The following is a 57671-nucleotide window of genomic DNA, read 5'->3' on the forward strand; positions in this document are numbered from 1 at the left end:
TTCGCCCGCGCGGGCGCACTTTCCACGCGCGGGCGGTGTGCCGCGTTCGACGTGAGCGCGGACGGGTTCGTGCGCGGCGAGGGGTGCGGGGTGGTCGCGCTCAAGCGGCTGGCCGACGCCCGGCGCGACGGCGACCGGGTGCTGGCCGTGATCACCGGGACCGCGATCAACCACGCGGGACGGGTCCGCGGGGTCACCCAGCCGTCCCGCTCGGCGCAACGGGCGGTGGTGACAGCGGCGATGCGGGCGGCGGGCGTCGATCCTGGCGCGATTGGTTACGTGGAAGCACACGGCACGGGCACCCCGGTCGGCGATCCGATCGAGTTCGGTGCCCTGTCGGACGCCTACGGTCCGGCGGAGACACCGTGTGCGCTCGGCGCGCTCAAGACCAACATCGGGCACCCGGAAAGCGCGGCGGGTGTGCTGGGGCTGATCAAGGCCGCGCTGGCGGTGCGCGAGGGGAAGATCCCCGCGAACCTGCACTTCACCCGCTGGAACCCCGAGATCGACGCCGAGGGCAGCCGCTTTTTCATACCCACGGCGGAAACGACGTGGGAGGACACCGGCGGGCCGCGCCGGGCCGGGGTGTCGGCGTTCGGGGTCACCGGGGCCAACGCGCACGCCATCGTCGAGGAACCCCCTGTGCCAGTGGTGCGCCGACGCCCGGTGGTCGCGAAACCGTTGGTACACGCGGTGTCCGCGGCTTCACGCGGGGGACTGGCGGCCACCGCCGGCCGGCTCGCCGAGCGTGTCGAAGCCGCCCGGCCCGACGACGTGGCACACACGCTCGCGACGCGGCGAAGTCACCTTTCGACCCGCGCTTGCATTGTGGCGGAAGGAAAAGCGGAACTCGCCGAAGGCTTGCGCGCACTCGCGGAGGAGCGCGAGCACCCGGCGATCGTCCCGGGAGCCACCGGCGCTCCCGGGATGCCGGCGTGGGTCTTCTCCGGGCACGGCGGGCAGTGGCCCGGGATGGCCCGTGACCTGCTCGACCGGGACGCCGCGTTCACGGAGATGATCGACCGCCTCGACGCCGTGGCGGACGGGGTGCCGGTGCGGCGGCTGCTCGGATCGGGCGAACCCCTGGAGCACATGGACGTCGTGCAGCCGGTGGTGTTCGCGGTGCAGACCGCGCTCGCCCAGGTGTGGCGGAGCTGGGGCCTGCGCCCGGCCGCCGTGGTGGGGCATTCGATGGGCGAGGCGGCCGCGGCCGTGGCGGCGGGGATCCTCTCGCCGGAGGACGGCATGCGCATCACCCTCGCCCGCTCGTCGTTGCTGCAGCGGGTGGCCGGGGGCCGGATGGTCGCGGTCGCGCTCCCCGTCGCCGAGGTCGAGGACGAGATCGCGGAAGTGCCGGGCGTGTCCGTGGCGGTGGTGACGGCACCGGCGTCCACTGTCGTCGCGGGGCACGAGGAGGCGGTCGAAGAACTGGTGCGGGGCTGGCAGCGCCGGGGCGTGTTCTGCAAACGGATCGCCGTGGTCGTGGCGGCGCATTCCGCCCAGGTCGAGCCGATCCTCGACGAGATCGTGGCACGGACGTCGTGGCTGGCGGGAGCGCCGCCGGAGGTGCCGTTCTACTCCACCGCCGTCGATCCGCGGACTCCAGTAGTCTTCGACAGCGCTTACTGGGCGCGGAACCTGCGTGCCCCGGTCCGGTTCGACCTGGCGAGCAGGGCGCTGGTGGAGGACGGGCACCGGGCGTTCCTGGAGCTGTCCCCGCACCCGCTGCTGACGCAGGCCGTCGAGGAGACCGCGGCGGCGCTGGGCGCTCCGGTCGCCACTGTGCCCTCGCTCGTGCGGGGCCAGGGCGGACGCGAGGCGCTGTGCCGGTCCGCGGCGTCGCTGCACGTGGCGGGGGTTCCGGTCGACCTCGGCGCGGTGAACGGCGGGGGTGTGCCGACACCGCTGCCGCCCACGGCGTTTGACCGCGCCCGGTACTGGCAGGAGCCCGCACGCGGAAACCGCGGCACAGCGGGACATCCCTGGCTGGAGGAGCGTTCGGTGGTCCCCGACCAGGACGCCGAGGACCGCACGCGCCACGTCTGGGCAGGCGACCTCGGCACCGGTCGTGTCGAGTGGCTGAGCCAGCACACCCTGCGGGGCACGGCGCTGGTGCCGGGTGCCGTCCACGTCGAGCTGGTGCTCGCCGCCGCCACGGAACTGCTGGACTGCGCGCTCGACGAGGTGTGCCTGACCGGCGTGCGGTTCGAACGGATGCTGCCGTTGGCGCCTTCCGTGCCGGTGCACGTCCTGGCGAGCCGGTCCGGCCTCCGCGTGGACGTGGAGATCGTGCAGCGCAGCGGTGCGGGCTGGGACCGCGTGGCCGCCGCGACCGCCACCCGCTGCGAGGAGGCCGCCGACGCGAGGCCCGCCCTGCCCGTGCCCGCCGGGACGCATGCGCCCGGGGACCTGTACGAGGGGTTCCGCCGGATCGGGCTCGACACCGGCCCGGCTTTCCACTCCATCGCCGCGGTCGCCGACGACGGCGTGACCCGGCTGGAAGTGCCGCAGGAAGCCGAAATCCGCACGGGGGCGCCGAAGGTGCATCCGGTGCTCGTCGACGGCTGCGTGCTCTCGGTCGCCGCGCTGCTGGTCCGCGACGACCCCGGTGGGGACTCGCCGTGGCTGCCCGCACGCATCGGCGAGGTCGTGCTTCCCGGCGATCCCGGGCGGATCACGTGGGTCCGGCCCGAAGTGCGGCACACCGGTCCCGGCGCGGCGACCGGGCGTGCCGACCTCCACGACGAGGCGGGGGAGTGGATCGGTGCGCTGGAGGACGTCGAGCTCGTCCGGAACACCAGCACCTCCTCGGCGCGGGCGCTGCTGAACTCCCGCCTGTTCGAGATCTCGTGGCAGCCCGCGCCGGTGCCCGCCGAACGTCCCGGGCCCGCGAACTGGGTGGTGGTGGAGGAGCCGGGGGACCGCGACGGCGTGGCTCGCCGGCTCGCCGCCGCCCTGTCGGACGCCGTGGTCGTCCAGGACGTCCCTGCCGACGGTGACGCGGGAATCGTCTGGTGCGCCACGGGATCGCTCGACGACCTCGACCGCGTGACACGGCTCGCGGACCTGCTGCGCGAGCACGCGCACCGGTCCGACCCGCCGAGGATCTGGGTGGTCAGCACCGGGGCGCGCGCCGTGCTGGACGGCGACCCGGTGGCGCCCGGCGTGTGTGCGCTGCGCGGGCTGCTGCGGGTGGCCGCGATCGAACAGCCCGAGTCCGGGATGACGTGGATCGACGGCGACAGCACCGCGGACATCGCGGTCGAACTGGCCGCGGCCTCGGCGGAGACGGAGGTGGCCTGGCGGGCGGGACAGCGTTACGTGGCAAGGATGACGCGGGCGCCGCTGGCCGCGCGGCCGCCGCGTCCGGCCGGTGAGGTGGTGGCGGACGAGTACGTGCTCGAAGCCGATCCGGACGGCGGGCTGGAGCGGATCCGCCTCACCGCCGTCGAGGAACCCCTGCCCACGCCGGGGCCGGGACAGGTGCTGGTGCGCACGGAGGCGACGACGATCCACTTCCGCGACGTCCTGATCGCGCTCGGCATCTACCCCACGGATGACGGGACGTTGCCCCGGCTCGGGTCGGACGCGGGAGGCGTGGTGCTCGCCGTGGGTGAGGGCGTCCACGACCTGGGCGTGGGGGACCGGGTCGTGGCCGTGGTGCCTGAGGGCACGGGGACGATGGCGTCGGCGTGCCTGGCGAAGGCGGAGTTCACGGTGCGCGTGCCGGGCGACCTGTCGCTGCTGGACGCCACTCCCGCCGTGCTCACCTATGTCACGGCCTGGCACGCGTTGCACGACCTCGCGCGGTTGCGAGCGGGCGAAACCGTGCTGGTGCATTCGGCCGCCGGGGGTACCGGGCTGGCCGCGGTCGCGGTCGCCCGGCTGCTGGACGCGACCGTGATCGGCACGGCGGGTACCGAGGCCAAGCGCCGCTACCTGCGTGAGCAGGGGGTCGAGCACGTCTTCGACTCCCGCGGGCTGGACTTCCCGGAGCGGGTACGGGCGGCGACGGGTGGCCGGGGCGTGGACGTGGTGCTCAATTCCCTGACGGGGGAAGCGATGCAGGCCTCGCTGGGCCTGCTCGCTCCGACGGGGCGTTTCGTCGAGATCGGCAAGCGCGACCTGTACGACGGCGCCCGGATCGGCCTCGACGCGTTCCGGCACGGCGTCACCTACACGGCGCTGGACCTCGTCCTCACCGCGTCGGAACAACCCGCGGTGTTCCGTGCTGCGCTGCACCGGGTGGTGGCAGAGCTTGAAGCGGGACGGCTGCCCTTGCCCGCTCGCACGGTCGTGCCGCTGACGGAAGCGGTGGAGGGGTTCGGAAAGCTCGCCTCGGGTGACCACATTGGACGGATCGTGCTCGAGTTCCCACCTGCGGGCACACGTTTGCTTGTCCACCAGCCTGCACGGGAGGCCGTTGTCCGTCCTGGTGGCGCGTACATCGTCACCGGCGGGACTCGCGGGCTCGGGCTGGAGGCGCTCCGCTGGCTGGCCGAAGCGGGAGCAGGGCGGGTCGTCCTCGGGGGTCGTGGTGAGCCGTCGCCTGAAGCGTTCCGTGTCGCGGGCTGTGAGGTGGAATTCGTGCGGGGCGACATCGCCGATCCGGACACGGCACGACGGCTCGTCGACGCGGCCGGTCCCGGTCTGCGCGGGGTGCTGCACACCGCCGTGGTCCTCGACGACACCCCACTGGCGGGCCTGACCGCGGACAAGCTGGCCCGCGTGTGGCATCCCAAGGTCACGGGCGTGGCGAACCTGCACGAGGCGGTCGGGGACCACGTGCTGGACTGGTTCGTGGTGTTCTCGTCCATGACGGCGATGCTGGGCAACGCGGGCCAGGCGAACTACGCCGCGGCGGGCGCGTGGGTGGACGCGTTCGCCCGCTGGCGCAACGACCAGGGGCTCCCGACGCTGTCGGTGGACTGGGGTGCCTGGGGTGAGGCGGGCCGGGCGACGGGCTTCGCCGACCGGGGTTTCGACACCCTGTCCACCGCAGACGGATTCGCGACGCTGGAAGCACTTCTGCGGCATCAGAGGGTCCACACGGGAGTGTTCGACTACCAGCCGGAGGCGCTGTTCCGGGCCTTCCCGCACGCCGCGGACAGCCCGCTGCTGGCGGAACTGGGCACGGCCGCGCCCGTCGAGGCGGCACCGGCCGCCCGGTTGCACGCGGAGGAACCGGGCCCGGCGAGGACGCAGCTGGTGCAGCAGGCGGTGGTGCAGGTGCTGGCCGCACTGCTGGGCACCCAGCCGGATGGCGTGCCCGCGCACGCCAAGTTCACGGATCTAGGCCTGGATTCCCTTCTCGCGGTGGCCCTGACCCGCAAGCTGCAGGCGGACCTGGAGGTGGCCCTGACCCCCGCCGACGTGTGGGCCCACCCGTCACCCGCGGAACTCGCCACGCATCTCGATTCGCGGCTCGGGCAGCCGGGCCGGTAGGGGTTGCCGCCCCGGCGGGGGCGGCCGGGGCGGCCCGGCGAGAGCAGTCGGTGGCGACCGGTGGCGGGTGGGGTTCGCGGCAAGCCACCGTCCGGCCCGGCCAGCTGGGGCGGCGTTCGGGTTGGTGGACCGGTAGCGGCAGTCGCCGAGGCGCGGGCGCCCGGCGCGGGCCGCGCGACAGCCGCCGAGGCACAGGTTGCCGATGGCGAGTGGGGTTCGCGGCGCCGCCATCTGGCGGGGCGGCCAGGCCGGAGGCGGTTCGGGTGGCCGGACCGGTAGCAGCAGCCGCCAAGGCTCGGGCGGCCGGACCGGTAGCGGCAGTCGCCGATGCATGGGCGCCCGGCGGGGGCCGCGCGACAGCCGCCGAGGCGCAGGTTGCCGATGGCGAGTGGGGTTCGCGGCGCCGCCATGGGGCGGGGGCGGCAGGCCGGAGGCGGTTCGGGTGGCCGGGCCGGTAGCGGCAGTTGCCGAGGTGCGGGCGCCCGGCGGGGGCCGCGCGGCAGCCGCGGAGGCACAGGTTGCCGATGGCGAGTGGGGTTCGCGGCGCCGCCATCTGGCGGGGCGGCAGGCCGGAGGCGGCTCGGGTGGCCGGGCCGGTAGCGGCAGCCGCCGAGGCATGGGCGCCCGGCGGGGGCCGCGCGGCAGCCGCTCGGCTCGGGTGGCCGGGCCGGTAGCGGCAGTCGCCCGGCTCGGGCGGCCGTGTCGGTCGCGGTTCCAGCCTCGGCGCGGTGGCGGGTCAAGGCCTCAGCCGCCCAGTCACGGCAGCCGGACCGGGTCACGACCTACCGCCCGGCACGGTCGAGAAGACCGCGCACCGCGGCCGCGGCTGCCGGAGCATCCTCCCAAACCGGCGTATGTCCGGTTTGGACGAACCGGAGCTCGCAATCCGGCAACCCCGCCGCAAGCGCCTCCGCGTCGCCGACCGAGCGGGCGCGGTCGTGCACACCGTACAGAACCGTGGCCGGACAACCGATCCGGGGCAACTCCGCCGTCAGATCGCGGTCGCGCTGGCTGCGGAGCACTTCGAGCGCCGCGGCCTGCGGGACACTGGCGGCGTACGCGAGCAACGTCTCGCGGAACTCCGGCGGGACCGGCTCGGCGAAGGACCTGTCGAGCACGGCGGCGTGCAGCTGCGGCCCCCACGCGGTTGCGATGGTGTCGAGGATCCTGTCCACGTCTCCGTGCCCGCGCATGTGCGCACCGGTGTTCGCCAGCAGCAGCCCCGAAACCAGCTCCGGCCTCGCAGCGGCGAGCGCGAGCGCGATGCAGCCGCCCGTGGAGTGCCCGGCGACGAGCACCGGGCCCCCGTGCCGCTCGATCCGCGAAGCGATCCGGGCGGCGACGTCGTCGATGCGCCAAGGTCCGGGCTCGCTCATCCAGTCGACGGCATCCAGCTCCGTGGTGTCGTGCAGTTCGGCCGCGAGCCGGTCGAAGACGCGGACGCTGCACAGGGTTCCGGGAATCGCGACGAGCACGGTCCTATCGTGCCACCGTGGTCAGCGCAGCCGGTGGGCCAGGTCCCGCAGCCACGGCTGCGCCCTCGCGGGTTCGCGGACCGCTCGAGCCACGTCGCCCCGGTGAGCAGGTCGTAGCCGCTGTCCAGTGACCGGGCCAAGAAGTGCAGCTCGCCGTCACCGCACCACCTTCGCCATGCACGCCACCAGCCCGACGATCACCGGACCGGCAACTGCCGACTGGTCCAGACCTCGTACGGAAGGACTCTTTACAAACTCGCCCTCCGTTCCCTACCGTCGAAGGCGTGGGGGACTGACACGAAGGAGTGTGTTCCGTGCAGGTTGTCAACGGCAGGACCCGTCGCGGACGGAGCAGGACTCTTGCGGTGCTCGTGTGTGGCGCCCTCGCCGCACTTGCGGCGCCGGCCTCGGCCGCAGCCGCGCTCGACCCGAACGTCGCACCGGGCGGGAACTTCGACCTGTCGGTGTGGGAGCTGCAGTTGCCGATCGGCTCACCGGGCTCGCCGACGACGATCGGCGCGTCGCAGCTGCAGGGGCCCAACGGCTACACCAACCCGGCGTACTTCTGGACCGACAAGAACGACGGCTCGATGACCTTCTGGGACCCCGAATCCGGGGTGACCACACCGAACTCGAACTACGCCCGCACCGAGCTGCGCGAGATGAACCCGAACGGCAGCGCGGCCGACTGGTCGCTCTCGGGCACGCACACCCTGTCCGCGCGGCTGCGGGTCGTGTCAGTGACGTCGAACGTGTGCGTCGGCCAGATCCACCTCGGCAGCGGTGGCTCGTCGACGAAACCCCTGCTGGAGCTGTACTACCACGCCAACGGCGACGTGGTGCTGGGGCTGGAGAACTCACCCAGCGGCGGCCAGACGCTGCACACGCTGACCAACGTGCCGCTCGGTACGCAGTGGACCTACGTGATCGCGATCGTCGGCGGCAGGATCCAGGTGACGGTCAACGGCCAGGTGCACACCTACCCGATCGCCTCGGGATTCTCGGCCTACCACCAGTATTTCAAGGCGGGCGACTACAACCAGTCCTCGTCGAGCAGCACCAGCAAGGGGGCGAAGGTCAAGTTCTACTCCCTCACCGTCACGCACGGCTAGGCCGCCTGGGCGGCCGGTCCGTGCAGCGAAGCGGCGACGCGGGTGACGAACTCGGCGTTGGACCTCGTCGTGCGGAGCTGGTCGAGGAACTGCACCGCCGCCTGCTTGGGGTCCTTCCCCGCCAGCGCGCGGCGGACCTCGGCCAGCACGGCCAGTTCGGCGGGCGGCACCAGCAGTTCGTCGCGGCGCGTGCCGGAGGCGAACAGGTCGATGGCCGGGTGGACGCGCTGGTCGGCGAGCGTGCGGTCGAGGCGGAGCTCGGAGTTGCCGGTGCTCTTGAGCTCCTCGAAGAACACGGTGTCGGCGAGGGAACCGGTGCCGATCAACGCGGTGGCGACGATCGTGAGCGAGCCGCCGCCCTCGATGTTGCGTGCGGCGCCGAGGATCTTCTTCATGGGGTGCAGCGCACCCGAGTCAACACCGCCGGAGAGGACACGCCCCGACGGCCGGGCGGCGAGGTTGTAGGCGCGGCCGAGGCGCGTGAGCGAATCCAGCAGCAGCACGACGTCGCGCCCTGTTTCGACGAGCCGTTTCGCGCGTTCCACGGCCAGCTCCGCGACGGCGGTGTGCTCACTGGGTTTGCGGTCGAACGTCGAAGCGACGACCTCTCCCCGCACCGTGCGGCGCATTTCGGTGACCTCCTCGGGCCGCTCGTCGGCGAGGAGCACCATGAGGTGCACGTCGGGGTGGTTGGTCGCGACGGCGTGCGCGATCGCTTGCAGCACAGTGGTTTTCCCGGTCCGCGGCGGCGCGACGACGAGGGCGCGCTGCCCCTTCCCGAGCGGCGCGACGAGGTCGAGGACGCGGGTGGTGAGCTGGTGCGGGGTGGTTTCGAGGACGAGACGTTCGTCCGGGTGGATGGGGGTGAGCTCCTCGAAGCGGGGGCGCTTTTCTTTGCCGGGCATGGCACCGTTGAGCGCGATGAGCTCGTCGCCCTCGAGGACGAGCTCGTCGCCGCGGCGCAGGCCGTACTCCCTGATCAGTCCGTTGTGGACGGTTGTGCCACCGAGGGTGGCGGTTTTTCCTCTGATGTCGAGGATTCCGGAAATGGGCATGGTTTCACCTCTGATGATGGGTCAGCGGAAATTCCGCGAACGCGACACCCGGGCCGTGCTCGGGTGGTGGAGAGAAGATTTCCCGCGGGCGGCTGAGCCGGCATCCGCGAGGGATCGAGGTGAACGTAGCACGGATTGCGCCGCTTGACAATCAGGAGGCCTGCCCGGCCAGCAGGGCGACCATGCTGTGGGGTGTCGCCGGGGTGGGCGGCGAGGGCCCGGCCGAGTTCGGCTCCGTCGAGCATGGCCAGGTTGGCGCCTTCGCCGTTGGGTGGCGCGAGCTGGGCGGCGTCCCCGAGCAGCGTCACGCCCTGCACGCGGTCCCAGCGGTGCCCGGTGGGCAGGGTGAAGATGCGGCGCAGGACCGGCGGGGTGTCGCTGCCCGTGATCAACGTGGTGAGTTCGGGGGCCCAGCCGTGGTACTCCTCCGCGACACGGGCGGTCACGGCCGCGGCGTGCAGGAACGTCTCGATCACGGAAATCCCGGTGTACTCGGGAACGGCGCCGGAGAGCAGCGGCCGTACCCGTGACCACGCGCCGTCCGCGCCGACGAGCAGGTTCGTGGTGACCGAGTTGCCGTCGGCGAACGCCACCTCGTGGCGGCCGTCCCCGAGAGCCCGGACGCCGGTGACCTTGTGTCCCCAATGGACAGTGCCGGGCGGGAGTGAATCGAGCAGCAGCGGTCAGCGCGCCGCGGGGTACCTCGGGGCGCTCTCCGGTGCCGTGGTCGGTGTTCGAGCAGGACGGTGCCCGCCCGGTCCAGCACCCGGTACGACTCGCGGCAGGGCAGGACCAGCTCGCGGAACTCGTCGAGGAGACCGGCGGCCTCCAGTGCGGGCTGGCCGTTCCGGGGGTGGATGTCCAGCAGCCCGCCCTGGGGGCGTGCGTCCGGCGAGGGCTCCGCCTCGTAGACGGTGACCGGGATGCCGTGGACGTGCAGCGCTCTGGCCAGCGTCAGCCCGCCGAGGCCCGCGCCGATGACCGTGATCATCCGGGCCGCGACGGACCTGCTGGACGGCGGCGGCGAGAGCGCGCTGACGCTGCGGGCGCTCACCACCCGCCTGAAGACCGGGTATGGCGCCGTCTACCACCACGTCGCCGACAAGAACGACCTCCTCGCCGCCGCCACCGACGAGGTCGTCGCCCGGGTCTTGGCCGGCGTGGCCGTCGACGCCGAGTCGCGGCAGGCGTTGCGCGGGCTGGCGCTGGGCCTGTTCGGCGCGGTGGGCGCGCTGATGAACTACGTGCCCGGGGTGGCCGAGCAGAACGCCGCGCAGGCCAGGAGTGCGGAGGGTGCGGACCGGGCGGCCTTCCTGGCGGCGGTCGCCGATCGCTGGTCGCGGCTCGACCCCGGCACGTACCCGTTCGTGCGCAAGGCCGCGGCCCGGCTGCCCGAACACGACGACCGCGAACAGTTCCTCGCGGGCATCGACATCTTCCTCGCCGGTGTCGCCACGCTGAGCCAGCAGCTCGCCGGGCGCTTCCTGGCAACCCGCGGAGCGGTCAGGCCTTCGGGGTCAGGTGGTGGTCGGCGGTCACGACCTCCGCCGCCGTGGGGGCGCTGTCCGGGTCGGTGAGCCACTGCAACGCGAGCCCGACCAGCAGTGAGTAGTAGTGCGACCCGACCGCGCGGGCCAGTTCCGGTTCGGCTTCCGCGTCCACGCCGCCGAAAGCGCTTGCGAGCGCCGCGCGCGCAGCCCGCTGGCCCTCCGCCACCATCGCGCGGATCTTCTCGTCCCGCTGCAGCTGGGCGACTTCCTCGAAGTTCACGAACCACAGCTCCCGGTGCGCCTGGATCGACTCGATGATCCTGGCCCAGCGCGCTTCGTGCGCCGCGCGGACGTCCGGTCCCGGCTCCGGCCCGTCGTCCAGCACCTGGAACAGCAGCTCGCCCCACTCGACGTTCAGGTCGTGCAGCGCCTGCGTGAGCAGGCCGTCCTTCGAGCCGAAGTGGTAGTTGATCGACGCCAGGTTCGCCCCCGAAGCGGCGGCGAGGTCGCGTGCGGTCGTTCGCGCGTAGCCGGCCTGGAGGAGGCATTTTCGCGCCGCGTCGAGCAGGTTCTCCCGGTGTCCCACATGTGCTACCGTATCATATAAACGTTCGTTTAAAACGATCGTTCAAACCAGGAGAGGGAGCAGGACATGGGGACAGCCGCTGTGCGCGCCAGGGGGCTGCGCTGCCGGTTCGAGGGGGAGGCGGGCCCGGTCGACGCGCTGCGGGGCGTCGATCTGGAGATCGGGCGGGGCTCGTTCGTCGCGATCATGGGCCCGTCCGGTTCGGGCAAGACCACGCTGCTGCACTGCGCCGCCGGGCTGCGGACGCCCACCGCGGGCACGGTGCGGCTCGACGGCACCGACCTGGCCGCGCTGGACGAGACGGCGCTCGCCGAGCTGCGCCGCCGCCGCGTCGGGTTCGTGTTCCAGTCGTTCAACCTGCTGCCGGCGCTGACGGCCACGGAGAACGTCGAACTGCCGCTGCGGCTCGACTCCCGCAAGCCGGATCCGCGCCGCACAGCCGCGTTGCTCGCGCGCGTCGGGCTCGCCAACAGGGGCGAGCACCGGCCCGGCCAGTTGTCGGGTGGTCAGAAGCAGCGCGTCGCCGTGGCGCGGGCGCTGATCACCGAGCCGGAGGTGGTCTTCGCCGACGAACCCACCGGAGCGCTCGACATCCGCAGCGCCCGCGAGGTGCTCGGCCTGCTGCGCGGGCTCGCGGACCAGGGGCAGACGATCATCATGGTCACGCACGACCCCGTCGCGGCGTCGTTCTCCGACGAGGTGCTGTTCCTCGCCGACGGGCTGCTCGTCGACCGGATGCCCCGGCCGTCCGCCGCCGCGGTGGCGGGCCGCATGGCGACGCTCGTCGAGTCCGCCGAGCGTGCCGCGATGGGGGTGGCCTGAGGTGCTGAAGCTCGCGTTGCGGCTGCTGAGGTACCACCGCGGCGGCGCCGTCGCCACCGGGCTCATCGCGCTCGTGGGCACGGCGTTGGTCACGGCGATGGCGGCGTTGCTCGGCACCGGCCTCGCGGACGGCACCGCCGCGGCCGACCGGCCGTTCCTGACGCAGTTCCCGCTGATCATGGGCGGCTGGGTGGTCGCCATCGTCGTGTTCGCCGTGGTGTCGACGGTGACCGTCACGCTCGGCGGCCGCGCCGGGGAGATCAGCGGGCTGCGCCTGCTGGGCGCGGCGCCGCGGCAGGTGCGGGTGATGGTCTCGGCGGAGACGTTCGCCGTCGCGGCGGTGGCGGCTCCGCCCGGGCTGGGGCTCGGCTACCTGCTCGGGCTGCTCGTGCTCGCCGGGGTCCGCTCGTCCGGGCTGACCGACCCGGTTTCCGGGTACGCACCGGGGTTCCTGCTGCCGCTCGCCGGTGCTGTCGTCGTGCTCGCCGCGAGTGTCGTGGCGGCGTGGACCGGCAGCCGCAAGGCGGCGGAACGGGGACCGGTGGACGTCCCCGTGGTGACGCGCGTCCGGCGTTCCGGCCGGCCACGCCGCGTCGCCGCCGTGGTGCTGCTGGTCGCGGGGATCGGTTCGGCGTCGGCGGTACTGGGCCTGTCGGCGGACGACATCGCGACGACGGCGATGACCGGGCCCGCCACGGTGCTCACCGCGATCGGGCTGGCGATCCTCGCGCCGGAACTCGTGAGCCTGGCCAACCGGCTGGCCAGGGTGCCGCGCGGGGCGTCCGGTCACCTCGCGGCGGTCAACCTGGCCGTGGCGCCGGACCGGCTGCGCCCCGCGGTGACGTTCCTGACGCTGCTCGTCGGCGTCGCGGCCGGGACGTTGTCCATGCAGGGCATCGAAAACGAGCATTCCGCGTCGGGCGGCACCGCGCGGGTGCTGGCGTCGATCAACTACCTCGTGGTGGTGCTGATCGCGTTGTTCATGGCGATCGCGCTGACCAACAACCTGGTGGCGGCGCTGGGACGGCGGCGGGAGGAGTTCGCGGCGATGTCGCTGATCGGGGCGACCGCGGGGCAGACGCGGCGGATGCTGCTGTGGGAGATCGCGGCCGCGACGGTCGTGAGCGTGCTGGCCGCCGTTGTCGGCGCGGTGGTCTGCGTTGTCCCGTTCTCGATCGTCAAGACGGGTGGGGTCGCGGCGGCGTTCGCGCCAGGGCCGTACCTGCTGAGCATCGCGCTGGGCGTGGTCCTCGCCCTCGGGGTGACGACGGGGGCGGGAAACCGGGCGATCGGGGCGGCCACCGCGTCCTGAGGTCACTCGGGTTCGGGCGCGCCGGTGAGGTCGAGTGCCTTGTCCCACAACCATTGCTGGACCCGCGGGTCGTAGGCGGTGGGCGAGGCCTCGGCCTCCCGGCGGCGGTCGAAGTACCGGCCCGAGACCGCCCGCAACGCCGGGTCCGTCACGAGCCGGTCCACGGAGTCGATACCGGTCTCCAGCGTGTCCACTGTGGACCGAGACCGGCTGAGCACCATCTTCGTCGGCATCAGGGTGCCGGGGTGGAGGCTGTTGACGGTCACCTCGGCCGGATCGAGGCGCGCGGCGAGCGCGAACCCGGTGGCGATCAGGGCGAACTTGCTCTGCCCGTAGGCGCGCGAGTCGCTGTACCCCTTTTCGAGCATGAGGTCGCGGGGGTCGACCGGCTGCTGCGCCCCGGAGGCCACGTGGACCACCCGGGCCTGCCCGGTGGTCCGCAGCAGGGGCAGCAACCGCAGCGTGAGGGCGAACGGTGCGAGGAAGTTGACGGCGAGGACGAGTTCGTGCCCGGCGGCGGTGACCGTGCGCTTCCCGTCCCGGCCGCCGCCGACCCCGGCGTTGTTGACCAGCACGTCGAGGCGGCCGGTCGTGGCGAGCACGGCGGTCGCGAGCGCGGTCACCTGCTCGCCGTCGGAGAGGTCCGCGCGGAACGTGGCGGGTTCGGGCGCGGCGGGATTCCCTTGCTGTAGCTCGGCTTTGGTCTGGTCCAGTTTGTCCTGGCTGCGGCCGTGCAGCAGCACGTGGTGGCCGCGGCCGGCCAGCCGGTGGGCGAGGGCTTTGCCCAGTCCGTCGGTCGCGCCGGTGACGAGAACCGTCAGGTGCTCAGGCATGGATCCTCCGGGTGTCGTGGACGAGGACGTGGGCGGCGAGGTCGGTGGGGAGTTCGGCGGCCTGCCCGTCACCGCTGACGAGGACGCCACCGGACGCGGGCCGCACGTGCACGACGACACCGGGGCGCACCCCGGCTCGCCGCAGGGTGGCCATGAACGGCAGATCGGTCTGGACCAGTTCGCCGATGCGCCGGACGACGGCGCTCGTGCCGTCCGGCCCGGGGCGCAGGCCGTCGAGCCCGACGAGGTCGTTGTCGCACAACGCTTCGACGGTACCCGGCTCGCCGAGCTCGTGCAGGCCGGGGATGGGGTTGCCGTAGGGGGACACCGTCGGGTGGCGCAGCAGGTCGAGGATGCGCCGCTCGGCCGCTTCGCTCATGACGTGCTCCCAGCGGCAGGCCTCGGCGTGCACCTGCTCCCACGGCAGGCCGAGCACGTCGGCGAGCAGGCATTCGGCCAGGCGGTGCTTGCGCATCACGCGGGTGGCGAGGCGGCGTCCTTCGGCGGTGAGCTGGAGGCGGCGGTCGGGCGCGACCTCGACCAGCCCGTGGCGCTCCATGCGGGCGACGGTCTGGCTCACGGTGGGCCCGCTCTGGCCCAGCCGCTCCGCGATGCGCGCCCGCAGCGGGACGACGCCTTCCTCCTCCAGCTCCAGGATGGTGCGGAGGTACATCTCGGTGGTGTCGATGAGATCGGAAGTGGCGTGCACGGAATCGACTATAGCATGGATAATCGATTATTTGCGAGTGCGGGTGGGCGAGGTGCGGGCAGGGTAGTGAGGTGGCTCGCCGTGCTCACGGCAGCGGATCCGGCCCAAGCCGCCGCCATCGTCGCCGCGATCCGGCCGCCCCGCCCCCGATCAACTGCAGTCACGTGACGGATACCGGGCCACCGCGCACCGGCACACGATGACAGCCATGCACAGCATCACCCTGGGCGAAGTCACCGTCACGCGCGTGTGGGAGTACTACGGGCCCGTCGACATGACGCCCGACGTCTTCTTCCCCGACGCCCCCGGCGAGGCCTGGGCGGACCACCGCTCGTGGCTCGTGCCGCAGTTCCTCGACGGTGAGACCGGCATCGTCAACTCCGCCATCCAGACCTGGCTCCTGCGCAGCGAAGGCAAGACGATCCTCGTCGACACGGGCGTGGGCAACGACAAGGAACGCCCGTACGCCGCCGTGTGGAACCGCCTCGACACGGACTTCCTCGCCAACCTCGCGCGCGCCGGGGTCCGGCCCGAGGACGTCGACCTCGTGATCAACACGCACCTGCACATCGACCACGTCGGCTGGAACACCTACCTCCAGGACCGCTCGTGGGTGCCCACCTTCCCCAACGCCACGTACCTCATCCCCAAACCGGACTTCGACTTCTGGAACCCCGAGAACGAGCACCCGACCGTGCTCGGCCGCGGCAACCAGAACGTCTTCGAGGACAGCGTCGCCCCCGTGCACCAGGCGGGGCAGACGCTGTTGTGGGACGGCAGCCACCGCATCGACGGCAACCTCCGCCTCGACCTCGCGCCCGGCCACACGCCCGGCTCCTCGGTGCTCACGCTCGAGTCCGGCACCGACCGCGCCCTCTTCGTCGGGGACCTGATGCACAACCCGGTGCAGATCGTCCATCCCGACACCAACAGCTGCTTCTGCGAGGACCCGGGCCAGGCCCGCGCGACGCGGCGCAAACTGCTGGGCTGGGCCGCCGACAACAACGCGCTGGTCTTCCCCGCCCACTTCGGCGGGGGCGGCGGCGCCGAGGTCACCCGCGACGGGGAACGCTTCGCCATCAAGGGCTGGGCACCGCTGTCGCCGGCCGAAGGAGGTGAAAACCGGTGAACGAGCCCGTTGTGCGGTCCGCGCAAGGCTCGGTCCGTGGCGTGGCCGAGGAAAACGCCGTCGTCTTCCGCGGAATCCCTTACGCCGCAACGCCTGTCGGTGCCGCCCGCTTCGCCCCGCCGCAACCCCACGCCGCGTGGGAGGGCGTGCGGGACGCGACCGCGTTCGGCCCGACCGCGCCCCAGGGCGAACGCAACCTCGGCGATCTCGACATGTCGCCCTACTTCGGCCCCGGCTGGATCCCCGGCGCGGGCTACCTCACGGTGAACGTGTGGACCCCCGACCCCGGCGCGGGTGACCTGCCGGTGATGGTCTTCGTGCACGGCGGGGGGTTCGTCGCCGGATCGGCCCGGTCCCGGATCTACGACGGCACGGCCTTCGCCCGCGACGGCGTGGTGCTCGTGACGCTCAACTACCGCCTGGGCATCCCCGGGTTCCTCGACCTGCCGGGCGCACCGGCCAACCGCGGTCTGCTGGACGTCGTGCAGGCCCTGCGCTGGGTGCGGGAGAACATCGCGCGGTTCGGCGGAAATCCCGACCGCGTCACGGTTTTCGGTCAGTCCGCCGGGGCGACGATCGTGGGCGCCCTGCTCGCGACGCCGGAGGCACACGGGTTGTTCGCGCGCGCCATCGTGCAGAGCGGCAGCGGCCTCGGCGCCTTCTCCCCGGAACAGGCCGCCCGCGTCACACGGGCCGCCGCCGAGGTGCTGGGTGTCGAGCCGCGTGCCGAAGCGTTCGCCGACATCCCCGACGAACGCCTGGTGGCGGCCGCGTCCCGGCTGGGCGGGATCGACCTGCACACCGCGACCGCCCGCGACCCGCTCGTCGGCCTGAGCCCGTTCAGCCTGGTGCTGGACGAGCAGCCCGCATGGGCGGACCGCGCCGACGTCGATCTGCTGATCGGCACCACGACGGAGGAGGGCAACCTCTACCTGGCACCTTCGGGCGCGTACGCCCGGTCCACCGCCGACAACGTGACCGCCGCCGCGGAGCGCTCCCACCCCGATCCGGCGGCGCTCGTCGAGGCCTACCGGAAGGCTCGCCCGGAGGCCTCGGACGGGGAACTGCGCTCGGCGATCCTGGGCGACGCCTTGTTCGGCGCGGGCACGTGGGCGCTGACGGAGGCACACGCCGAACGCCATCCCGCCACCTACGCCTACGCGTTCGCCTGGCGTTCCGGGGCGCTGGACGGGCAGCTGGGCGCGACGCACACGGTGGACCTGCCGTTCGTCTTCGACGTCACCGGCCTGCCCGCGTTGCACGGGCCGAAGGCGATACTCGGGCCCGAACTGCCCCCGTCGGACCTCGCGCGCCGCGTGCACGCCGCGTGGGTCGAGTTCGCGAAGACCGGTTCGCCTGGCTGGGACCGCTACGACACCACCCGCCGGGCGACCATGGTCATCGACACCGAGTGGCACCAGGTCGACGACCCCCGCGCCGGGGAACGCCGGATGTGGAGGTGAGGCGGGGCATGGGCAGGAGCACCATCCGCACCGGGGACGCGCCGCAGCTCCCGGCGCCGCTGTCCCAGGCCGTGCGCAAGGGACCGGTCCTCCAGGTGTCGGGCCAGCTGCCGATCGACCCCGGCACCGGTACGGTCGCCGGCACCACCGTCGCGGAGCAGACGGCGCAGGTCGTCCGCAACCTGGAGGCGGTGCTCGCGGCGGCCGGGGCGAGCATGGCGGACGTCGTCATGCTGCGGGTCTACCTCACCGATCCGGCGCACGTCGGCGAGCTGAACGAGGCCTACGCGAAGCTCGTGGGGGAGCCCTACCCGGCGCGCACCACGGTGTGCACACCGCTGCCGCGGGGGATGCTCGTCGAGATCGACGCGCTGGCCGTGCTCGGGGACTGACACCGCTTATGGTGGTCCAGGTGTCAGCAACACCGGTGCTCGCCGGGCGCGACGACGAGCTGCGCCGCCTGACCGGGGCGGTGCGGTCCGCGCCCGGTGGCGAGCGCGTGCTCGTCGTCAGCGGGGAACCGGGCTCGGGCAAGAGCGCGCTGCTGGAGGCCGCGGCCGTCGTCGCGGGGGAGCTCGGGCAGCGGGTCCTCCAGGCGGCCGGCAGCGAATCCGAGGCGGGGCTGGCCTTCGCCGGCCTGCACCAGCTGCTGCGGCCGGTGCTCGCCGCGGCGGACGCGCTGCTGCCGGGGCAGCGGGCGGCACTGCTGGGCGCGGTCGGGCTGGGCACCCCGCCCGGCAGGCCCGATCCGTGGGAGGTCGGGCTCGCGGTGCTGACCTTGTTGTCGGACCTGGGAGATCAGGCGCCGTTGTGCGTCGTCGTGGACGACGCGCAGTGGCTCGACCGGGCGTCGCTGGACGTGCTGTCCTTCGTCGCCCGGCGGCTGGAGGGGGAGCCGGTCACGCTGCTGGTCGCGGCTCGCGACGGGGAGCCGCTGCCTGGTCTGGACCAGTTCGCGCCGCGAATCGTGCTGGAGCCGCTCGACGCCGGTGCGGCGACGCGGGTGCTGGCGGCGCAGCCCGTCACGCTCACCGCGTGGGCCCGCCAGCAGGTGCTGGACCAGGCCGCGGGCAACCCGCTGGCCCTCCGCGAGCTGGCACGGGCCGCCGCCGCGGATCCAGCCGTACTGGACCCGGCGCCCGGCCCGTTCCCCGTCGGCGACCGGCTGGAAGGCCTCTTCGGCGCGCACCTCGACGCGCTCCCCGAGGCCACGCGGCAGGCGCTGCTCCTGCTGGCGGCCGCCGACGCCGCGGACCCGGCCCGGTACGTCTCGGCGGTGCTGCCCGCCACCGACGAGGTCTGGCTCCCCGCGCGGCGGGCCGCGCTGGTCCGCCCGGCGGGGGACCGGCTGGTGTTCCGCCACCCCCTCATCCGGTCGGCGGTGTACCACCGGGCCTCCTTCGCCGACCGGCGTGCGGCGCATCTGCGGCTGGCCGCGGCGCTGACCGACGAGCCCGACCGCCGGGCTTGGCACCTGGCCGCCGTGGCCGTGCCGCCGGATCCCGCGGCCGCCGCGGAACTGGAGCGCACCGCGGACCGCGCCCGCCGCCGTGGCGGGCACGCGGCGGCGGCCGCCGCGCTGGAACGCGCCGCGTCGCTGGCCGCGAGCCGGGCGGACGCCGCGCGGCTCCTCCTCGCCGCCGCCGGGGCCGCGGCCTTCACCGGCGACCTCGGCTGGGTCGAGCGGTTGGCCGACTCCGCGCGTTCCCTCAGCGACGACCCGGCGGTCGAGCGCGCCGCCACGCTCCTCGCCGGCCAGCTGACGTCACTCACCGCCGAACACGACGTGGCCTTCTCGACGCTGGCCCTCATCGCCCGCGCCACATTGGAACGCGACCCCGAGGCGGCGCTCGCCGCGTTGTCCTGGGCTGCCGTCGTCTGCTTCTACTCGGGATCCTCGCCGATGCGGTCGGAACTCCGGGCACTGCTGGCCGGTCTGCCGAGCGGGACGGACGACGTGGCGGCGGCCTGGACGGCGGTCGTGTCCGAACCGTTCACCGGTCGCGCCGATGCGGTGGCCGGGCTGCCGTCCCTCGTCGAGGCGGTGCGGGACCGGCCCGACCGCCTCGTGATGGTGGCGATCGTGGCGTGGCTGCTCGACGAACCGGTCCTCGCGGCGCGCACCTTCGACGACGCGTTCGCGCTGTGGCGCACCACCGGGCCGCTGCCCAACGGGCTGGGCTGCGCGGCCGCGCTGGCCTACCTGGAACGGGGCCGCTGGTCGCAGGCCCACGTGGTGTGCGACGACGTGACCGCCGTGGGGCAGGCGACCGGGCTGGTGCACGCCGTCGCCTGCGCGGATGCCGTGCGCGCCATGGTTTCCGCGTCGCAGGGCGACACCGCGCGAGCGCGCGAGCTGGCCGAAGGGGCGTTGACGGCGGTCGATCCCGAGGCGAGCCGCTCCGTGGCGGCCTACGCGCGGCGCGCGCTCGGCGCGGCGGCGGCCGTGGAGGGCGACCACGAGACGGCGTACCAGCAGTACCGGTCGCTGTTCGAGGCGGACGGCACGCCGACGCACTACCACGCCTGCTACGCGGCCGTCCCCGAACTCGCGGCGGCCGCGGCCCGCACCGGGCACGGCCGCGAGGCCGAGCTGATCGTCGAACAGTCCGAAAAGGACCTCGGGAACGAGGTTTCCCCACGCCTGGCAGCGTTGTTCCAGCGAGCGCGGGCACTGCTCGCCGAGCCCGAGCACGCCGAAGGGCACTTCAAGGCCGCGCTCGCGGACGCGGCGCTGGCGCCGTGGCCGTTCGAACGGGCGCAGACGCTCCTCGAATACGCCGAGTGGATGCGGCGACGGCGGCGCATCGCCGAAGCCCGGCCGCTGCTCACCGCCGCGCTGGAGGTGTTCCGGCGGCTCGGCGCCCGGCCGTGGATCGAGCGGGCGCAGGGCGAGCTGAGGGCGTCCGGCATGGACGTCGTCGAAGCCGTGCCGGACGCCATCGCGCGCCTGAGCCCGCAACAGCAGCAGATCGTCCAGCTCGCCGCGAGGGGCCTGACGAACAGGGAGATCGGGGACCGGCTGTTCCTGTCCCCGCGCACCGTCGGCTCGCACCTGTACCGGACGTTCCCGAAACTCGGCGTGACGACGCGCGCCCAGCTGCGCGACCTGCTGGGGTGAGCCGTCAGTCGTGCACGACCACGCCGCGGACGAGCTGGTCGGAGAGCAGGTCGTCGTACCCCTTCTGGACCTCGTCGAGGGTGTAGGTGCGCGTGACGAGTTCGTCGAGCTTCAGCCTGCCCGCGCGGTAGAGGTCGAGCAGCCGCAGCACGTCCCAGTTGCCGCTGGTGCCGCCGAACACCGCGCCGCGCACCTGTTTCTGGAAGAACGTCAGCTCGGACAGGCTGATCGGCAGGCCGACCGTGTCCAGCGGGCCGACGGAGGTCACCACGCAGATGCCGCCCTTGCCGAGCGTCGCGAACGCCTGCGCGACGTGCTCGGGCCGCAGCACGCCGACGGTCACCACGACGGAGTCGGCACCCTGGCCGTTGGTGTGCTGCCGGGCCAGCTCGGTGGCTTCCTCCATCGTCGCGACGGCGTGCGTGGCGCCGAACCGCAGCGCCGCTTCGCGTTTGAAGGGCGCGGGGTCCACGCCGATGATGTGGGCGGCCCCCGCGTGGGCGGCGCCCTGCACGGCGTTGACGCCGACGCCGCCGGTGCCCATGACGACGACGGTGTGGCCGGGCCGGACCTCCGCGAGGTTGACGGCCGAGCCCCAGCCGGTGCTGACCCCGCAGCCGACGAGGCAGGCCTTGTCGAGCGGGATGTCCTCGGGGATCTTCACGACGCAGTCGACCGACACGAGCGTGGTGGCGGCGAACGTGGAGATCCCGCACATCTGCGCGACGGGCCTGCCGTCGGTGGTGTGCAGGCGGTAGCTGCCGGGGTCGGTCCACCGCGCGCCGCTGAGGGCGCCCGGGGTGAGGTCGCAGAGGTTCTGGTGCCCGCTGGCGCACTGGCGGCAGTGCCCGCAGGAGGGGACGGCGGTGAGCACGACGTGGTCGCCTTCCTTGAGGCCCTTGGCGTTCGGGCCGCCGACCCTGGTCACGACGCCGGCTCCTTCGTGCCCCATCGCGATGGGGAGAAGGCTCTGGTACGAGTCGCCCTTCGCGTGGTGGTCGTCGGAATGGCACAGGCCGGACGCGACGACCTTGACCTCGACCTCGTCGGCCCGCGGTTCGTCGACTTCGAGGTCGATCACCTCGAGCCTGCCGGGTACCTCGGCGAGGACGGCTCCACGTGTGCGCATGGTTCTCCCTAATGTCCGTGGAAGGTGGGGGTGCGGCCCGCCCGGAAGGCGGCGAGTGCTTCGGCGGCGTCGTCGGTGGTGGCGATCATGGCGAAGTGCGACGAGATCAGGTCGAGTGCCGTGGGCAGGTCGTGCCGGGCGCCCTGCCGGACGGCGCGTTTGATGACCTGGACCGCCAGTGGCGGCCGCGCGGCGAGCTGCCGGGCGAACTCGTGCGCTGTCCTCAATGGATCGTCGGCGACCTCGTCGACGATGCCGAGTTCCAGCGCCTGCCCGGCGGGCACGGTCTCTCCGGTCCACAGTAGACGGAGCGCGCGCGAGGTGCCGACGAGGCGTGGCAGCAGCCAGCAGCCGCCGTCGCCCGGCACCGCCCCGACGCGGATGTAGCCCTCGCTGAACGTCGCGGTGGGGGAGGCGATGCGGTAGTCGCACAGCAGGGCCATGTCCATCCCGGCGCCGACCGCGCTCCCCGGCACGGCCGCGATGACGGGCTTGTCGACGTTCTCCAGCGTCAGGGCGACCGGGTGGATGTGCCGCGTGAGCGCCTGCTTGATCCACACCGGGTCGGCGGCGTGGTCGGCGAACACGCCCAGGTCGATGCCGGAGCAGAACGCGTCACCGGCACCGGTGATCACGATCGCCCGGATTTCGTTGTCCGACTGGGCATCCGTCAGCGCGCGGACCCAGTCGCCGAGCATCGCGAGGGTGAGGGCGTTCCGGCGGTCCGGGCGGTTGAGGGTGATCGTCGCGACCGGTCCCGCCTTGTCGTAGTCCAGTTCAGCCATCGTTGCGGACCTCCGCGAGGACGGTTTCGGTGTCCGCGCCGAGCAGCGGTGCCCAGTCGCGTCCGGGCCGACTAGCGGTCGGCCCCGTCGTGCGGGGGAGGCGCAGCGGGCCTTCGGTGGGGTGGTCGACCGCGGTGAAGAAACCCGTCGCGACGAGCTGGGGGTCTTCGGGCAGGTCGGTCAGCCGGTTGACGGGGCCGATCGGGATCTTGTGCGGCTTGAGCAGGTCGATCCACTCCTGGCTGGTGCGTTCGGGGAACGTCTCCGCGACCAGCCGGTACAGCTCGTCGATGTGCTGCGTGCGCTCGCGGATCGTGCGGTACCGCGGGTCTTCGGCCAGTCCGGGCTCGCCGATGAGGTCGAAGAACACCCGCCAGTGCCGGTCGGTGTAGATGAGGACGGAGACGGCGCCGTCCTTGGTGGCGTAGGGACGGCGGTGCGCCGACGCGGTCCGCCCGTAGCCCGGCGGCCCGAGCGGCGGGTCGAAGACCTGCGCGCCCTGCTGCTCGACGAGGTTGAAGGCGGTCATCGTCTCGAACATCGGGATCTCCAGCGCGACGCCGCGGCCGGTCAGGTCCCGCTGCCGCAGCGCGGCGAGCAGGGCGGCGGTGCCGTGGAGCCCGACGACCTTGTCCGCCAGCGCGCTGCGCACGTACGCCGGGTCCGAGCCGGCGCCCTGCAGGTCGGCCAGGCCGCTGCGGGCCTGGATGATGTCGTCGTAGGCGGGCTCGTCGGCCGCCGGGCCGCCCCGGCCGAAACCGCGGAACGCCACCGCCACGCAACGCGGGTTGCGGCGCACGACGCTGTCGGCGTCCAACCCCAGTTCGCGGGCGGCGTCCGGCCGGAGCGTGTGCACGACGACGTCGGCCCAGGCGATCAGCCCGGACAGCGCCTCGGCCCCCGCTGCGGTTTTGAGGTCCAGCACGACGCTGCGCTTGCCGCGGTTGGCGTTGAGGAAGAACGGGCCCATCCCGGTGCCGCGGACGTCCCCGATGTAGCGCGCGGGATCCCCGCCGGGTGGCTCGACCTTGACGACTTCGGCGCCCCACTGGGCCAGCAGCATCGTGCAGTACGGGCCCATCAGGGTGGTGCTGAGGTCGACGACCCGCACGCCGTCCAGTGCGCTCGTCATTCGGCGGGCACCGGTCGTGCGTCCCGGCGCCGCCGCCGCAGCAGTGCGCCGCCCGAGTGCAGGATCACGGAGGCGATGACCGCGGTGACCGGGAAGGACACGGGGTCGAAGTCGGTCACGTCCTCGCCGGGCAGGACGGCGCGGAGCCCGACGACGGCCGCGGCGGCGACCAGCCCGCCGGCGGCGCCGCGCAGGGCGGCCGGCCCCAGCCGGAGGTGCTCGTACCCGCCGACGACGGCGCCGAGGATCCCGATCCCCTGCCACGTCCACCACGCCGGCAACCACCAGACGAGCGTGAAGGCGGCGATGACGCCGAACAGCAGCGGTGCGCCGACCACGGTGAGGACCTTGCGGAGCGGGGAAAACTCGGCGAACAGGGGTGGGGCGGGCCGGGGTGACCGCAGTCGCTGTCCGGGCATGGCTCTCGACCTCCTCGACGTCGAGGGCCGGGCTCGGCTGCGGGAACCCGATGACACGCGCTCCCTGGGACGAGCGCCTCCTCGCGTCTTCCGGGGAGGAGTAAAACAGACGGATCAAGCCTATGTCAATCAGCATAGAGCCGAGGCGCGTGGCATGGCGGTGTCCGCCCTTCGGGCAGGGTTTCCGTGTGAGGGCTGGAAAGCGCGCTAGGCGTGTCTGGCAACTCGCCGAGGCAGACGCGCCCTAGGCGTGCTCGGTGGAGAGCCCGGTGAGGAGTACGCGCAGGGCGTCTTCGAGGGTGCCGCGGTTCTCGATCCGCGTCAGGTCCGTGGCGAGGTCCGCGACGTGGTCGAAGCCGCGTTCCGTGGCCGTGCGGTGCATCGCCTCGCGGGCCGACGCCTGGTCGGCGTCGTCGAGGCCGGCGCGGGCGCGGGCGAACACGATGTGCCCGACGGTCGTGGAGAACACCTGCCAGAACGCCCTCGCCGCCCGCGGTCCCGTGATCCCGCCGTGGTCGAGCGCGGAGAGCACGCGTTCCGCCAGTCGGGCCAGGCCCGCCGACCCCGGGGGCAGCCGCCGGGTGGCGAGCATCTGCACGGCGCCGGGCTGTTCCTCGACCAGGTCGCGCCACGCGCACATCGTGCGGACGATCTGCTCACGCCAGTCCGTCGTGGCGGTGTACGGGATCTCCATCCGGTCGAGCAGGTGCAGCAGCATCGCGTCCACCAGCTCGTCCTTGGCCGTGACGAACTTGTAGACCGACATCGGCGCGATGCCGAGCGCGGTCGCGACCCGCCGGATCGACAGCGCCTCCAGTCCCTGCTCCGCGGTGAGTTCGAGCGCGGCCCTGACGACGTCGTCCTGCGAGATCAGGGTCACCGCGGGGGGTGTGCGGCGTTCGGGGCTGGTGCGGGGGCGGGGCATGTGCTTAGCTTACCGCTCATATACAGCGTACGAGATGCGGATACGGTGTAAACGAGGTGAGCCCGTGAGTTCCGAACCCCCCACATCGACGGTGCGGTCCGCGACGCGCAAGGCGGCGCTGCGGATCGTGCCGCTGGTCGCGGTGATGTACGTGATCAGCTACGTCGACCGCGTGAACGTCGGCTTCGCCGCGCAGACCATGAACCCGGACCTCGGCCTGTCCACGGCGGCCTACGGGCTCGGCGCGGGCCTGTTCTTCATCGGCTACGTGCTGTTCGAGGTGCCGAGCAACGTGGTACTGCACCGGGTCGGCGCCCGCCGGTGGCTCGCCCGGATCATGGTGAGCTGGGGCGTCGTGTCGGGAGCCATGGCCTTCGTCGGCGACGAAACGCAGTTCTACGTGGTGCGCGTGCTGCTCGGGCTGGCGGAGGCGGGCTTCGTGCCCGGCGTGGTCTACCTGCTGACCACCTGGTTCCCCGCGCCGGTGCGGGCCAGGATGATCGCCCGGTTCATCGTCGCCATCCCGTTCGCGGTGGTGCTCGGCGCCCCGGTGTCGGCGCTGCTGATCAGCCACGGCGACGGGTTCCTCGGCCTCGCCGGCTGGCGCACGATGTTCCTCGTCGAGGCGCTGCCCGCGGTCGTGGTCGGCGTGGTGGCCTACTTCGCACTGCCGAGCACGCCGGAACGCGCGTCCTGGCTGACCGCCGGGGAGCGCGAAGCGCTGGTCGCGGCGCTGCGAGCCGAGGAAGGCGGCGTGGGGGAGCACGGCCGGTCGACCGTGCTGGCCGCCCTGCGGGACTGGCGGATCTACGTGGTCTCGCTGATCGGGTTCGCGTCCAACATCGGCGGCTACGCGTTGTCGTTCTTCCTGCCGCAGGTCATCGCGGAGCTGTCCCGGCGGTTCGGGAACCAGGTGACGCTGGGCAGGACGGCACTGCTCACCGCGATCCCGTACGCCGTCGCCGCGGTCGCCCTGCTGCTGGTCGCCCGCAGCTCGGACCGCAGGCAGGAACGGCACTTCCACGCCGCCGTCCCGCTGGTCGCGGGGGCGGTCGCGGTGGCCGGGGCGCTGTACCTGCCCTCGACGGCTCTCGTGCTGGTCGCGATTTCGGTTGCCGCCGCCGGGAGTTACAGCGTGCTGCCGGTGTTCTGGCAGCTGCCGCCCCGGTTCCTGACCGGCGCGGCGGTCGCGGCGGGCATGGGGGTGGCGGGCGGCCTGGCCAACGTCGCCGGGTTCCTCGCGCCCTACGTCACCGGCGCGCTGCACGACGCCACCGGTAGCTACCGCACGGGGATGTTCGTCGTCGCCGCCGTGATGCTCGCCGGTGCCGTGGCCGCACTCGCGCTGCGCAAGCGCCCGGAGTTCCGGAACCAGCCCGTGGCCAAAACCGTGGTGAAGACAGGAGAAGAGCGTGCCTGAGGTGGTGGGTCAGTACGTCGACCAGATCATGACCGCCGAACTGCGGCCGGTCGGCAACATGCCCCGCGGGGTCGCACACCGGTTGTACGAAGCGGTGCGGGGACGGGCGAAGGGACCGTTGAGCACGGCGATGGCCACGGCGATCCACGACCGCGTCGGCGAGGGCGACCGGGTGCTCGTCGTCTGTGGTGCGGGCGGGGCGCCCAGCCTGCCACGCGGGGAGATCGACGGCCTGCCCGGCGCGATCGCGCTGGCGAGGGTGCTGACGCTGGGGCTGGGCGCGGAGGTGCACCTGGCCGCGGAACCCCGCTTCGTCCGCCCGCTGGAGGAGATCGCGCGGGCGGGTCAGCTCAACGTCCACTCGGACGCCTTCGGGCACGGCCCCGCCGAGGTGACCATCCACGTCTCGCCCGAGGACGACGCCGAAGGGGCCCGCTTCAGCACCGCGGTCCTCGACGAGCTCCGCCCGGCGCTGGTGCTGGCGATCGAGAAGCTCGCGCCCAACCACGCCGGGGTGATCCACGGGGCGACCGGAAACCCTTGGCACGACGTGCATTTCAACCCCGCGCCGCTGTTCGCGGCCGCGACCGCGCGCGGCGTCCTGACCTGTGGCATCGGCGACGCGGGCAACGAGGCCGGGTTCGGTGCGGTGCCCGAGGTCGCGGTGATCCAGCCGGCGGGCGCCCGGTGCCGCTGCGCGTGCGGGGGCGGGATGGCCGCCGCGGTCGCCGCCGACCACGTGCTCACCGCGGCGATCTCCGACTGGGGCGGCTACGCGGTCACGGCACTGCTGGCGTACCTGCTGCGGCGGCCCGACCTGGCCGCCGACGCCGACTACGTCGAGGAGCTCCTGCGTGCCGCCGTGCGCTCGGGCGTGGTCTGCGGCTGGCACGCCCGCCCCGTCCTCAGTGACGACGGCGTTCCCCTCGACGCGCAACGCGCCGCCGTGACCCTCATGCGCACCGCGGTCACGCAAGCGCTTTCCCACTCCGTTTCCCCGTCCCACTGAGGGAGCCACCATGACCACCTACGCCGACGTGCCCCGCATCCGCCGACTGGTCTGCGCGAGCGGGTTCGACGCGATCGTCTCGACCTGGCCGGAGAACACCGCGTACCTGTCCGGCTTCTACCACCCGGACCTGTGGCTGACGTGGGAGCGGCTGCACATCGTCGTGTGGCCGGCCGACGGGGAGCCCGTCTACGTGGTTCCCGCGGCACGCGCCGACAACTGGACGGGCGCGGGCTCGGACACGTGGGCGCCGGAGGGGACCGTCCCGCACATCACCGACATCCGCGGCTACACCGGCGAGGGCGACGACATGGTCGACGTCACCGCCGGGGTGCTGCGGGAGCTCGGCGCGCGGTACGTCGGCATCGAGGCGAGGGCCACCCCGTTCAAGATCAGCGAGGGGTTGCGCAGCCGGGTAACCGGGCTCCGGCTGGCCGACGCCTGGCCGCTGCTCAACGAGCTGCGCAAGGTCAAGACCCCGGCCGAGCTCGACGTCCTGACCCGGGTCAACCAGCTCACCGCACGGCACCTCGAAGCGGGGTTGCGCGGCATCCGGCCAGGAGACACCGAACTCGCGGTCGCGACCGGGATCACCGCGGCGCTCCTGGCCGACGGTGCGCAGGAACTGTCGCACTCCATCCTCGGCGGTGGCTGCCGCGGCGGGCAGTGGCACCCGTGGCCCGGCCCGGCCACGTTCGCCGAAGGCATGCTGGTGCGCGCCGACTGGGGCGTGCGCATCGACGGGTACACCTCGGACATCGCCCGCACCGCCGTCGTCGGGAAGGCGACCCGCGAACAACGCACGCGGTTCGACCGGATCAGCGCGGTGCACGCGGAGATCGTCGAGGCCGCGCGCCCCGGCGTCGTCGCCCGCGAACTCGTCGACACCGCGAGGAAGGGGTACGAGCGGCTGGGAGAGGAGTTCCGCTGGAGCATCGTGGGGCACGGGATCGGCCTCGTGCTGCACGAGGAACCCCAGCTCACCGTCGAGTACGAGGATCCGCTGTCCGAAGGGATGACCTTGGAGATCGAGCTGGGCTGGGTGGATCCGGTGCAGGGCTTGCACATCGAGGACTTCGTCCACATCGGACCGGACAGCACGGTCAACCTCACCAACCCCGGCGGCAGGCACGAACTGATCGAGGTGACCGCGTGAACCCCGACCTGCGCTCCGCACACCGGAAGGCGGTCCGCCGCCTGCTCCCGATCCTCGTGCTGCTGCTGTTCGTCAACTACCTCGACCGCGTCAACGTCGGTTTCGCGGCGCCCACGATGAACCCCGCGCTCGGGATGACGACCACCGGCTACGGCCTCGGCGTGGCGCTCTTCTTCGTCGGGTACGTCCTGCTGGAGGTGCCGAGCAACTACGTGCTCCAGCGCGTCGGCGCTCGCCGCTGGCTCGCCAGGATCGCCTTGAGCTGGGGTGTCGTGGCCGCACTGCACGCGGCCGTCAGCGGCACCGGCACGTTCGTCGGCGCGCGGATCCTGCTGGGCATCGCCGAAGCGGGCCTGCTGCCGGGCATCCTCTGGTACATCTCGCGCTGGTTCACCGGACGGCAGCGGGCGTTCGTGCTCGGCGCCTACTACGTCGCGGTGCCGCTCTCGACCGCGCTCGGCGGGCCGCTGTCCAACTGGCTGATCCACCACGGTCAGCAGACCTTCGGCGTCGAGGGCTGGCGGTTCATGTTCGCGGTCGAGGGCGCCGCCGCCGTCGTGCTCGGGTTCGTCGTGCTGTTCCTGCTCACCGACACCCCGGCCGAGGCCCGCTGGCTCACCCCGGCCGAGCAGCGTGCGCTGACCGAGGCCAACCTCGCGGGGCGGGCGCCCGGTGAGGGGAAGCACTCCTTCGCCTCCGCCCTCCGCAGCGCCACGACGATCCGGTTCGCGGTCGTGTTCCTGCTCCTGACCTTCCCGATGTTCGCGATCACGTTCTTCGTCCCGCTCGTCGCGACCGGGCTGGTGCCGGACCGCGGTAGCGCGGCCGTGGACGTGGTCACGTTCATCCCGTTCGCACTCGGCGCGGTCGCCTCGGTGACGTGGAGCCGCATCGCGCGACGGGAACCCCGCGCCCGCCACCTCGTGCTGCCCGTGCTGCTCGCCGCGGCCGGGGTCGCGCTGTGCGCGTTCGCGGGCTCCTCCTTCCCGCTGCTGGTGGTCGGGGTCGCCTGCGCCGCCACCGGCATCTACGGCGCGATCCCGGTGTTCTGGAACACGGCCAGTGCCGGGCTCGACGGCGCCGCCGCCGCGGGCGGGCTGGCATTGATCAACACCGTCGGCAGCGTCGGCGGGTTCGCCGCGGGCTACGTGACCGGGTGGTTGCGCGGGCTCAGCGGCGGTTACCAGCTGCCGTTCGGCATCATGGCGCTGTCGTTGGTCCTTTGTGGACTGCTGGCGGCCACGACCGGGCGGGTGCCGCTCAGGCCAGTTCGGCCGACACCACACCAGGCAGTGCGCGGAGGTCCGTGAGCAGCGCTTCGACCTCGTCGGCCGGCAGCAGGACCGTGCAGACCAGGCCGCTTTCCCTGACGCCGTCCCGGATGTCGACGGACAGCTCGTGCACGGTGCGGCTCCGGCGGGCGAGCAGGCCCGCCAGCTCCGGGACGGCGCCGACGCCGCCCGTGAAGTAGGCGGCGATGCGGCGCCGCACCGGCAGCGTCGATCGGGAGGTGCGGTCGGCGAGGAAAGCGGGGCTGGTCATGGCGGATCTCCACGGATGAGGAAGTGGCTGGGATCCGGGCCAGGTCCCGAAAGAGGAGCCGCGTCGTCAGCGGTCGCGAAACCGCGCGCCGGCGACCTGGCTCAGCCGGCGCGCCGGGCTACTACGAGTCGCTGGGACGTCAGCCGGCACCGCACGGCGAGAGGCTAACACGCGCCCTGCGCGTTCGTACAGCTGATCACGTGCGCGCCCAGCCCGGTCGCGCCCGGCGCCACGTCCGGCCGCAGCACGAACTTCTCGTCGTAGTCGCCGCTGTTCTGCTTCCGGTACGGAACCGGCTCGGCGTCCGGGATCGCGAGCAGGCGCTCGCGCAGCTCCTTCGCCGCGTTCTCGGCGTCCTCGGGCGTAAACCGGTCGGCACTGGGGAACAGCGCCGGCGGGACCACCGCGGCGCCAGCGTAGAACAGGGTGCCGTGCTGCAGCGGGAACAGCAGCTCGTCCACGGAGCCGTGGATGCCACGCGGGCCGTAGATCCACGCCGGCCCGCCCAGCGTCACCACGGCCATCGCGCGCTTGCCCGCGAGGAACCCGTCGCCGTACCCGATCCACTCACTGTTCGGGCCCCGGAGGCCGTAGGCGTAGCCCTGGTGCCAGACCCGGTCGAACCAGCCCTTGAGGATGGCGGGCATGCCGAACCACCACAGCGGGAACTGGACGACGAGGGTGTCCGCGCGGTCGATCTTCTCCTGCTCGCGCCGGATGTCCGCGCTCACCGTGTCGTCGGCGTGCGCGCGCTTGGCGGCGGAGGCGACCCGGAACCGCTCCGCCGGGTCGTGGCCGTAGGCCGCCGTGTCGACGACGGGGTTCCAGCCCATCGCGTAGAGGTCCGACACCTCGACCTCGTGCCCTTCGGCCCGCAGCGCGCGCTGCCCCTCCGCGGCGAGGAAACCGTTCAGGGAGCGGGGTTCGGGGTGGGCGAGGATCCACAAAACGTTCATGACACCGATCCTCGGCCGCCCGGACCACGGCGACGACTGGCCTGATGGACAACATGTGCGAAGATCGGGCCATGACCGTTTTCGCCGGTGACGGCCGTCACCGGGTGGCCGTCCTCGTCCGCGACGGGGTGCTGCCCTTCGAGCTGAGCCTCGTCCACCGGTTGTTCGGGCAGGCCCGCGGCGCGGACGGCGTGCCGCTCTACGAGATCGTCACCTGCACACCCGTGCCCGGTGACGTGCGCACGGACGCCGATTTCACCATCGCCGTGCCCGCGGGGCCCGACGCGCTGGCCGAGGCCGACACCGTCGTCGTCCCGGGCGCGGACACCGACTACGAACCCCGCGACGACCTGCTCGGACCCGAGCTGGCCGCGGCGCTGGCGCGCATCCGGCCCGGCACCCGGATCGCCTCGATCTGCACGGGGGCGTTCGTGCTGGCGGCGGCCGGGCTGCTCGACGGACGCCGGGCGGCCACGCACTGGCGCTCGTCCCCGCGGGTGCGGGAGCGCTTCCCGCACGTCACCTTCGACCTCGGCGTGCTCTACACCGACGAGGGCGGGATCCTCACCTCGGCCGGGGCGGCGGCGGGCATCGACCTGTGCGTGCACATGATCCGCCGTGACCACGGCGCCGCGGTCGCCAACGAGGTGGCCCGCGGCACCGTCGTCCCGCCGCACCGCGAGGGCGGGCAGGCGCAGTACCTGAACCGGCCGGTGCCCGAGCCCCGCACGTCCTCGACCAGCCGGGCGCGCGAGTGGGCGCTGAAGAACCTGCACCGGCCCGTCACGCTGCGGGAGCTGGCGGCGCGCGAAGCGACGAGCACGCGGACCTTCACCCGGCGGTTCCGCGACGAACTCGGCACCTCGCCGGGGCGGTGGCTCGTCCAGCAGCGGGTGGAGCGGGCGTGTGCCCTGCTGGAGAGCACCGACCTGCCCGTCGACGAGATCGCGGTCGCCACCGGGTTCGGCACCGCGGGATCGCTGCGGTTGCACCTGAAGGCCGAGCTGGGGGTGTCGCCCACCGCCTACCGCGCCACGTTCCGCGGCCGGTGAGGCCCGGGGTCCCCGCGACGATGCGAACGCGAGTGGCCACATCGCCCCGCACCCGCTGCTGAACGATCAAGGATCGGAGGCGAGAAGAGCAAAAGAGTGCCTCGCCGGCGGGCAGGCTCCAGGACCTGCCGCGCCACGTTCCGCGGTCGGTGACGGGTCAGGCCGCGCTGACCGGGAGCCGGTACAAGGCGGCCTGGAACCGTTCGGCGGCCAGCTCCATCTCCGGCCGCATCTCGTCGCACGCGGCGACCAGCAGCACCGGGTGGCCGGGGCGGACCAGCGCCGCGAACGCCGCGACGTCCTCGGGGCTGTCGGAGAACGTGCGCCTGCCGGTGGTCCGCCCGGCGAGCGCCACGGCGAGTGCGTCGATCACTCGCGAAAGGACGGTGCTGCGGTCGCTCGCGGGGCAGTGCGGTTCGACCCGCAGCTGACCGGTCGCGGTGCACGCCAGCACGGCCACCTCGCGCAGGCCGGGCAGCCGGTGGGCGGTGGCGAGCACGTCCGCGGCGCGGCGCGCGTCGTGGAAGGAGAACAGCAGGACGTTCTGGTTCTGTGGGCACATCACGGTTCCCGCTCGAGGTCGGAGGGTGGGTTTCCTTGGTGTCCAGTCTCTTCACCAGGACCGCGGGCACCAGGGTGCCGCCACCAGAGCTAGCGTGGGGTCAACCCCACGGCGGCCTGTGGGGCGCCCGTCAGGTGCCCCGTCCAGCGGGCGAGCGCGGTCTGCCAGCCACGGCGGTCGGCGGCGCGGCCCGCCCAGGCCACATAGCCGTCGGGGCGCACGAGCACGGCAGGTCCGTCGTCCGTGCGTTCGGCCTGCCGCACGCCTTTCACGGCGGGGGCACCGCGTTCCCTGACGAGGACGAACCCGGGCACGCGCTGCAGCCGGGCGAGCCGTTCCCCGGCGAGCGGGATGGCGGCGGCGTTGGTGCCGACCGGATCGCGGCCCCCGTACCGCAGGGTGGTGCCGGCGAAACCGCCCGCGACCGCGTCGCGGAGGCGCGGGATCCTCAGCAGGAGAGGGGAGATCAGGTCGCGCACCGCGCGGGCGGGGCGGGGGTGGAGCGTGACCGCGCGTGCCATCAGTCCTGATTGGAGCAGCACCCGGCGGCCGATGGGGTGGCGCTCGTCGTGGTAGGTGCCGAGCACGTCGCCGGGCGCCCCGCCCAGCACGGCGTCGAGTTTCCACGCCAGGTTCGCCGCGTCCTGGATCCCGGTGTTCATGCCCTGGCCGCCCATGGGGGAGTGCACGTGCGCGGCGTCGCCCGCGAGGAAGACCCGGCCGTGCCGGTAGCGGGTGACCTGCCGCTCGTCGCAGTGGAACCGGGACAGCCAGCCGATTTCCCGCACGCCGTGGTCGGTGCCCGTCGCCCGGCGGAGGATGCCGGTCACCTCGGACCGGTCGGCCGGTTCGCTGTCCGGGACCTGGTGCCCGCGGTCCCACACCATCGCGCGGTACCACGCACCGTCCGCCTCGTGCCGGCCGTAGGGCGCGAGGAAGGCGAACACGTCCCGGGTGCTGCCCAGCGTCAGCCCACCGGACGTGGGCCCGTGGGCCAGTTTGACGTCGGCCAGCACGACCGACGACAGGATCGTCTTGCCGGGAAAGGGAATGCCGAGCAGTTCGCGCACCGTGCTGTGCGCACCGTCGGCGGCGACGACGTACTTCGCCCGCCACCGCGTGCGGTGGTGGTCGTCGCCCTTGGGGCGTGCGGTGACCGTCACGCCGTCGGCGTCCTGTTCGATGCCGACGACCTTCACTCCGCGACGGATGTCGGCACCCGCCGCGGTGGCGTAACGGGCAAGCGCACTGTCCACAGTGGTCTGCGGGATCACCAGTGCGAACGGGTGGCGGGTGCGCAGGTGGCTCAGGTCGAGCCGGGCACCGGAGAAGATCGAGACCTCCGAAGTCCGGTTCCCGGACCGCAGCAGCTCCTCGGCGAGGCCGCGGGCATCGAGGACTTCGAGCGTTCGGGCCATCGTGGCGAACGCCCGGCTGGCGGGGTTCGGTGAGGGCCACCGTTCCAGCACGGTGACCGCGCGGCCGGACCGGGCGAGGTCGCCCGCGGCGGTCAGCCCGGTGGGGCCCGCGCCGACGACCAGGACGTCGGTGGTGTGCACAGCGGTTCCTCCTCTCACTGGACCGGTGTGGCGTCGTCCGGGTCCGGGTACCAGCGCTGGATGTCCCGCGGCGTATCGACGGCGTCGCGGTTGAAGACGAAGCGGCAACCGGGGTTGGCGGTGTGCGCGGCGTTGACGATGGCTTCGAACAGCAGCGTGTTGTTCGCGACCAGCCGCACGCCCGCCCCGATGAGCACGGCGTCGTAACGCTTGGCGGACAACCACTTCCGCGCCTTGCGCACGCCCTCGTCGCCGAAGTCGACCAGGCAGTTGTCGACGTCGTACCCGGCGGCACGCAGGCCGGCGAACCGGGCGAAGTCGGGCGAGCTGTAGTCGATCACGCCGGGGTCGAGCCCGATCTGGATCACGGTGACGGTCATGGCGGCTCCTTCGGGACTCAAGCGAAGCCATTCAACGCTTGTTGAATCCGACGGTAGCCCTGGCTGTCGAGACATGTCAACAAGCGTTGAATAGGATGGGTCGCATGGGTGCGAGAGCGCGGGGACCGGAGGGCAGCCGGGAGGCCATCCTGGCGGCCGCGAGGCTGCAGTTCGGCAGGAACGGGTTCGACCGGACGACGATCCGCTCGGTCGCGGCGGCGGCCGGCGTCGATCCCGCGCTGGTCATGCACTACTTCCGCTCGAAGGACGGCCTGTTCGCGGCGGCGTCCGAGCTGGAGATCACCCTGCCCGACCTGACCGGCGTGCCGCCCGAGCGGTTCGCCGACGTGCTGCTGCCCGTGTTCACGGAGTCGTGGGGCCCGGACGGCCCGTTCCTGCCGCTCCTGCGGGCGGCGGCGTCGAACCCGGCCGCGGCGGAGGCCCTGCTCGGGGTCTTCACGGACCAGGTCGCGCCCGCGCTCGCCGCGGTCACCCCCGACCACCCCGCCGAACGCGCCGCGCTCGTGGGGGCCCAGCTGCTCGGGGTGGCCGTCGCCCGCCACGTCCTGGGCAGCCCGCCGCTGGCGGCCATGGACGACGCGGCGCTCGTCCGCTGGCTGCGGCCGGTGCTCGCGCAGCACCTCACCGGTCCCGCGCCCGGCTGATCCCGCCGGGTGGGCCGGTGACTTGATTACACTCTTGCTGGTGAGCCTTCGACAGTTCGAGTACGCGCTGGCCGTGGCCGAGGAGGGTTCGGTGACGGCGGCGGCGGAGGTGCTGCACGTCGCGCAGCCGTCGGTGTCCCAGCAGATCCGTGGCCTGGAGCGTGAACTGGGGGTGCGGCTGTTCGCCCGCACACCGACCGGGCTGGTGCCCACCGTCGCCGGCCGCGCCTTCCTGCGCGAGGCGGAGGTGGCGGTGCGGGCCGCGCGGCGGGCGCGGGCGACGGCCAGGGCCGGCACCGGCGACGTGGCGGGCGAGCTGGCGGTCGCGGTGCAGATGGGCTTCGGCACGCGCCAGCTCCCGCGGGCGCTCGGCGCGCTGCGCCGCCGGTTCCCGCGGCTGGAGATCACCCTGTTCGAGGAGCCGAACGGCGCCGAGCTGGAACGGCTGGGGCGCAAGGGGATCCTGGACCTGCTGCTGGTCGCGGAGTGCGAGCAGACCCCCGAGGACGCGCACCTCCTCGGCGCCGAGGAGTTCGTCGTGGCGCTGGGGGCGGGGCACCGGCTGCTCGCCGCCGACCGGGTCGAGCTGGCCGAGCTGGCGGGGGAGCCGTGGGTGCGGTTCGACCGCGACAGCGCGCTCGACGCGGTGCTGAAGAAGGTGCTGCGGGACAACGGGCTCGCCGCGGACACGGCCGCCAGGGTGTCCCAGACCGCGACGGCCGTGCGGTGGGCGGCCGACGGGCTGGGGGTCACGCTCGTCCCGGCGTCCGCGGTGCCCGCCGGGTACGAGCACCTCGTGCGCCCGCTGCGCCCCGTCGTGTCCCAGCCCGTGGTCGCCGTGGTCCGGCCCGAGCCGGGCCCCGCGGAGACCGCCCTGCTGGAACTCCTGCGGCAGCAGAACTGGGACCACCCCGGGTTCCTGTCCGTCGCCTCCTGACCGCGGGCGCGCTTGACCGCCCGGCCCGCTTGCGTGACACTTCACGCATGTCGGAGGTCGAGTCGCTGATGAAGGCGAACCTGCACGAGGTGTTCGGCGAGCGCGACCCGCGGCGGCGGGCCGCCGCCGTCGAGCGCACCTACGCGGAGGGTGTCGTCTTCGCCGACCCCGAGGAGGTCGTGGTCGGGCGCGAAGCGATCCACGCCAAGGCCCAGCGGCTGCTCGACGAGGCGCCCGGGTTCGTGTTCTCCGAAGCCGGGCCGGTCCACGTCAACCACGATCTCGGTGTCCTGGCCTGGAACTTCGGGCCGGAGGGGCAGCCGCCCGCCGTGCGGGGCATGGACATCTGCCTGGTGGAGAACGGGCTCATCACGAAGGTCTACACGATCCTCACGTGAACCCCGCGCGTCACGGGTGGTCGACGGGGCGGGGCAGGGTGCCGTGGGTGATGAGGCTGTCGTAGATCTTCTCGAACCACTCCGCGAATTCGCCCGTGCTGCGGTCGTCGAGCGCGTCGAGGAACATCGTCCGCACGAGGGCGACGTGGCTCGGTGAGGCGGCGGCGAGGGTTTCCCGCCCCGCAGCCGTCAACGCGACGACGGTGACCCGCTTGTCCTCGGCACTCGAACTGGTATGGACCAATCCGCGCGCGGCCATGCGGCGGACGTGGTGGCTGACCCGGCTGCGTTCCCAGCCGATGCGCACCGCCAGGTCGGAGACGGACAGCGTGGCGTCCTCGTCGCTGGTCAGTGCGACGAGGACGTCGAAGTCGGCGAGCGAAAGCCCGTGGTCGGCCCGCAACTGCCGGTTCATCTCGTAGCGCAGCCGCAGGTGCACCTTCATGTAGGCGAACCAGGCGCGTCGCTCGTCCTCCGACAGCAGTGCGAACGGCGATTCCGGAGCGATCTCGGCCACGGCCACAGCCTAGCGGGGGACGCGGGCCGGGAAGCTACTGTGGACGGAAAGACAGGAGGTACCCAGCGTGTCCGGATGCTGCCCACCTTCGCGGTCCGCCGCGCCGTCCGCCGTCGTGCCGCAGGCGGGGCCCGTGCGGGCTCCCGACGCCGACGGGCTGATTTCGTTGCCCGGCGGCACTTTCCGGATGGGCACCGAGGACGAGGACGGTTTCCCCGAGGATCACGAGGGGCCGGTCCGCGAAGTCACGGTCGGCCCGTTCGCGATCGACGCGTACGCCGTGACGAACGCGCGGTTCGCCGAGTTCGTCGACGCCACGGGCTACCGCACGGAGGCGGAGCGGTTCGGCTGGACGTACGTGTTCGCCAAGTTCGTGCCAGCACACCTGCGGAAGGGGGCGCCGCGCCCGGAGCAGACGCCGTGGTGGTGCGGCGTGGCCGGGGCGTACTGGCGGGCGCCGGAAGGCCCGGGCAGCGACGTCGAGGACCGCTGGGACCACCCCGTGGTGCACGTGTCCTGGAACGACGCGACGGCCTACTGCGCATGGGCGGGCCGCCGGCTGCCGACCGAGGTGGAGTGGGAGTACGCCGCCCGCGGCGGGCTCGACCAGGCCCGCTACCCGTGGGGTGACGAGCTGACCCCGGACGGTGAGCACCGCTGCAACATCTGGCAGGGCCGCTTCCCGGTGCACAACACCGAGGAGGACGGGTTCGCCGGGACGGCACCCGTGGACGCGTTCCAGCCCAACGGTTTCGGGCTCTACAACGTCTCGGGCAACGTGTGGGAGTGGTGCGCGGACTGGTTCGACCCGGCGCGGGCGAACCGGGCCATGCGCGGCGGTTCCTACCTGTGCCACGACTCGTACTGCAACCGGTACCGGGTCGCGGCCCGTACCGCGAACACCCCGGACAGTTCGAGCGGGAACCTGGGGTTCCGCACCGCCGCCGATATCTGACTGCCGCTAACGTTCCGGGCATGCCGTCTGACAACGCCCGTGGCTACGCGAAAGGCCGGGCCCGCCGCCGGGAGATCCTGCTCGCCGCCCTCCGCGCGTTCGCGGAGCAGGGTTTCCGGGCGACGTCGATGCGGGAGATCGCGGAGATGGTCGGCCTGAGCCAGGCCGGGCTGCTGCACCACTTCTCCTCCAAGGAAGAGCTGCTGGAGGAGGTGCTGCGGCTGCGTGACGAGGAGCAGACGGCCTTCAACGAGCGCCTCGGGGAGGGGCGCGGCCTCGACGCGATCCGCTACCTGCTCGACCTGGTGGACCTCAACGCCAGGCAGGTCGGGCTGGTCCGGCTGTACACGGTGCTCGCGGGGGAGTCCGTGAGCCCGGGGCACCCCGCGCGCCAGTACTTCCTCGACCGTTACGCCACGGTGCGGGAGCGCGTCGCGCAGCGGCTGCGCAGTGCCCGTGACGAGGGCGAACTGCGCGCCGACGCGGACCTCGACGGGGCGTCCGCGGTGATCATGGCGGTCATGGACGGGCTGCAGATCCAGTGGCTGCTCGACCCCGAAACCGTCGACATGCCCCAGGTGTTCCGGGAGTTCCTCGAGACCTACCTCCGCGGTCTCGCGCCGGACGACCGGTAACGAACGAGTAACAAACCATTCAGTTGATAGGTTTTTCTGCCTACAGTCCTCCCACCCCAACGACGCGGCTGGTGCGCGCCAACGACGGCGCAGGAAGGACGGACCGCCCATGGCGTCCGGCAGGAACATCCCGGAACTACCCCGGAGAACAGCGCTGCTCGGCCTCGCCGGGCTCGGTGCGCTGACCCTCGGTGGCTGCCGGCTCGCGGTGAACGAAGCACGCGGTGCCGACGGCGGCGGCCCCCGGCAGGGCGGCACGCTCATCCTCGCGGTCAACAGCGAACCGACCCCGGCGCGGGTCCAGTCGCAGGGCCCGACCTCGACGACCTGGCGCGACCTCGTCTTCGAAACGCTGACGGCGTACGACAGTTCGGGCACCCCGCAGCCGGCGCTCGCCACGTCGTGGGAGCTGGCCGACGGCGGCCGGACGGTCACCCTGCGCCTGCGCGACGACGTGCGGTTCCACACCGGACGGCCGATGACGGCGCAGGACGTGATGTTCTCGCTCCGGCGCACCACCCAGCCCGCCGCGCAGTCACAGGTCAGCTCGATCAGCAAGCTCATCAAGGACATGAGCGCGCCCGACGCGCACACCGTCGTGCTGCGGTTGAGCAGGCAGGCGAGCAACCTGTTCGACCTGTTCCAGTTCTGCTCCGTCGTCGACGAGGAGTCCGCGCGCGGCCTCGACGACGGCAGCGCCGTGATCGGCACCGGGCCGTTCCGGTGGGAGTCGTGGACCCCCGGTTCGCAGCTGACCCTGGTGCGCAACACGGATTACCGCGTCCCGGGACGGCCCTACCTCGACCGCATCGAGCAGCCGCTGATCACCGACCCCACCGCGCTCGTCACGGCGATCCGGGGCGGGCGGGCGCACATCGCCTACGGGGTGGGGCCGATGGACGCCAGGGGACTGTCCACAGACGACCGGTTCACCGTGAACCAGGGCATCTCGGTCGCCTACTCGGCCGGCATGAACGTGACGAAGCCACCGTTCGACAAGGTCGAGGTGCGGCAGGCGGTCGGCTACGCCGTCGACCGCAAACGCGCGCTGAACCAGATCTTCGCGGGCTACGGCGAAAGCAGCAGCCTGTGGTGGACGCGGAAGGAACCCGGCTGGGACGCCGCGCAGGCGGCCACCTACACCTACGACCCGGCCCGCGCCAAGGCGATGATCGCGGGCGCCGGCGCGGCCGGGGCGCGGGTGACCATGGACGTGATCGGCATCCAGGCGGCCCGCAGCCTCGCGGAGGTCGTGCGGTACGACCTGGAAGCGGCCGGGCTGCGCGTGGCCGTCCGGGTGCTGGACACGGTCGACTTCACGCGCCGGATGGCCAACAGCAGCCTCGAAGGCGAACTGTTCCTCAACGGCTACGGGCTGTCCGACATGTCCGCCGCCACGTTCGTCAGCTCCGTGCCGGCCTTCGCGTTGAAGAACGCCTCCCGGTTCGAAAGTCCCGAATACGCCACCGTGATGAACCAGGTGCTCACCGCGTCGCCCGGACAACGGCAGCCCGCCGTGCGGCGGCTGGGCACGTACCTGCAGGAGCAGGCGTTCGAGCAGTGCTTCCTCGTGACGCAGGCGGTCAACGTGCAGTCCAACCGGGTCCGCGACCTGGGCCAGACCGCCGTCGGCAGCTTCGTCCTCACCGATACCTACCTGGTGTAGCCATGACCCGATTCCTGGTACGCAGAATCCCCTCGGCACTGCTCGTGCTGTTCGTGACGTCGATACTGGCGTTCGTGCTGCCCCGGCTCGCGCCGGGCGACCCCGCCGTCGCGGTGGCCGGGCCCGAGGCCACACCCGCCGACATCGCCGCCATCCGCACCCAGCTCGGCCTCGACCGGCCGCTGGTGACCCAGTACCTGCACTGGATCGGCGGGGTGTTCACCGGCGACTTCGGACAGTCCTATGTGACCCATCGCCCGGTGACGCAGCTGGTCGGCGACCGCCTCGGCTCGACGCTCCAGCTCGCGGTGCTGGCCGCGCTGTTCATGGTCGTGATCGGGGTGGCGCTGGGCGTCGCGGCGGGCTCGGCCCGCGGCCGGGCCGCCAAGAGCTTCCTGGACGTGCTGTGCTCGCTGCTGCTCGCGGTGCCGCCGTTCCTGACCGGGCTGGTGCTCGCGTTGCTGCTCGGGGTGTTCTGGCGGATCCTGCCGGTGTCCGGCGAGGTCTCGCTGCTGGCCGATCCCGAGATCGGCATCCAGTACCTGCTGCTGCCCGCGTTCGCGCTCGCGCTGCCCCAGGCCGCGCAGATCGCGCGGCTGCTGCAGAGCGCGATGTGGCAGTCGCGGTCGGAGGAGTTCGTGCAGACCGCCGTCGCGAAGGGCGCTTCCGGCACCCGGATCACCTTGCGGCACGTGCTGCGGAACTCGCTCGCCTCCGCGCTGGTCAGCTTCGGCATGCGGGTCGGCGAACTGCTGGGCGGCGCGGTCGTCATCGAAGCGACCTTCGCCCGCAACGGGCTCGGCGCGCTCGCCGTGAGCAGCGTGAACCAGCGCGACTACCTCGTGCTGCAGACGCTGATCCTGCTCGCGGTCGCGATCGCGGTGGTCATCCAGCTGCTCACCGAGATAGCGCTTTCGGTCCTCGATCCCCGCATCCGCCTGGAAGGAGCACCCGCATGACCGCCACCGCCGTCGCGGCCCCCGTCACGCGGGCCGCCGGGACCAGGGCACGCGAGGGCTGGTGGCGTTACCTCGACGCCGTGCGCCGGCCGCGTGGCGTGGTCGCCGTGTCGCTGCTCGTCCTCCTCGTCGGCGCGGCACTGCTGGTTCCGCTGTTCTCCAGCGGCTACGACCAGCAGTCGGCCGACACGTTCCTCTCCCCGTCGTGGCAGCACCCCTTCGGCACGGACGAACTGGGCCGCGACGTGTTCGTGCGGACGCTCTACGGGCTGCGGTCCGACCTGGTGCTGCTGTTCGTCGGCGTGCCGCTGAGCGGGATCCTGGGCACGCTGCTCGGCGTGGTCGGCACGCTGTCCCGCCCGCTCGGGCTGGCCGTGCAGCGGGTCTTCGACATCATCGTCGGGTTCCCCAGCCTCATCCTCGGCATCGTGATCGTGCTGATCATGGGACCCGGCATCGCCTCGCTGACGGTCACGATCGTCCTCTTCGGACTCCCCGGGTTCGGTCGGCTCGCCCGCGCGGCGATGCTGTCCCAGGAACAGCGCGAGTACGTGCTCGCGGCCCGCGTGCTCGGCATCTCGCGGTGGAAGGTGCTCGTCCGGCACATCCTGCCGAACTCGCTGGACGCGATCATCGTGCACACCGCGATCGCCATGGTGATCGCGATCTTCCTGGAGACCGGGCTGTCCATCGTGGGCCTCGGCATCCAGCCACCGCAGCCGTCACTCGGGATGCTGCTCAACACCGGTGTCCGCTTCCTCTCGCTCGCGCCGTCCTACGTGCTCGGGCCCACGGTGGTGCTGATCCTGCTCGCCCTGTCCTTCAGCCTGCTCTCCGACGCGCTCAACGAGGCGGTGACCCGGAAATGACCGATCTGGTACTGGAAGCCGAGGACCTTCGTGTCCAGTTCGGACAGACCGTCGCCGTGGACGGGGTGTCGCTGCGGGTGCGCCGCGGGCACATCGTCGGCCTGGTCGGCGAATCCGGCTCCGGCAAGTCCGTGACGGCGAGGACCTTGATGCGGATGGTGCCGGAGCCGGGCCGGGTCACCGGTGGCACGGTGCGGTTCGACGGGCAGGACCTGCTCGCGCTGCCCGAGCGGGAGATGCGTTCGGTCCGCGGCGAGCGGATCGCGATGGTCTTCCAGGACCCGCAGGCCTCGCTCAACCCCGTGATGACGATCGGCGCGCAGGTCGCCGAGGCGCTGATCGTGCACGGCACCTCCCGCCGCGAGGCGCACCGGCGTGCCGTCGAACTGCTCGAACTGGTCGGCATCCCCGACGCGGAACGGCGGGCGGGCGAGCACCCGCACCAGTTCTCCGGCGGCATGCGCCAGCGGGTCGTGATCGCGATGGCGCTGGCGGGCGACCCCGCGCTGCTGGTCGCCGACGAGCCGACCACGGCGCTCGACGTCACGATCCAGGCGCAGATCCTGCGCCTGCTGGCCGAGCTGCGGGACCGGATCGGCGTGGCCGTCCTGCTCATCACCCACGACATGGGCGTGGTCGCGGAGCTGTGTGACGAGCTCGCGGTGATGTACGGCGGGCGGATCGTCGAGACCGGCACGGTGGCGGAGGTGTTCGCCGAGCCCGCCCACCCGTACACGCGGGACCTGCTGCGGGCCATGCCCAGGCTCGACGACGTGCGACGACGGCTGTACGCGATCCCCGGCCAGGCTCCGGATCCCGCGCACCTGCCGATGGGTTGTGCGTTCCACCCGCGTTGTGCGCTGGCGCAGGACCGGTGCCGTGAGGAGAAGCCCGCGCTCACACCCTTCGCCGACGGCCGCGAGGTCGCGTGCTGGTTCCCGGTGGACACCAGTGAGACGCCGAAAGAGCCCGCGACGACGGCAGCACGTGTGGCGCCGGGGGAGAAACCGGTCCTGGAGATCGAGGACCTGCGGGTCAACGTCGGTGGCCGGAGGGACCCGGTGTACGCGGTCGACGGCGTCGGCCTGCGCGTGCACGCCGGGGAAACGCTCGGCCTGGTCGGCGAATCCGGCTGCGGGAAGTCGACACTGGCGCGCACGGTCGTCGGCATCAACGAGCCGGTGTCGGGCGGGATCCGCGTGCTGGGCAAGGACTTCACGGAGATGGCGCGACGCGAGGTCGCGGCCGCCCGCCGGAAGGTGCAGTACGTCTTCCAGGACCCGTACGCCTCGCTCAACCCCCGCCGCACCATCCGGCAGGTGCTCGACGAGGCGCTGGAGGTCGCCGGGGTGGCACCGGCGCAGCGGCGGGCCCGGTCGGTCGAGCTGCTGGAGCTGGTCGGGCTCGGGGAACGCCACCTCGACCGGTATCCGCACGCGTTCTCCGGCGGGCAGCGGCAGCGGATCGGGATCGCGCGGGCGCTCGCCGTCGAGCCGGAGTGCCTCGTGCTCGACGAGCCGGTGTCCGCTTTGGACGTCTCGATCCAGGCGCAGGTGATGAACCTGCTCACCGACCTGCGGGACCGGCTCGGCCTCGGCTACCTGTTCATCGCGCACGACCTCGCCGTGGTGCGCTCGATCAGCGACCGGGTCGCGGTGATGTACCTCGGGCGGATCGTGGAAACCGGCCCCGCCGAGGACGTCTACCGCGCACCGCAGCACCCGTACACGGTGTCGCTGCTGTCGTCCTCGCCGTCGATGGAGCGCGAGCGGGAACGGATCGTGCTGACCGGTGACCTGCCGAGCCCCAAGAACCCGCCGTCCGGCTGCCGGTTCCGCACCCGCTGCCCGATCGGCCCACTCACCCACCCCGAACGCACGATCTGCGTCGAGCAGTCCCCCGTCCTGCCAGGGGGCGGGCACGGCGCGGCCTGCCACTTCGCCGGGGAACTGCTGATCACGGAAGGAAAGGCCGCGGTATGACGGAGCGTCCGAACATCGTGCTGGTGCTGGCCGACGACCTCGGCTACTCCGATCTCGGGTGCTACGGCGGGGAGATCGAGACGCCGAACCTGGACGCGCTGGCCGCGAACGGGGTGCGGATGACGCGCTTCACCACCACCGCGCGGTGCAGCCCGTCGCGCGCCTCGCTGCTGACCGGGCTCCACCCGCACCAGACCGGGATCGGCGTGCTGAACTGGAACGACGGCCCCGGCGGCTACCCCGGCAGCCTCAACGACCGCTGCCGCACCGTCGCCGAGGTGCTCGCCGCCGGCGGCTACACCACGTACCTGTCGGGCAAGTGGCACCTGTCGCACGACACCACCACGCCAAACGACTCGTGGCCGACGCGGCGGGGTTTCCAGCACTACTACGGAACCCTTGCCGGATGCGGGAACTACTTCGCGCCGATCCGGCTCAAGCGGGGCGAAGAGGACATTTCGGCGGAAGCGGCGGCGGACCCGGACTACTACTTCACGGACGCGGTCACCGACGCGGCGGTCGAGTTCCTCGACGGGCACGGCGACGAGCCCTTCTTCTGCTACGTCGCCTACACCGCACCACACTTCCCCTTGCACGCACGGGAAAGCGATATCGAGCGCTGCCGCGGCCGGTACCGGGAAGGCTGGGACGTGGTCCGGCAACGGCGCGTCGAGAAGATGCGCGAACTCGGCATCCTCGGCGAGGACACGGAAGTCAGCCCGCGGGATCCCGACGTCCCGGCCTGGGAGGACGCCGAGCACCGCGACTGGGAACAGCGGAAGATGGAGGTCTACGCCGCGCAGGTCGAGGCCATGGACCGCGGGATCGGGCGGATCGTGGAAACCCTGCGCGCCAAGGGAAAGCTCGACAACACGATGTTCGTCTTCCTGTCCGACAACGGCGGGTGCGCGGAGGAGCTCCCGCCCGGGCTCGGCAGCGAGTACGCAGCGAGGGGCTTCAGCGTGGTGCCCGCCGCGGCTCGCGACGGCGGCCCGGTCCACGTGGGACCGCAGCCGCAGTACCTGCCCGGCAGCGACGACACGTACCAGATGTACGGCAAGGCCTGGGCGAACGTGTCCAACACCCCGTTCCGGTTCTTCAAGCGCTGGACGCACGAGGGCGGCATCGCGAGCCCGTTCATCGTCCACTGGCCCGCCGGGCTCGGCGACCGGGCGGGCACCTTGACCGGGGTACCGCACTACCTGCCGGACTTCGTGCCCACCGTGCTCGAAGCCACGGGAGTGTCCTATCCGGACGACGCACCGCTGCCGCTGGAAGGGATGAGCATGCTCGGTTCCTGGCGTGGCGCACCGGATTCCGAGGAGCGCTGCCAGTTCTACGAGCACATCGGCAACGCCGCCGTCCGCCGCGGGAAGTGGAAGCTCGTGCGGGAGTACCCGGCGGACTGGGAGCTGTACGACCTGGACACCGATCCGACGGAACTGTCCGATGTGGCCGGTTCGCAGCCGGACGTGGTGCGGGAACTGGCGCGTGAGTGGGCGGCCTGGGCCGCGCGCTGCGGAGTGGTGCCCAGGGAACGGATACTCGAACTCGCCCGCTGGGGGATCGCCGTCCGTGCCTGGTGAACCGAAGAACAAGGGGAGGAACGTCTTGCCGGACCGGCTCGATCTCGACCAGAAGATCCGACTGCTCACGGGGGCCAGTTTCTGGCGCACCGCGGCGGAACCCGCCGTGGGACTGCGCTCGATGCTGATGTCCGACGGGCCGTCCGGGGTGCGTGGCGAGCACCTGGACGAGCGCGACCCGTCGCTGAACCTGCCGTCGGGCACCGCGCTCGCCGCCAGCTGGGACGAGGCGCTCGCCGCGCGGTACGGCGCCGTGCTCGCGGGCGAGGCCCGGCGCAAGGGGGTGCACGCGGTGCTCGGGCCGACGATCAACCTCCACCGCAGCCCGCTGGGCGGCAGGCATTTCGAGTGCTTCTCCGAGGACCCGCTGCTGTCGGGTGTGCTCGCCGCCGCGTACGTGCGGGGCCTGCAGGAGTACGGCGTGGCGGCGGTGCCGAAGCACTACGTGGCCAACGACTCCGAGAACGAGCGGCATACGGTCGACGTGCGGGTCGGCGAGCGCACCCTGCGTGAGGTGTACCTGCTGCCGTTCGAGCTGGCGGTGGTGCAGGGCGGGGCCTGGGCGATCATGTCGGCGTACAACGGGGTCAACGGCGCCGCGATGACCGAGAACGACCTGCTGCGCAGCCCGCTGGCGGACGAATGGGGCTTCGAGGGCCCGGTGATCTCCGACTGGACGGCGGTGCGCACCACGGTCGCCAGCGCGCTCGCCGGGCAGGACGTGGCGATGCCGGGGCCGGACGGACCGTGGGGCGAGGAGCTGGCCCGCGCGGTGCGAGACGGGCGGGTGCCGGAGTCGGTGATCGACGAGAAGGTGCGCCGCATCCTCTGGCTCGCGTCGAAGGTCGGCGCGCTCGGCGAAGAAAGCGCTCTCTCCACGCCGCCACCGCCGCCGGGTGACCTGCCGAGGGTGGCGGCGACCGAGGGCATGGTCCTGCTGCGCAACGAAAACGGCGAGCTGCCGTGGCGCGGCGTGCGGTCGGTCGCGGTGTCCGGGCAGGCCGCGACGGTGGCGCGTACGCAAGGCGGTGGCAGTGCGAAGGTGGCCCCGCCCACGACCGTGCCCGTGCTGACGGGGCTCCGGGAAGCGCTTTCCGGCGCCGACGTCCGGTACGACACCGGTGCGGTGATCACCGACGGCCCGCTGCCGCTTCCCCTAGCGCGCCTGACGAATCCGGTCACCGGCGAACCGGGTGTGCGGGTGCGCTTCCTCGACGCCGACGGCGGCGAGGTGTTCGCCGAGGACCGGTTCTCCACCGACCTGATCTGGTTCGGCACGAGCGCGGCCGGCGCGGTGACGCTGGAGATCGTGACGAGGTACCGGCCCGAAACCGGGGGCCGCACGGTGCTCGGGGTAGCGGCGGTCGGCCGCACGACGCTGTCCGTCGATGGCGTGCCCGTGGTGACCGCCGACCGGACCGGGGACCTCCTCGGCACGGGGCTGTTCGCGCCGCCCGCCGAGTCCGGCGTCGCGGAGCTGGTCGAGGAGCAGGAGGTCGAGCTGCGGGTCGTGCACGACCTGACCACCCGCGCCGGCCGCACGGGCTCGGTGTCGCTGGCGTTCGGGATCGAGCCCGCGGTGGACGACCCCGACGCCGAGATCGCGAGAGCCGTCGAGTCGGCCCGCACGGCGGAGGTCGCGCTCGTGGTGGTCGGCACCACGGGACGGGTCGAGACGGAGGGGGCCGACCGGACGTCGCTGGCGCTGCCGGGACGGCAGGACGACCTCGTGCGGGCGGTCGCCGCGGCCAACCCGCGCACCGTGGTCGTGGTCAACTCGGGCTCGCCCGTGCTCATGCCGTGGCGCGAGCAGGTCGCGGCGGTGCTGCTGACCTGGTTCCCCGGGCAGGAGTTCGGGCACGCGCTGGCCGACGTCCTGCTCGGCGTCGCCGAGCCCGGCGGTCGCCTGCCCACCTCGTGGCCCGCGAGCGAGGAGGACGTGCCCGTGTTGTCCACCGATCCGGTCGACGGCGTCCTCGACTACACCGAGGGCGTGCACATCGGCTACCGGGCGTGGCTGCGGGCCGGGCGCGAACCGGCCTACCCCTTCGGGCACGGGCTCGGCTACACGACCTGGCGCCTGGACGACCTCGACGTGCCCGAGTCGGTCCCCGCAGGGGGAGGACTGACGGCGGCGGTCCGCTTGACCAACGTCGGGACGCGGGCGGGCAAGCAGGTCGTGCAGGTGTACCTGTCCCGGCCGGAGAGCGAGCTGGACCGCCCCGTGCGCTGGCTCGCCGGGTGGTCGGTGGTCCGGGCGGAACCGGGGGAGACCGTGGAGGTCGTCGTGCGGATCGGGGCGCGTGCCCTGTCCCACTGGGACGGCGGCTGGCAGGTGGAGCCCGGGACGTTCCTGGTCCACGTGGGCACGTCCAGCGCGGACCTCCCGCTGACCGGGAAGGTGGAGGTGGCATGAAGATCATCTACGTCGACGTGGACAGCCTGCGGCCCGACCACACCGGGCCGTACGGCTACCAGCGGTCCATCACGCCGAACCTCGACCGGCTCGCCGAGCGGAGCGTCCGCTTCGACCGGTACTACTGCTCCGACTCGCCGTGCCTGCCCTCGCGCACCGCGTTGACCAGCGGGCAGTTCGGCATCACCAACGGCGTCGTCGGGCATGCGGGCGAGGCCGCGCGGTTCCGGCTCGACACCGGGCACCGCCCGTACCCCGGGCGCCCGCTGCTGGGGCAGGTGCTGACGAAAGCGGGTTACCGCACGGCGGCGGTGTCGTCGTTCGCCGAGCGCCACCGCGCGTACTTCTTCGAGGGCAACTTCCGCGAGCACATCCAGGCGACGCCGGACATCGGCAACGAGCCCGCGGAGATCGTCACCGACACCGCCGTGGACTGGATCTCCCGTCACCGGGACGAGGACTTCTACCTGCACATCACCTACTGGGACCCGCACATGGACTACCTCCAGGGTCCGGAGTGGACACAGCGGGCGGCCGAAAGCGGGCCTCCGCCGGACTGGCCCGACCAGGCCGCGATCGACCGGCACGCCGAGATCTACGGCCCCCGCACCGCGCTCGACCTGCACTACGCGGGTGGCTCGCGGCCGTCGCCGGTGCCGCACAACCTGCCGGAGGAGATCCGCACCCGCGCCGACTTCGTGCACATGATCAACGGCTACGACGGCGCGATCCTGTACTGGGACCACCACTTCGGCAGGCTGCTCAAGGCGATCGAGGACTTCGGGCTCGACGAGGAGACGGCGATCGTGGTGAGCGCGGACCACGGCGAGGCGTTCGGGGAACTGGGTTCCTACGGCGAGCACGGGCTGGCCAGCGAACCCGTGCACCGGCTGCCGATGATCGTCCACTGGCCCGGCGTCACCGAGCGGGGCAGCGACGATTCCCTGCTGTATAACATCGATTACGCCCCGACGATCTGCGAGTTGCTCGGCATCGAAATCCCGGAGAAGTGGCAGGGACGGTCCTTCGCGCCCGCGCTGCGGGGCGAGCCGATCGAACAACGCGAGTACCTCGTGCTCGGCCACGGCGCGCACACGTTCCAGCGTTCCGTGCGCACCCGCGACCACCTCTACATCCGGACCTACCACCCCGGTTCGTTCCGCGCCGAGTGGGAGTCGCTGTTCGACGTCACCCGTGACCCGCACCTGGAACACGACCTCAGCGCCGAGGAACCGGACCTGCTGATGAGGATGCGCTCGCACCTTTTCGAGTGGTGGCACCGGTACGCGGGCACGCCGGGCGCGCTGCCGGACCCGATGCAGACCTCCCTGCAGACCGGGCCGACGCTCTACAGCAAGCCGGAGGAGTACGCGGCGCACCTGAGGGCGACCGGGCGCGCGGCGCTCGCCGACGACCTCGAAGCCCGCCTGCACCCGGACAACGGTGCCGTCACCGTCTCCTGGCACGCGCAGGCCCCGCTGCCCACACTCCGAGTTCCGAAAGGCCGCTGATGGCACGCCCCAACGTCGTCGTGTTCGTGCCCGACCAGCTGCGCGCGGACGCCGTCGGCTGCTTCGGCAACCCGCACGTGCGCACGCCGAACCTCGACGCGCTCGCCGCGAGGGGCACCCGGTTCACCAACGCCTTCGTGCAGCACCCCGTGTGCTCGCCGAGCCGGGCGTCGTTCCTGACCGGCTGGTACCCGCACGTGGCCGGGCACCGCACGCTCACCCACCTGCTGCGCCCCGAGCAGCCGAACTTCCTGAAGTCGTTCAAGGACAACGGTTACCACGTGACGTGGGTGGGGGAGCGGGGCGACACGTTCGCGCCCGGCGGCACCGAGGCCAGCGTGCACGAGTACGGCTTCTCGGTGCCGCCGGGGGTGACCTGGCCCGCCCGGGCCGACTATGACGACGATCTCGCCGCCCGGACCTTCTACCTGGGGCGGGCCGAGGAGAGCGTCGACTTCGACGAGGCGGCCATCCGGTCCGCCGAGCAGTGGCTGGCGAAGCCGCCGCCCGAACCGTGGGTGCTGTTCGTCCCGCTGCTCGCCCCGCACGTGCCGTTCAAGGCGGCCGAGCCGTGGTTCTCGATGTACGACCGCGACGAGATGCCGGACCCGTTGCCGCCGGGGTCCGGCGAACCGGCCTTCCACCAGGCGATCCGCGAGGGCTACGGGCTGGACCGCATGACGCCGGGGAAGTGGCGGGAGATCATCGCGACCTACTACGCCATGGTGTCCAGAATGGACGATCACCTCGGCCGGGTTCTCGCGGCGGCGGGGGAGAACACGGTCACCGCCTTCTTCGCCGACCACGGCGAGTACCTCGGCGACTTCGGTCTCGTCGAGAAGTGGCCGACGTCGATGAGCCCCAACATCACGCGGGACCCGTTGATCATCGCCGGACCGGGCGTCCCCGAGGGCGAGGTGGTGGACGACATGGTCGAGCTGATCGACGTGTTCCCCACGCTGCTCGAGCTGTGCGACGTGCCCGATGACACGCATCGCCACTTCGGCCGCAGCCTCCTGCCGCGGCTTCGGGGCGAGGTGGAGGTGCACCGGGAATACGCTTTCTCCGAAGCCGGGTTCACCGTCGAGGAGGAGCCGCAGCTGGAACGGCCCGCCTACCCCTACGACCGCAAGGGCGAGCTGCAGCACGCGAACCCCCGGCTGGTCGGCAAGGTGGTCGCGGTGCGGGACCGGTCGTGGACCTACGTGCACCGCCTGTACGAGGGACCTGAGCTGTACGACCGGGTCGCTGATCCGCACGAGAGCGTGAACCTCGCGGGCAGGCCCGAGCACGCCGCGGTCGAACAGCGGATGCGCGACGAAATCCTGCGCTGGTACCTGGAAACCGCCGACGTCATCCCGTACACGCCGGATCCCCGCAGGCCGAAGGTGGAGCTGCCCACCCCGTGACGACCGCCGAAAGGACGGGTATGCGCGCGATCATCCTGATGTTCGACAGCCTCAACCGGCACCTGCTGCCGCCGTACGCCGACACGTTCGTCAAGGCGCCCAACTTCACGCGGCTGGCGGAGAAGTCGGTGACCTTCGACAACTTCTACGCCGGGTCGATGCCCTGCATGCCGGCGCGCCGGGAGCTGCACACGGGCCGGTACAACTTCCTGCACCGCGCCTGGGGCCCGCTCGAACCGTTCGACGATTCGATGCCGCAGCTGCTGCAGGACGCCGGGGTGCACACCCACCTGGCGTCGGACCACCCGCACTACTGGGAGGACGGCGGCGCGACCTACCACACGCGGTATTCGACGTGGGAGTTCTTCCGCGGCCAGGAAGGCGACCCGTGGAAGGGGATCGTGGACGCCCCCGCCGCCGGGCCGGGGGTGCAGGGCGCGCTGCGGCGGCAGGACGCGATCAACCGCCGGTACCTCCCGACGGAGGCGGAGCACCCGCAGACCCGCACGGTCGACGCGGGGCTGGAGTTCCTGGAGTCCAATGTGGACGCCGACCGGTGGCTGCTGCAGCTCGAGCTGTTCGACCCGCACGAGCCGTTCTTCACGCAGCAGCGGTACAAGGACCTGTACCCGCACGACTACGACGGCCCGGAGTTCGACTGGCCGCCGTACGCGAAGGTGACCGAACCCGCGGACCAGGTCGAGCACGCGCGGCTGGAGTACGCGGCGCTCGTGTCGATGTGCGACCGCTCGCTGGGCCGGGTGCTGGACTTCATGGACGAGCACGACCTGTGGCGCGACACGATGCTGATCGTCAACACCGACCACGGGTTCCTGCTCGGCGAACACGGCTGGTGGGCGAAGGGCATGCCGCCGTGGTTCGGCGAACTGGTGCACGTGCCGATGTTCCTGTGGGACCCGCGCACAGGCGAGGCGGGCACGCGGCGCGGAGAGCTGTGCCAGACCATCGACATCGCGCCGACGGTGCTGGGGTTCTTCGGGATCGAACCGCCGCCGGACATGCAGGGCTCGGACCTCGGCACGCCGGGCCGCACGCGTTCGGGTGCGTTGTTCGGGGTTCACGGCGGGCACGTGAACGTCACCGACGGCCGGTTCGTGTACATGCGGGCCGCGGTGAGCGAGGACAACGGCCCGCTGGAGGAGTACACGCTGATGCCGACGCGCATGAGGGCACGGTTCTCGCCTCGTGAGCTGTCCGCGTGGGAACCGGCCGAGCCGTTCTCCTTCACCAAGGGGCTGCGGACGATGCGCGTGCCGGCCAGCGGCGGCTGGATGAACCCGTGGCGGCACGGCACGCTGCTGTTCGACCTCGAAGCCGATCCCGGTCAGGAGCACCCCATCCCCGACGACGAGACGGAGCTGCGCATGCTCCGGCTGCTGGCCCGGCTGATGCACGACAACGAGGCGCCGCGCAGCCAGTTCGAGCGGCTCGGCATCCCGTGGGACGGCGAACCGGGGCCGGAGCACCTGCTGGTCCGCGCGCAGGCGGCGAGGGCGGCGGCACTCGCCGAGCCGCTGCCGGCCGACCTGCCCGCGCGGGACCTGCTCGGCGCGCCGCTGGCGGAGCTGCGGGACCGGGTGGAGCTGCGTGCAGTGCTGGAACGGCACTTGCCGGAGCTGACCAGGACGGAGTTGGTCACCCTCCCGGCGACGACGAGCGTCCTGGACCTCGCCCGCCGCGGCGTGCTCCCGGCGGCGACCCTGCGTGAGCTGGCGAAGGAACTGGCCGCGGGAGGGGCTGCTTGGATGTAGTGCTCTGGGACGTCGGCGTGTGGTCCAGACCGGTGGCGCATGTCGCGAAGGAGTTGGGGGTGTCGCGGCAGTGTGCGCACCGCTGGGTGCGCCGCTACCGCGAGGAAGGACCGGCAGGCCTGGTCGACCTGGTCGCTCAAGCCGTCCACACCACTCGCCGACCCGGGTCAGCGCGGAGACCGAAACTCAGGTGGTCACCGCCCGGCAACAGATGCGGTGCCGGCCCCCCGCATCAGCCAGGCCACCGGTGTGCCGGTCCGCACGGTCTCACGCGTGCTGGCCCGCTGCGGGATTCCCCGGCTGGCTGAGTGCGACCCGTTAACCGGGCAGCACATCCGCGCTACCCGCCACACCACGATCCGCTACCAACACCCCGCACCCGCACGGCCTTCCTGCTTCGCGCCGCCGCCTGGTTCGCCGACCACGGCATCCCCCGCGTCCAGCGAATCCTGACCGACAACGCCAAGAACTACGTCATCTCCCGCGACTTCGCCGCTGCAGTACCGAACACTCCAAACCGAGTGCGCATACCACGCCGTCCCAACGTAACGGCCAAGTACACCTAGAGCCAGGGCCCGAGGTCGGGCGCGTTCACGAGCGAGTGGGGGCGCCCGGTGAGGTAGGCGGCGACCTCGGGCAGCGGTCCGTCGGGAACGGTGGTGAGCCCGCGCTGCGCCTGGACGTCCGCCACGAGCTCGGTCAGGAACTCGCCGGGGAGGTCCGCGAAGGTCACGCCGGTGCCGAGGTCGACGGTGTGCAGCCAGACCTCCCGGGCCCGGAGCCAGGGGATCGCCGTGGCGGGCACCGGTTTGCCCTGCGCGGTGCGGACCTCGGCCTGCCACCGGGTGCCGGACAGGCCGTCCATCGCGGTGTCCAGCTCGCGCACCGCCTCCTCCAGCCACGCCACCAGCCGCGACGCGGGAAGCGCGGCACCCGCCTCGATGTCGGCGTCGCGTTGTTCGCGAGACGGGTACATGGGGGTGGGCTCGCCGGTCTTCGCCCAGTGCACGAGGTTCCCGAGCGCCTCCGCGTTGGCGGCGACGTGGGCCACGACGTGTTTGCGCGTCCAGCCGGGCAGGAGGCTCGGCTGCGCCATCCCCTGCTCGTCCAGGGCGGCCACCTGTGCGGTGAACAACCGGGTACCGTCCTCGACCCACTTCCGGGAACGCAGCACGGCTCCTCCCTCCGCGTCACGGTTCAGGTGCACCTACGACACCTACCGCACGAGGCGATCGCCGTCGAGCCGGGGAGACCTCAGTTGAGTGGCCGCGCCACGCCCGTGACGAGCGGGCGGACCACCGACGGCATCCCGCGCCACGCCGCCGTGTCCACGTCCAAGGTCTCGAAGCGCCGGCCGATGAGCCCGAGCGTGTCGCGGTCGCACCGGCACCCCTGGGCGAACGCGGCCCACGGCCCGGCCAGCCGTGACTGCCTGCGGGCCAGCCTGGTGTCCTCGGCCCGCACGTGCTCGCAGAACAGCAGCCTGCCGCCCGGCCGCAGCACGCGCACGAGTTCGGCGAGCACGCGGTCGACCTCGGGGACCGTGCACAGCACGAGCGTGGACACCACCGTGTCGACGCTGTGGTCGGGCACCGGCAGCGCGTCCGCAGTGGTCTGAACCACGTGCACCGACTCCCGGCCCGCCGCGCGGCGGGACAGCCTCCGGTACATCGCCGGCACCGGCTCCGTGAGCAGGACCTGATCGACCTCCCGCGGGTAGTGCCGCACGTTGAGCCCGGTCCCCGCGCCGATTTCGACCACCCTGCCCCGCGCCCCACGCAGCAGTTCCGCCCGGCGTTCGGTCATGCCCAGCCGTTCGCCGCGGTGGATGAACGGTTCGTACACGAAAGCGCCGAACCGTTCCCAGACCCCGTCCCGCGCCGCTCTCTTCTTCCCGGTCATGACGGCCAGTCCACCAGCCGGTGGCCACCACGCGCATCGCCCGTCTTCGCCATTCCGCGCATGGCCGGACCGGGCCACGGCAGCGCCTAGACTGTGCCGATGCGGGCCGGGGACCAGGTGGTGCGCTTCACTGCCGCGGGCGGCCGGAGGGTCGCGTGGGCGTGCGCCGGTTCGGGCCCGCCGCTGGTCCTCGGCGGCTGGTGGTGCGGGCACCTGGAACTGGACTGGCGCAACCCGCTGTTCCGGCGGTTCACCGAACTGTTCACCGACCGCTTCACCCTCATCCGGTACGACCGGCCCGGCACCGGCATGTCCGGGCGCACCGGCCCGCCGCCCACGAGCCTCGCCGAGGAGGTCGCGGTGCTCAGCGCCGTCGTCGACGAGGCGGGGGAGCGGGTGTCCCTGTTCGGCGGCTCGTCCGGTGGCTGCGTCGCCGCCGCCTACGCCGCCGAACACCCGGAGCGCGTGGACCGCCTCGTGTTGTACGGCAGCTACGCGCACGGCGCCGACATCGCCACCGCCGAGGCGCGGGACTCGATACTGGCGGCCGTCGCGCGGCATTGGGGCGTGGGTTCCCGCCTGCTGGCGGACGTCTTCCTGCCGGGCGGAACCGCGGCCGAGCGGGAGGAGTTCGTCCGGCTCCAGCGCGCGAGCGCGTCCCCGGAGAGCGCGGCGGCCTCGCTCGCCGCGCTGTACGGCTTCGACGTGCGCGACCGGCTGGGCACGCTCGAAACCCCGGCTCTGGTCGTGCACCGGCGTGACGACAGGGCGATCCCGTTCCGGCTCGGCCAGGACGTGGCAGCTCGCGTCGGCGGCGCCACGTTCGTCCCGCTCGACGGCGACGACCACCTGCCGTGGCGCGGGGACGTGGAGTCGGTCGTGCGCGCCGTGCGGGACTTCCTCGGCGCGGGCCCCCGCGCTCCCGCCACCGGCGGGCTGTCCGGCCGCGAGGTCGAGGTGCTGCGCCTGGTCGCCGGGGGCCTCAGCGACCGGGAGATCGCGGAGAGGCTCGGGATCAGTGCCCACACCGTCCACCGCCACGTGGCGAACATCAGGACCAAGCTCGGCCTGCCGACCCGGACCGCGATCGCGGTGCACGCGGCGCGGTCCGGGTTGATCTGAGCGGGCTACCCCGCCCGGAGCCCCAGCCGCCGCGCGTCGCGCTCAGGGCGGACGAAGAGCACCGCCAGCAGGCCGCCCACGACCGACAGCACGCCCGCCACGACCCACGCCGGCGTGTATCCCACGGCTTCGACGATGCGGCCGGTCACGTACGGCGCGAGCAGGCCGGCCGTCGTGATGAGGCCGATGCTGATCGACAGCACCGCCCCGCGCCTGCGGACCGGGCTGATCTCCGCGTTCACCGTCAGCACGATCGCGAACACGATCCCGCCGAGGCTGAACGCGAGGGTGAGCAGCGCCAGCCGCACCGCACCGCCCGCCAGCGGGAACAGCAGCATCGCCAGCCCGGCGACCCCGACCGCGACACCGCCGAGCACACCCCGGGCGAGGCGGCTGGGCACCCCGCGCCGCATCAGCCACTCCGTCACCGCGCCCTGCGCCAGGTTGAACACGGCCAGCGCCGCCCACGGCAGGATCACGAGCGTGCCCGTCGTGCTGACGCTGTAGCCGAGCCCGTTCTCCAGGTACGGCGGCACCCACGCGGTGAGCAGCGCCAGCGTCCAGTAGGCCGCGAACCCGGCGGCGAACCCGCCCAGCCACGTGCCGCTCAGCAGGATGCGGCGGTAGGGCACCGCGGGCTCGTCGGCCGGGGTGGGCGCGGCCGTGTCCACGACGGTGCCCTCCCTGCCGAGGACGGCCCACACCACGACCCACACCATGCCCACGGCGAACAGGGAGAAGAACGCCCACCTCCATCCATAGTGGACAATTACCGCGGTCAGCAGCGGCGCGCCGAGCGTCACGCCGATGGCCGAGCCCATGTTCAGGATCGCGCTGGGCAGGCTGCGTTTCTCGTTCGGGAACCACTTGGCGGCCGCGTGCATCGCCATCGGGTTCGCCGGGCCCTCGGCGGCGCCCAGCACGACCCGGCAGGCGAGCAGTACCCCGAACCCGGCGCCGCCGAGCACGGGCACCTGCGAAAGCGCCCAGACCACCGCCATCACCAGCAGCACCCACTTCGTCGCCACGCGGTTCGACACGAACCCGACCACGACGGCGGAAACGCTGAACAGGAAGTAGAAACCGCTGGAGAGCAGGCCGTACTGGCTGGGGGACAGGTGCAGATCGTGCATGATCGGTTTCGCGGCCAGCCCGAGCACGGCCTTGTCCGCGAAGTTGATCAGCATGAACGCCAGCAGCAGGAAGGTGATCAGCCAGGCGCGGCCGGCGCCCGGTGTCCCCGTGGTGGCCCGGGCCGCCGTGGACCGGGTCGCGGAAAGGTCCATGGCCCTCAGCCCTCCTCGTCGACGAGTGTGCGCGATTCCCTGGCGGCCCAGGCGTAGATGCCCTTGGCCATCGTCGACGTCGAGGCGGCTTCCAGCGCCGCGAACACCTCCGCGCGAATCGCGTGCACGTGGAGGTTCTTCGGTTCGGCGTCGGCGGCGAGCTGGGCGAAGTGCCCCGCGAGCCGGTGCTGTCCCGCGGCGAGCAGGTCCTTGGCGTGCTCCGCGAGCCGGTCGGCGCCGCCGGTCAAGGCCGCGAGCTCGCGGGAAAGGTCCTCGCGGGGGGCGGGTTTGAGGTGCGCGGGATTGCCGTCGTACCAGCCGCCGTAGAGCCGCCAGACGTTGCGCACCACGAACTCCGGCTCGTCGTAGGACGGTTTCAGGTACGGCTTGGCCAGCAGCTCGGCCGGGGCCGTGACACCGTGGATCACCTCGTCGAGGGTCGCTCCCGCGTTCATCGCTTCGAGGGTCTGGTCGTGCAGCGTCTCCAGGAACTCCGCGGTGTCGGT

49 protein-coding genes and 2 pseudogenes (2 of these 51 only partly in view) are annotated in these 57671 nt (G+C 72.5%); 30 read left to right on the forward strand and 21 right to left on the reverse strand.

Annotated elements, in window-relative coordinates:
* Positions 1-5445, forward strand: partial view of a type I polyketide synthase gene (locus tag BMZ92_RS11710; protein WP_091506061.1) — the 3' portion only. 645 nt of this gene lie to the left of the window's left edge; the window shows 5445 of its 6090 coding nt (coding positions 646-6090); its start codon lies beyond the left edge, outside the window; the stop codon is at positions 5443-5445.
* A 782-nt stretch (positions 5446-6227) separates the two neighbouring features.
* Here BMZ92_RS11710 and BMZ92_RS11715 read toward each other — a convergent pair.
* Positions 6228-6920, reverse strand: coding sequence for an alpha/beta fold hydrolase (locus BMZ92_RS11715; RefSeq protein WP_091506062.1), 693 nt, complete (start codon positions 6918-6920; stop codon positions 6228-6230).
* A 314-nt stretch (positions 6921-7234) separates the two neighbouring features.
* Here BMZ92_RS11715 and BMZ92_RS11720 point away from each other — a divergent pair, with 314 nt between their 5' ends.
* A complete protein-coding gene (locus BMZ92_RS11720; RefSeq protein ID WP_245783012.1) occupies positions 7235-8032 on the forward strand; it encodes a polysaccharide lyase family 7 protein in 798 nt (265 codons plus the stop codon).
* Here the strand turns inward: BMZ92_RS11720 and rho are convergent.
* On the reverse strand, positions 8029-9087 hold the full coding sequence (gene rho / locus BMZ92_RS11725) for a transcription termination factor Rho (protein ID WP_091506065.1): 1059 nt from the start codon (positions 9085-9087) through the stop codon (positions 8029-8031). The genes BMZ92_RS11720 and rho overlap by 4 nt on opposite strands.
* A gap of 194 nt (positions 9088-9281) precedes the next feature.
* Positions 9282-10078 (reverse strand): annotated as a pseudogene (locus tag BMZ92_RS11730) (FAD-dependent oxidoreductase); the annotation flags it as partial.
* On the opposite strand from BMZ92_RS11730, the gene BMZ92_RS11735 reads away from it, so the two are divergent.
* Entirely contained in the window at positions 10065-10664 is a 600-nt protein-coding gene (locus BMZ92_RS11735) for a TetR/AcrR family transcriptional regulator (protein WP_091506067.1), read from the forward strand. The pseudogene BMZ92_RS11730 and the gene BMZ92_RS11735 overlap by 14 nt on opposite strands.
* On the opposite strand, the gene BMZ92_RS11740 is transcribed toward BMZ92_RS11735, so the two are convergent.
* Positions 10591-11163: a TetR/AcrR family transcriptional regulator gene (locus BMZ92_RS11740; RefSeq protein WP_091506068.1), complete on the reverse strand. Its 573-nt coding sequence runs from the start codon at positions 11161-11163 to the stop codon at positions 10591-10593. The genes BMZ92_RS11735 and BMZ92_RS11740 overlap by 74 nt on opposite strands.
* 66 nt (positions 11164-11229) lie before the next feature.
* Between BMZ92_RS11740 and BMZ92_RS11745 the strand changes: the two genes are divergently transcribed.
* Together BMZ92_RS11745 and BMZ92_RS11750 are read left to right on the forward strand one after the other, a co-directional pair.
* Positions 11230-11985, forward strand: a complete 756-nt coding sequence (locus BMZ92_RS11745) for an ABC transporter ATP-binding protein (RefSeq protein ID WP_091506070.1) — start codon at positions 11230-11232, stop codon at positions 11983-11985.
* Between the two features lies 1 nt (position 11986).
* Positions 11987-13297: an FtsX-like permease family protein gene (locus tag BMZ92_RS11750; protein WP_091506071.1), complete on the forward strand. Its 1311-nt coding sequence runs from the start codon at positions 11987-11989 to the stop codon at positions 13295-13297.
* A 2-nt stretch (positions 13298-13299) separates the two neighbouring features.
* Here BMZ92_RS11750 and BMZ92_RS11755 read toward each other — a convergent pair whose 3' ends face one another.
* Positions 13300-14130, reverse strand: coding sequence for an SDR family NAD(P)-dependent oxidoreductase (locus BMZ92_RS11755; RefSeq protein ID WP_091506073.1), 831 nt, complete (start codon positions 14128-14130; stop codon positions 13300-13302).
* Positions 14123-14839 (reverse strand): iron-dependent transcriptional repressor DtxR, encoded by a 717-nt coding sequence (locus tag BMZ92_RS11760; protein WP_281245168.1) that lies wholly within the window; start codon positions 14837-14839, stop codon positions 14123-14125. The genes BMZ92_RS11755 and BMZ92_RS11760 overlap by 8 nt, the downstream gene beginning before the upstream one ends.
* A 208-nt stretch (positions 14840-15047) precedes the next feature.
* Between BMZ92_RS11760 and BMZ92_RS11765 the strand changes: the two genes are divergently transcribed.
* The 4 genes from BMZ92_RS11765 to BMZ92_RS11780 are packed head-to-tail and all read left to right on the forward strand — an operon-like array spanning position 15048 to position 20552.
* Complete coding sequence (locus tag BMZ92_RS11765) at positions 15048-15968, forward strand: MBL fold metallo-hydrolase (RefSeq protein WP_091506074.1); 921 nt, start codon at positions 15048-15050, stop codon at positions 15966-15968.
* Positions 15965-17431: a carboxylesterase/lipase family protein gene (locus tag BMZ92_RS11770; protein WP_091506076.1), complete on the forward strand. Its 1467-nt coding sequence runs from the start codon at positions 15965-15967 to the stop codon at positions 17429-17431. Before BMZ92_RS11765 ends, BMZ92_RS11770 begins: the two co-directional genes overlap by 4 nt.
* An 8-nt stretch (positions 17432-17439) precedes the next feature.
* Positions 17440-17823 (forward strand): RidA family protein, encoded by a 384-nt coding sequence (locus tag BMZ92_RS11775; RefSeq protein WP_091506078.1) that lies wholly within the window; start codon positions 17440-17442, stop codon positions 17821-17823.
* A 20-nt stretch (positions 17824-17843) separates the two neighbouring features.
* Positions 17844-20552 (forward strand): LuxR family transcriptional regulator, encoded by a 2709-nt coding sequence (locus BMZ92_RS11780; RefSeq protein WP_245783013.1) that lies wholly within the window; start codon positions 17844-17846, stop codon positions 20550-20552.
* Between the two features lie 4 nt (positions 20553-20556).
* Here BMZ92_RS11780 and BMZ92_RS11785 read toward each other — a convergent pair whose 3' ends face one another.
* The 5 genes from BMZ92_RS11785 to BMZ92_RS11805 form a co-directional block, all read right to left on the reverse strand.
* Complete coding sequence (locus BMZ92_RS11785) at positions 20557-21681, reverse strand: NDMA-dependent alcohol dehydrogenase (protein WP_091506081.1); 1125 nt, start codon at positions 21679-21681, stop codon at positions 20557-20559.
* Between the two features lie 8 nt (positions 21682-21689).
* Positions 21690-22466, reverse strand: coding sequence for an enoyl-CoA hydratase/isomerase family protein (locus tag BMZ92_RS11790; RefSeq protein WP_091506083.1), 777 nt, complete (start codon positions 22464-22466; stop codon positions 21690-21692).
* Positions 22459-23598 (reverse strand): CaiB/BaiF CoA transferase family protein, encoded by a 1140-nt coding sequence (locus BMZ92_RS11795; protein WP_091506085.1) that lies wholly within the window; start codon positions 23596-23598, stop codon positions 22459-22461. The genes BMZ92_RS11790 and BMZ92_RS11795 overlap by 8 nt, the downstream gene beginning before the upstream one ends.
* A complete protein-coding gene (locus BMZ92_RS11800; RefSeq protein ID WP_091506087.1) occupies positions 23595-24017 on the reverse strand; it encodes a hypothetical protein in 423 nt (140 codons plus the stop codon). Before BMZ92_RS11800 ends, BMZ92_RS11795 begins: the two co-directional genes overlap by 4 nt.
* A gap of 244 nt (positions 24018-24261) precedes the next feature.
* Positions 24262-24942 carry a TetR/AcrR family transcriptional regulator gene (locus tag BMZ92_RS11805; protein ID WP_091506088.1) on the reverse strand — a complete coding sequence of 227 codons (681 nt, stop codon included), beginning with the start codon at positions 24940-24942 and terminating at the stop codon, positions 24262-24264.
* Positions 24943-25006: 64 nt separating this feature from the next.
* On the opposite strand from BMZ92_RS11805, the gene BMZ92_RS11810 reads away from it, so the two are divergent.
* From BMZ92_RS11810 to BMZ92_RS11825, 4 genes are read left to right on the forward strand one after another with little or no spacing between them, the layout of a single operon-like run.
* Complete coding sequence (locus BMZ92_RS11810; protein ID WP_091506090.1) at positions 25007-26362, forward strand: MFS transporter; 1356 nt, start codon at positions 25007-25009, stop codon at positions 26360-26362.
* Entirely contained in the window at positions 26355-27371 is a 1017-nt protein-coding gene (locus BMZ92_RS11815; RefSeq protein ID WP_143249850.1) for a glutamate cyclase domain-containing protein, read from the forward strand. Before BMZ92_RS11810 ends, BMZ92_RS11815 begins: the two co-directional genes overlap by 8 nt.
* A gap of 10 nt (positions 27372-27381) precedes the next feature.
* The gene (locus BMZ92_RS11820; protein WP_091506093.1) at positions 27382-28527 is read left to right on the forward strand and encodes a M24 family metallopeptidase; all 1146 of its coding nucleotides are present in this window, start codon (positions 27382-27384) and stop codon (positions 28525-28527) included.
* A complete protein-coding gene (locus BMZ92_RS11825; RefSeq protein ID WP_177228650.1) occupies positions 28524-29837 on the forward strand; it encodes an MFS transporter in 1314 nt (437 codons plus the stop codon). The genes BMZ92_RS11820 and BMZ92_RS11825 overlap by 4 nt, the downstream gene beginning before the upstream one ends.
* Here BMZ92_RS11825 and BMZ92_RS11830 read toward each other — a convergent pair.
* Positions 29788-30069, reverse strand: coding sequence for a hypothetical protein (locus BMZ92_RS11830; RefSeq protein ID WP_091506095.1), 282 nt, complete (start codon positions 30067-30069; stop codon positions 29788-29790). The two genes, BMZ92_RS11825 and BMZ92_RS11830, sit on opposite strands and share 50 nt — an antisense overlap.
* A gap of 164 nt (positions 30070-30233) precedes the next feature.
* Entirely contained in the window at positions 30234-31025 is a 792-nt protein-coding gene (locus BMZ92_RS11835) for an NAD(P)H-dependent oxidoreductase (RefSeq protein WP_091506096.1), read from the reverse strand.
* Between the two features lie 71 nt (positions 31026-31096).
* On the opposite strand from BMZ92_RS11835, the gene BMZ92_RS11840 reads away from it, so the two are divergent.
* Complete coding sequence (locus BMZ92_RS11840; RefSeq protein WP_425425801.1) at positions 31097-32077, forward strand: GlxA family transcriptional regulator; 981 nt, start codon at positions 31097-31099, stop codon at positions 32075-32077.
* A gap of 157 nt (positions 32078-32234) precedes the next feature.
* On the opposite strand, the gene BMZ92_RS11845 is transcribed toward BMZ92_RS11840, so the two are convergent.
* The 3 genes from BMZ92_RS11845 to BMZ92_RS11855 form a co-directional block, all read right to left on the reverse strand.
* A complete protein-coding gene (locus BMZ92_RS11845; protein WP_091506099.1) occupies positions 32235-32639 on the reverse strand; it encodes a hypothetical protein in 405 nt (134 codons plus the stop codon).
* An 89-nt stretch (positions 32640-32728) separates the two neighbouring features.
* A complete protein-coding gene (locus BMZ92_RS11850; protein ID WP_091506101.1) occupies positions 32729-34198 on the reverse strand; it encodes an FAD-dependent oxidoreductase in 1470 nt (489 codons plus the stop codon).
* A 14-nt stretch (positions 34199-34212) separates the two neighbouring features.
* Positions 34213-34578, reverse strand: coding sequence for a hypothetical protein (locus BMZ92_RS11855; protein ID WP_091506102.1), 366 nt, complete (start codon positions 34576-34578; stop codon positions 34213-34215).
* Between the two features lie 104 nt (positions 34579-34682).
* Here BMZ92_RS11855 and BMZ92_RS11860 point away from each other — a divergent pair, with 104 nt between their 5' ends.
* From BMZ92_RS11860 to BMZ92_RS11870, 3 genes are read left to right on the forward strand one after another with little or no spacing between them, the layout of a single operon-like run.
* Entirely contained in the window at positions 34683-35243 is a 561-nt protein-coding gene (locus BMZ92_RS11860; RefSeq protein WP_091506104.1) for a TetR/AcrR family transcriptional regulator, read from the forward strand.
* 40 nt (positions 35244-35283) lie between these two features.
* Positions 35284-36180, forward strand: coding sequence for a LysR family transcriptional regulator (locus tag BMZ92_RS11865; RefSeq protein ID WP_091506246.1), 897 nt, complete (start codon positions 35284-35286; stop codon positions 36178-36180).
* A 47-nt stretch (positions 36181-36227) separates the two neighbouring features.
* Positions 36228-36578: a nuclear transport factor 2 family protein gene (locus tag BMZ92_RS11870; protein WP_091506105.1), complete on the forward strand. Its 351-nt coding sequence runs from the start codon at positions 36228-36230 to the stop codon at positions 36576-36578.
* Between the two features lie 10 nt (positions 36579-36588).
* Here the strand turns inward: BMZ92_RS11870 and BMZ92_RS11875 are convergent, their stop codons facing one another.
* Entirely contained in the window at positions 36589-37095 is a 507-nt protein-coding gene (locus BMZ92_RS11875; RefSeq protein WP_245783014.1) for a MarR family winged helix-turn-helix transcriptional regulator, read from the reverse strand.
* Positions 37096-37162: 67 nt separating this feature from the next.
* Between BMZ92_RS11875 and BMZ92_RS11880 the strand changes: the two genes are divergently transcribed.
* From BMZ92_RS11880 to BMZ92_RS38800, 12 genes and pseudogenes are all read left to right on the forward strand, one after another.
* On the forward strand, positions 37163-38050 hold the full coding sequence (locus BMZ92_RS11880; protein ID WP_091506107.1) for a formylglycine-generating enzyme family protein: 888 nt from the start codon (positions 37163-37165) through the stop codon (positions 38048-38050).
* A gap of 20 nt (positions 38051-38070) precedes the next feature.
* On the forward strand, positions 38071-38685 hold the full coding sequence (locus BMZ92_RS11885) for a TetR/AcrR family transcriptional regulator (protein WP_091506109.1): 615 nt from the start codon (positions 38071-38073) through the stop codon (positions 38683-38685).
* Between the two features lie 109 nt (positions 38686-38794).
* Positions 38795-40351, forward strand: a complete 1557-nt coding sequence (locus tag BMZ92_RS11890) for an ABC transporter substrate-binding protein (protein WP_091506110.1) — start codon at positions 38795-38797, stop codon at positions 40349-40351.
* Between the two features lie 2 nt (positions 40352-40353).
* The gene (locus BMZ92_RS11895) at positions 40354-41310 is read left to right on the forward strand and encodes an ABC transporter permease (RefSeq protein WP_091506112.1); all 957 of its coding nucleotides are present in this window, start codon (positions 40354-40356) and stop codon (positions 41308-41310) included.
* The gene (locus BMZ92_RS11900) at positions 41307-42179 is read left to right on the forward strand and encodes an ABC transporter permease (RefSeq protein WP_091506114.1); all 873 of its coding nucleotides are present in this window, start codon (positions 41307-41309) and stop codon (positions 42177-42179) included. The genes BMZ92_RS11895 and BMZ92_RS11900 overlap by 4 nt, the downstream gene beginning before the upstream one ends.
* Complete coding sequence (locus tag BMZ92_RS11905; protein ID WP_091506115.1) at positions 42176-44161, forward strand: ABC transporter ATP-binding protein; 1986 nt, start codon at positions 42176-42178, stop codon at positions 44159-44161. Before BMZ92_RS11900 ends, BMZ92_RS11905 begins: the two co-directional genes overlap by 4 nt.
* Positions 44158-45747, forward strand: coding sequence for an arylsulfatase (locus tag BMZ92_RS38140; protein ID WP_091506116.1), 1590 nt, complete (start codon positions 44158-44160; stop codon positions 45745-45747). Before BMZ92_RS11905 ends, BMZ92_RS38140 begins: the two co-directional genes overlap by 4 nt.
* Positions 45748-45772: 25 nt before the next feature.
* Positions 45773-48163: a beta-glucosidase family protein gene (locus BMZ92_RS11915; protein ID WP_177228634.1), complete on the forward strand. Its 2391-nt coding sequence runs from the start codon at positions 45773-45775 to the stop codon at positions 48161-48163.
* On the forward strand, positions 48160-49674 hold the full coding sequence (locus BMZ92_RS11920; protein WP_091506118.1) for a sulfatase family protein: 1515 nt from the start codon (positions 48160-48162) through the stop codon (positions 49672-49674). The genes BMZ92_RS11915 and BMZ92_RS11920 overlap by 4 nt, the downstream gene beginning before the upstream one ends.
* On the forward strand, positions 49674-51083 hold the full coding sequence (locus BMZ92_RS11925) for a sulfatase family protein (RefSeq protein ID WP_091506120.1): 1410 nt from the start codon (positions 49674-49676) through the stop codon (positions 51081-51083). The genes BMZ92_RS11920 and BMZ92_RS11925 overlap by 1 nt, the downstream gene beginning before the upstream one ends.
* Before the next feature lie 20 nt (positions 51084-51103).
* Positions 51104-52855, forward strand: coding sequence for a sulfatase family protein (locus BMZ92_RS11930; protein WP_091506122.1), 1752 nt, complete (start codon positions 51104-51106; stop codon positions 52853-52855).
* Positions 52856-52881: 26 nt separating this feature from the next.
* Positions 52882-53016 (forward strand): annotated as a pseudogene (locus BMZ92_RS38800) (helix-turn-helix domain-containing protein); the annotation flags it as partial.
* A gap of 401 nt (positions 53017-53417) precedes the next feature.
* On the opposite strand, the gene BMZ92_RS11940 reads toward BMZ92_RS38800, so the two are convergent.
* Positions 53418-54029, reverse strand: coding sequence for a maleylpyruvate isomerase family mycothiol-dependent enzyme (locus BMZ92_RS11940; RefSeq protein WP_091506254.1), 612 nt, complete (start codon positions 54027-54029; stop codon positions 53418-53420).
* Between the two features lie 80 nt (positions 54030-54109).
* The gene (locus BMZ92_RS11945; protein ID WP_091506125.1) at positions 54110-54757 is read right to left on the reverse strand and encodes a class I SAM-dependent methyltransferase; all 648 of its coding nucleotides are present in this window, start codon (positions 54755-54757) and stop codon (positions 54110-54112) included.
* A gap of 99 nt (positions 54758-54856) precedes the next feature.
* Between BMZ92_RS11945 and BMZ92_RS11950 the strand changes: the two genes are divergently transcribed.
* Positions 54857-55879 carry an alpha/beta fold hydrolase gene (locus tag BMZ92_RS11950; RefSeq protein WP_091506127.1) on the forward strand — a complete coding sequence of 341 codons (1023 nt, stop codon included), beginning with the start codon at positions 54857-54859 and terminating at the stop codon, positions 55877-55879.
* A gap of 5 nt (positions 55880-55884) precedes the next feature.
* On the opposite strand, the gene BMZ92_RS11955 is transcribed toward BMZ92_RS11950, so the two are convergent.
* Positions 55885-57165, reverse strand: coding sequence for an MFS transporter (locus tag BMZ92_RS11955; protein ID WP_091506128.1), 1281 nt, complete (start codon positions 57163-57165; stop codon positions 55885-55887).
* A gap of 5 nt (positions 57166-57170) precedes the next feature.
* Positions 57171-57671 carry the 3' portion of an alkyl sulfatase dimerization domain-containing protein gene (locus BMZ92_RS11960; protein WP_091506130.1) on the reverse strand. It continues 753 nt past the right edge of the window, so 501 of the gene's 1254 nt are visible here — the last part of the coding sequence; the start codon falls outside the window, past its right edge; the stop codon is at positions 57171-57173.

Origin of the sequence: Amycolatopsis sacchari (genome assembly GCF_900114035.1) — a bacterium.
Lineage (GTDB): Bacteria > Actinomycetota > Actinomycetes > Mycobacteriales > Pseudonocardiaceae > Amycolatopsis_E > Amycolatopsis_E sacchari.

What these genes read in the sequence shown, in the direction of transcription:
- rho (WP_091506065.1), bottom strand. Translation starts at nt 9,087, where the DNA reads ATGCCCATTTCCGGAATCCTCGACATCAGAGGAAAAACCGCCACCCTC.
- BMZ92_RS11735 (WP_091506067.1), top strand. Translation starts at nt 10,065, where the DNA reads ATGACCGTGATCATCCGGGCCGCGACGGACCTGCTGGACGGCGGCGGC.
- BMZ92_RS11745 (WP_091506070.1), top strand. Translation starts at nt 11,230, where the DNA reads ATGGGGACAGCCGCTGTGCGCGCCAGGGGGCTGCGCTGCCGGTTCGAG.
- BMZ92_RS11755 (WP_091506073.1), bottom strand. Translation starts at nt 14,130, where the DNA reads ATGCCTGAGCACCTGACGGTTCTCGTCACCGGCGCGACCGACGGACTG.
- BMZ92_RS11765 (WP_091506074.1), top strand. Translation starts at nt 15,048, where the DNA reads ATGCACAGCATCACCCTGGGCGAAGTCACCGTCACGCGCGTGTGGGAG.
- BMZ92_RS11775 (WP_091506078.1), top strand. Translation starts at nt 17,440, where the DNA reads ATGGGCAGGAGCACCATCCGCACCGGGGACGCGCCGCAGCTCCCGGCG.
- BMZ92_RS11785 (WP_091506081.1), bottom strand. Translation starts at nt 21,681, where the DNA reads ATGCGCACACGTGGAGCCGTCCTCGCCGAGGTACCCGGCAGGCTCGAG.
- BMZ92_RS11790 (WP_091506083.1), bottom strand. Translation starts at nt 22,466, where the DNA reads ATGGCTGAACTGGACTACGACAAGGCGGGACCGGTCGCGACGATCACC.
- BMZ92_RS11795 (WP_091506085.1), bottom strand. Translation starts at nt 23,598, where the DNA reads ATGACGAGCGCACTGGACGGCGTGCGGGTCGTCGACCTCAGCACCACC.
- BMZ92_RS11800 (WP_091506087.1), bottom strand. Translation starts at nt 24,017, where the DNA reads ATGCCCGGACAGCGACTGCGGTCACCCCGGCCCGCCCCACCCCTGTTC.
- BMZ92_RS11805 (WP_091506088.1), bottom strand. Translation starts at nt 24,942, where the DNA reads ATGCCCCGCCCCCGCACCAGCCCCGAACGCCGCACACCCCCCGCGGTG.
- BMZ92_RS11820 (WP_091506093.1), top strand. Translation starts at nt 27,382, where the DNA reads ATGACCACCTACGCCGACGTGCCCCGCATCCGCCGACTGGTCTGCGCG.
- BMZ92_RS11830 (WP_091506095.1), bottom strand. Translation starts at nt 30,069, where the DNA reads ATGACCAGCCCCGCTTTCCTCGCCGACCGCACCTCCCGATCGACGCTG.
- BMZ92_RS11835 (WP_091506096.1), bottom strand. Translation starts at nt 31,025, where the DNA reads ATGAACGTTTTGTGGATCCTCGCCCACCCCGAACCCCGCTCCCTGAAC.
- BMZ92_RS11840 (WP_425425801.1), top strand. Translation starts at nt 31,097, where the DNA reads ATGACCGTTTTCGCCGGTGACGGCCGTCACCGGGTGGCCGTCCTCGTC.
- BMZ92_RS11845 (WP_091506099.1), bottom strand. Translation starts at nt 32,639, where the DNA reads ATGTGCCCACAGAACCAGAACGTCCTGCTGTTCTCCTTCCACGACGCG.
- BMZ92_RS11855 (WP_091506102.1), bottom strand. Translation starts at nt 34,578, where the DNA reads ATGACCGTCACCGTGATCCAGATCGGGCTCGACCCCGGCGTGATCGAC.
- BMZ92_RS11860 (WP_091506104.1), top strand. Translation starts at nt 34,683, where the DNA reads ATGGGTGCGAGAGCGCGGGGACCGGAGGGCAGCCGGGAGGCCATCCTG.
- BMZ92_RS11870 (WP_091506105.1), top strand. Translation starts at nt 36,228, where the DNA reads ATGTCGGAGGTCGAGTCGCTGATGAAGGCGAACCTGCACGAGGTGTTC.
- BMZ92_RS11885 (WP_091506109.1), top strand. Translation starts at nt 38,071, where the DNA reads ATGCCGTCTGACAACGCCCGTGGCTACGCGAAAGGCCGGGCCCGCCGC.
- BMZ92_RS11890 (WP_091506110.1), top strand. Translation starts at nt 38,795, where the DNA reads ATGGCGTCCGGCAGGAACATCCCGGAACTACCCCGGAGAACAGCGCTG.
- BMZ92_RS11895 (WP_091506112.1), top strand. Translation starts at nt 40,354, where the DNA reads ATGACCCGATTCCTGGTACGCAGAATCCCCTCGGCACTGCTCGTGCTG.
- BMZ92_RS11900 (WP_091506114.1), top strand. Translation starts at nt 41,307, where the DNA reads ATGACCGCCACCGCCGTCGCGGCCCCCGTCACGCGGGCCGCCGGGACC.
- BMZ92_RS11905 (WP_091506115.1), top strand. Translation starts at nt 42,176, where the DNA reads ATGACCGATCTGGTACTGGAAGCCGAGGACCTTCGTGTCCAGTTCGGA.
- BMZ92_RS38140 (WP_091506116.1), top strand. Translation starts at nt 44,158, where the DNA reads ATGACGGAGCGTCCGAACATCGTGCTGGTGCTGGCCGACGACCTCGGC.
- BMZ92_RS11920 (WP_091506118.1), top strand. Translation starts at nt 48,160, where the DNA reads ATGAAGATCATCTACGTCGACGTGGACAGCCTGCGGCCCGACCACACC.
- BMZ92_RS11925 (WP_091506120.1), top strand. Translation starts at nt 49,674, where the DNA reads ATGGCACGCCCCAACGTCGTCGTGTTCGTGCCCGACCAGCTGCGCGCG.
- BMZ92_RS11930 (WP_091506122.1), top strand. Translation starts at nt 51,104, where the DNA reads ATGCGCGCGATCATCCTGATGTTCGACAGCCTCAACCGGCACCTGCTG.
- BMZ92_RS11945 (WP_091506125.1), bottom strand. Translation starts at nt 54,757, where the DNA reads ATGACCGGGAAGAAGAGAGCGGCGCGGGACGGGGTCTGGGAACGGTTC.
- BMZ92_RS11950 (WP_091506127.1), top strand. Translation starts at nt 54,857, where the DNA reads ATGCGGGCCGGGGACCAGGTGGTGCGCTTCACTGCCGCGGGCGGCCGG.
- BMZ92_RS11955 (WP_091506128.1), bottom strand. Translation starts at nt 57,165, where the DNA reads ATGGACCTTTCCGCGACCCGGTCCACGGCGGCCCGGGCCACCACGGGG.